The organism is Serratia sp. TSA_198.1, from assembly GCF_052686505.1.
On the sequence record NZ_JBQZFP010000002.1, the window covers coordinates 56,960 to 114,630 of the forward strand.

Here is a 57,671-nt window from a genome sequence, read left to right on the forward strand (position 1 = left end):
GCCGTTCGAAGATTCTGCTGGCGGACTTGTAATCCTCTGCGGGCGTGGCCTACGCCCGTCTTCTTTCAAGCTGTAGCCTTGTTGACTGCAGTTTGAAAGCCTCAGTACCCGTTTCGCTTTTATACCGTTATCTGCAAGCGCTCCGCCAACCCGCTGCGGCGTTGGGTTGGCGTGCGGATCGCCCGCATCAGCACGCTATCGGTGGCATACAGCGAAAGCTGGCTACGTGCGCGGGTGATGGCGGTATACACCAGTTCACGGGTCAATACCGGCAGGAAATGATTGGGCAACACCAGCACCGTATGATCAAACTCCGATCCCTGAGACTTATGCACCGTCATTGCATAGGCGGTTTCATGCGCCGGTAAACGGCTCGGTTGCACCGATTTGATGTTGCCGTCCGGCAGTTGGAAGTGCACGCGCAGCTCGCCGCTCTCATCACGCAAGGCGATACCGATATCGCCGTTAAACAGCCCCAGCGCACTGTCGTTGCGGCCAATCATCACCGGACGACCGGGATACCAACGCCCTAAAGCCCCTGGCGTACGCTGGATCAGCCCGGCCCGTTGCAACCCCGCCTCGATACGCTCGTTCAGCCCGGCGATACCGAATGGCCCTTCGCGCAGCGCGCACAGCACCTGGAAACGACCAAACGCCTCCAACACCTCTCCCGCATCCGCCCTGGCAGCGACCCGCTGCAAATAATCACCATAGCCTGCTACACAGGCGTTCAGCAGGGCCTGATAGTCCTCCGTTTCTGCCAATGGGTAACCCGCAACGTCACTGAAGCTGCCGCTGAGTGCCCAAGCCGCCCGCTTGCCGTCACCGGCATTCACCGCAAAGGCCAATTGGCCAATGCCCGAATCGGCATCAAAACGATAACTTTTGCGCAGCAGGCACAGGCTGTCTCGTACCGCCGCTTCCGCCTGCGCACTTTGCCCCTGCAACAGGCAGCCGGTCAGCCGGGTGAGTTGTTCCGCGCGAGCAGCGCTGTATCCCTGCTCGGCAAAACGGCAGATATCCCCCAGAACAGCACCGGCCTCTACCGACGCCAGTTGATCTCTGTCGCCAAGGAAAATCACCCGCGCCTGGGTGGGCAATGCGGCAATCAAACGCGCCATCATCGGCAGATCGACCATTGAAGCCTCGTCCACCACCAGCACATCCAGATGCAGCGGGTTGCCACGGTGATAACGCATGCGCTGGCTATTGGGCTGAGCGCCCAACAGGCGGTGCAGCGTCGACGCATCGGTGGGGAACAACGCACGTTGCTCCGGGGTTAACGCCAACTGCCTGCCGGCGCTGCCGAGCGATTCGGTCAAACGCGCCGCCGCCTTGCCGGTGGGTGCCGCCAGTTGAATACGCAAACGCCTGCCATCGGCAAGCTGTACCAGCGCAGCCAGCAATTTGGCGACGGTGGTGGTTTTGCCGGTGCCCGGCCCACCTGAAATCACCGCAATACGCCGCGTCGCGGCCACTGCGGCAGCAATTTTCTGCCAGTCCGGCTCATTCGTCGCCTCGCCGAACAGCCGATCGAGGATGGCTCGCAGTTCAGGCTCGTCAACCGCCTGATGGATACTGTCGCTGCTGATAAACTCTGCTACCTCGCCTTCGTTCTGCCACATGCGCTGCAGGTACAAACGCTGCTGTTGCAGCACCATCGGCATGGCGCTGCTGCCGTCACCCACCGCCGCACTGGCCGTCAGGCGCTGCTGCCAACGGGCAAGATCCGGTTGCCCGGCCGCCAGCCACACGGCTTGAGCCAATTCCGGCTGACGCCCCTCAAACAGATTTTCCGGCAGTAACTGCTCCAGCATCAGGCAAACATGGCCGGCGCCTGCTTCCGCACTGAGGCAGGCGGCAGCCAGCAAAATGTCAGGCTCTTCCTCCCCGGCCACTATACGGGCGAACTGCAAGTCCAGCGGGCGCAGCACGCCAAGTGCCTGCGCCTGCTCCAGTAGAGCGATCATGGTTCATCCTCCGCCGTAATGGCTTCGCCGCTGAACAGGCGGTCCATACCTTCCACCAACTGCGGCTCTGGGCGGCAGGCGAAAATGCCGTTGCCCGGGTGCTGTGCGTCTACCCCGCGTAGGAACAAATAAATCACTCCGCCGAAGTCGCGCTGATAGTCATAATCCGGCAACCGATGGCGCAGATAACGATGCAGAGCCAGCGTGTACAGCTGATATTGCAGATCGTAGCGGTGTTCCGCCATCGCCTGCTCCATCGCCGCACGGGTATAAGCGCTGCTGTCCTCTCCCAGCCAGTTGGATTTGTAATCCAGCAGGTAGTATTTTCCCTGCCAGCAAAACACCAGGTCGATAAACCCCTTCAACATTCCCTGCACCTGCTGGAAATTCAGCGTCGGGCAGCGGGCTGAAAGCGGATCGTATTTTTTCACCAGCTTATCCAGCTCGCCCGCCTGCAACAGTTTTTCTATGGGTAAGTAAAACTGCAGCTCGGCCTGTTTATACTGCGGTGCCAGCGCCGACAACGAAACACCGGCATCATTGAGCGGGACATTCAGCAACACCTGCATCCATGCCAGCAGTACCGGTTGCCAGTGCTCGGCAAACCCTTGCTGTTGCAACTGTTCAAACAGCCATTGCTCATCAAGGGGTTGGGTGAAATCCAGCGTTTCAAACAGGCTGTGCAAGAAGGTTCCCGGTGCTGCGCCGCGCGGGAAGGTATGCGGTGTGAGCGCTGGCTCACTGTCCAGCGCCTGTTCGCCTGCGGCGTCGACATCCAGCCGTGGCAGCAGATCCTGCATCAGGCCAGAGCCGTGTTGCTGCAGGCCGGTGTAACTTGTCACCCGCCAGAAATCCTGCACCGGGCGCGTGAAACTTTTTGCCGCCAGCTCGGTTAACGCCGGCGCTTGGGGCAGCCAAGCCTGTTCATCCAGTTGTTCAACCAACGACAGTGCAACTCCCCCTCCAGCCAGTTGCTGCAGACGTTGTTGCAGCCAGGCCGCATCTCCGGCCTGGCCGGCCTGCACCAGGTAACCCAGCGCACTGCGGTGCAAATCGGTATCACCCTGTTTCTTGCGCGTACCCTGGATCAATGGCGCTATGCCGATGCTGCAGTGGTATACCGAACGGGTCAAGGCTACGTACAGCAGGCGCAAATCTTCTGCCAACCGCTCTTCTTCCGCCCATTCGATACTTTCTTCATCGGCGTTAAGGTCAAGCAGGGCCTGGAAACTCTGCCGATCGTGGTACAGCACCTGCTGCTGCTGACGGAAATTGCCGACGAACGGCAACCACACCAGATCGAACTCCAGCCCTTTCGATTTATGGATGGTGATCACCTTTACCAGATGGCGGTCGCTCTCCAGCCGCAGTTGCTGGTTGTCGGATTGGCGATTTGGTTGGGCAATCTGCTGTGCCAGCCAGCGCACCAGCGCATGTTCGCTGTCGAGTTGCGCAGAGGCCTCTTGCAACAACTCCCCCAAGTGCATCACGTCGGTCAACCGACGCTCGCCGCCGGGGCTGGCCAGCAGATTTTCCGCCAGGTGGCGCTCATTCATCACCTCACGCAGCATGGGCAAGACACCACGGCGCAGCCAGAGCGTACGGTATTCATCGAACTCATTGACCAGCCTATCCCAGGCGCGTTCGTTGCGATTCAAGCCGTCCAGCGCCTGCGCATCCAACCCCATCAGCCCGGTCGCCATGGCGCTGCGCAGCGTGCGCTCCTGCTCCGGCGCCAGCACCGCCTGCAACAGCCACAGCAAATCCTTGGCTTCCGGCGTATCAAACACGCTGTCGCGGTTGGACAAATAGACCGACGGGATGGCCAGAGCGCTGAGCGCATCACGCACCAACGCCGCCTCATTGCGGCTGCGCACCAGCACGGTAATATCGGAAGCCTGCACCGCCCGCCGCTTTTCGCCGTCCACCAGCCAGGCCTGCTGACGTTGCCCGGCACTGAGCCAGTCACGGATTTGCGTGGCGCACAGGCGCGCCATCAATTGTTGGTACTCACTAACGCCAACGCCTTCACCCTGCTGCAGCCAAAACTGCATCGCCGGCTGTGGCTGATCATTCAGCTCAAACGCCAACCCGCGATTTTTCTCGGCGGCGGCCACCTCAATAAAGGGAATTTGACCGAACAGGAAGGGTTTTTCTACCTGAGTAAACAGATGGTTAACGCTACCCACCATTGCCGGTGACGAGCGCCAGTTAGTCTCAAGTGTGTAGTGGGCGCTTACCTCGGAACGGGCGCGCATATAGGTAAAGATGTCGGCACCGCGGAAGGCATAAATAGCCTGTTTCGGGTCGCCTATCAGCAACAGGCCGCATTCCGACCGGCCGACGTAGAGCTTTTGGAAGATACGGTATTGCTGCGGATCGGTATCCTGGAACTCATCGATCATCGCCACCGGATAACGCTGGCGAATCGCCTGCGCCAACCGCTCGCCGCCTTCACTTTGCAGCGCACTGTCCAACCGACTTAGCAGATCGTCAAAACCCAGTTCGGCGCGTTGGCGTTTCTCCTGTTGAATGGAGAGACGAATCTCACTCAGCGCCCGCGCCATTATCAAATCGCGCAACGTCAGCGGCTCATCAAACAACTCATCTATTGCCACAAACAAGGCATGCCGGGGCGGATCGCCCTTTTTGGTTTTATCCAGCAGCACTGACTGACGGAATTTTTCCAGCTCTTTCGGCAACTGGTAATCCTGGGTTTCCAGCCCCCCCCATTCACCCACCTTATGCAACCAATTAGGCAGGTGTTTACTGCTGTAGCTGCGCTTATCAACGCCGGACTGGCTGATTAGCGCCTCCAGATCCCCCGCCGCCGCCTGCCACTGTGCTTTGATAGCGTCAATGCGCGCCACGATCTGCTCATGGCGCATCAATACCGTTTCTTCATCTTTCGGTGGCCGACGCAACGTTGGCGCTTCGCCGCTCAGATAGCCGGAAAGATCGGCCAGCAGCGCCTCCGGGCCGCTCCACTCCTGGCTCACCGCCCGGGCGACGCCCAATGGCAACGGATAACAATGGCGACGCCAGAAGTCTGCACAGGCTTGACGCCGTAGCGGCAATTCATCCTGCACCAGCGTTTGCTCAAACAGAATGCCGGACTCGAAGGCGTTGTGAGTCAACATGCGCTGGCAAAAGCCGTGGATGGTGTAGATCGCCGCTTCGTCCATCTGCCGTTCGGCCGCTAACAGTTGCGCGGCGGCATCGGGCAGATCGTCAATCTCCGCCATCAGCGCAGACAACAAGGGATCCTTGCTGAGACCGCGGACGCAAGCAATGCGTAACGCATGGATATTGCTGCGAATACGCCCACGCAGCTCTTCGGTGGCCGCCTCGGTAAAGGTCACCACCAGAATCTCCTCCACCGTCAGCCGCCGGGGAAAGGCCGCCGCCTGGCCCAGGCCAAGCAGCAAGCGCAGATACAGCGCACCTATGGTAAAGGTTTTGCCGGTCCCCGCCGACGCTTCTATCAGCCGTTCGCCAAACAGCGGCAGCGTCAGCGGATCAAGCCTCTGCGGGGCAGCCTCTGTCATGGTGTCGCCACCTTACGCGGCAGGGTTTGCTGCAGGGCAGAGGCGTTTGGATAGGTGACCCAGTCCTGCTGCACGGCATAATCCGCTTTCTCTTGCCCGCTGCCGCTGACCTGCGACAGCACCGCCAGCCCCTGCGGCTGAATGACCGCCTGGTGGAAATAATCCGCCAGTTTGGTCGGCGTCAGTTGCTTAACCTGCTCAATAAGCTTCTCGCGGGTATCGAAGGTAAAATTGCCGCGATCGAAATCATTGGCAAAGCGGCTGGCTTCTTCGCTCAGGGTTTGCGGGCGCTGTTTCAGTTCGTTGATCATCGCCTGCTTGTACTGTTCAAAGTCCGCGTCTTTCATCTCACGCAGGCGCTTTTCAGTTTTCGGGTAGAAATCCTGATAGCGTTGATACAGATATGCCGGCTGCTTGCTGTTGCTTTGCAGCAGGAAACCAATCCCCCACTGGCGGCCCACGGACATTGGGAAAGCAAACACCGCATAACCCAATTGTTCCTGAGTACGCAGTTGGCTGTAGAACCAGGGCTGGATAATCTGCCCCAGCAGCGAGCTGTAAGCCATGCCGGTCACTTCATCATACCCGGTCGGCACATAGACTGCCGCCAGCGCCGAGTCGGTGCTGCTGCCCGCACGCTGCAGGTTAGCCAACTGTTTTTTAGCCACTTCAACGTCTTCGCCGTGCCACCATTCAATGCCGGTGCAGCCCAGGCGGTGTTTCAGCGTTGAGGCCAGGGTATCCACCTGTTGCTTGCTCATATTGCCCACCACCAGCAACTCCGGTGTGGCGTCGGCCAACAGGCTGTCGCGGTATGCCAGAACGTCTTTCAGCGTCAGGGTCTTCAGCACCTCGCGGCGCTCACTGCGCTCGGAGTACGGCACGCGGGAAACCATCTGCACCGGTTGGATCGCCAGCTCGAACGCTTTCCCTTTCTCAGCCGAATCCAGCTGTTCCAGATACCAGGATTTGGCCTGCGCCAGTTGATCTTCCGTCGGCGTGAAGTTGGAATAGCCCTCAATCAGCGAGGTCAGCAACTGCGGCAAACGCTGGGTAAAGCCGTTGGCATTGAACATCAGGCCATTGTTCGGCGAAGTCGAGAAGCTCAGCCCGCCAATCGAGGCCTGATAACTCAGTTGATCCAGCGAAATACCCGCCAGATAGTCGGTCAGCGAAAACAGCACCTGATTGCGCGCAGAATCCATGGTTTTTGCGTTGCGGAACGCCACTGTGACATCGGCTTTCGGCTCGTCGGCGAAGTAACGGCTTGGCATATACAACACCCGCAGACCCGGCTGATCGACCACCATTTCCGGTTTCTTGAACTCGTGAGACGGTTTGTTCAGGGTAAAGTCATCGGGAATATACGGATTCAGCGCAGGCAACGAGAGACTGATCCCCTTGCCCAACTGCTGCCACTGTTCGAAACGCTGCGGCTCGATTTTATCAACCTGATAAGGCGCGTTGACGAAATAGGCCATCTTGTTATGCGGCTCATTCGGGCTGACAAACCAGATGCGCGCATTTTGCGGCGTCATGGCGTCCAGCCGTTCGGCAATCGCCTTGGCGTCATAGCGATCGGCCAGGTAAGGCGCATCCAGCGTGTGTTCTACCGGCACGCGCAGCATGGTGTCCACCAACCATTCTATGTAGTCCATATCGCGGGTGATCGACGGGTAGCGGAAATCCAGGTTGAGAACGTGGGAGATCTCATCGAAATAGCTTTGCTTGATGCCTTCGCTGCGCAGCATTTTCAGGTAGTTAAAGATGGCGGCCACCACCTCATCACGCTTGGCCAGGCCTTTATCGGTCAGGGATACGCTGATTGAGAATACCCCGCCGTTGCGATCCACCATCGGATCGGCCCCGGCGTTGATCGCATCCGCCAGCCCCTGTTTTTGCAGCCAGTCAGACAGGGTATTTTGGCTACGGTTGCCAATCAGGTAGCTAATATAAGTATCGGTCTTACTGCGGAATTCAGCGCTGTTGTTATCAATGCGGAACTCCACTTTCAACTGCTTGCGCGGCTGTGCCGGCACATAGTGGATGATGATGCCCTGCTGTTCAGGGGTGACCGCCGGGACGGTAATTGGCGGCACGCTGGCTTCGCGATTGGGCACTTTGCCGAACGTATTGGCCGCCAGTTCGGCCAGTTCCGGCAATGGCTTGCTGCTGTACAACACGCCCATCATCAGGTTGCCCGAATAATAACGCTGGTAGAATGACGTCAGTTCGTCATGCAGCTTGCTGCCCGGCTTGTCCTTCAGGGTATCGAGGTTACCGCCGGAGAAACGCGCGCTCGGGTGAGCCGGGTTCAGCGTTTCCGCCCCGACCTGCGCCATGCGCATGCCGTCGCGTGAACGCGCCATCGTCAGTTCGGCATTGACCGCATTGCGTTCGCGATCGGCATTGCCGGGATCCAGCAGAGGCTCCGCAATGGCGTCCGCCATGCGGTCTACCGCCGGCGCTAACGCGTCGTTTTCCACTTCCAGATAGAACGCGGTGCGATAAGACGCGGTGCTGGCGTTGTGGCTACCCCCGTGCTTTTTCAGAAACTCCGCCAGGTTTTCCGGCTGCGGATAGCGCTTGGACCCCATCAGCACCATGTGCTCCAGGTAGTGCGCCAGCCCAAGTTGGCTGTTCGGATCCTCCAGCGATCCCACCGGCAGCGCCAGTGCCGCCAATGATTTTGGCGCCTGAGCATCGGATACCAACAAGACGGTCATGCCGTTTGCCAGCTTAATCGCCTGATATTGGCGTGGATCGTGATCGCTTTTGTTGATCTTCTCCGCCAGCGGTTGCCATCCCTGTGCGGCCCAGCTTAACGGTGCCCAACACATGGCCAATAATACTAACCCGGTAATGCGGGCCAACTGTCTGCGCATATCCAAAATGAACCCCTATTCTGACACCGCTACGCCAAATCCCTGACGTTGGCGGTGTGCATCAAAACAACACAACAAAAGGCTATATACCTGTACGTTATGTAAGACCGGAGCTAACCCCGATAGTTGAATATAATCCTGCTTATTTTTACCACCTCAGGGCAATCAGTACCACCGGGGGATTTTACCCGTCGCCTTTCAAGTCGCAACGTTGTTACCTGCACTTATTTACGTGGCCCGTCCATGGGCCATTCCCCTTCGGGGCCGCTGCAAGCAGCGTTCAAATCTGTTCCGGGCAGATTTGTCACTCCAGTGACTTACCGGAATAAGCGCCTGGGGATGAACTAACCGGGCGCCTAGCTGTGCTGTACAGGGATGTACGAATGCCGCGAGCATATGGATGCGGCTTGAGCGGCCAACTCGAAATTTATAGGGTAAATAACTCCAGGTAATGCCAAGGGATCAGCCTAAATTATGCTTCGCCACCGGTAACAGGTAACGTTCTGTTTCGGCCAGAATTTGCTCTAAACAGGCATTGTCCAACTGACGGAATACCCGTTGGACATAGGCGTCTTCGCCTTCTCCAGGAATGCGCTGATCGCCCTGCCAGGTTTGCAATAACTTGGCCCGCGCCTTGATTTGCACCTCTTCATCCCAGTCAATGCTCTGGGTTTCCGGTTGATAGCACTGGCTCAGCCACGCCCAACCGCTTTTATTCAGCAAGAGCAACGGCTGGCATAAACCACGCTGATAACCCGCCACCAGCTCAGCCAACTGCTCGCGGGCATCCTCGGCGGTTAACGCGGCAAAACGCCACGCGGCGCCTTTGCGGCCATAAATACGGCTTTCCCCCGTGCCCCCGGCGCAGCAGTATGCCAGATGTTCCAGCCACAACAGTATGCCATCAACCGCCGACAGGGTGGCCGGCCGCCAGCGCAACAGCCCATCCTCCTGTACCTGATGCAACCAGCCGCTGATATGCACCCCGGCAATGTCGATATCCAGCTCCAGACTGTGCCCTTCGCTGCGTTCGGCGCGCACCTGCTCGGCCAGTTCGCTCATCTCCTCTTGCTGTTTCTGCCAGTAAATCTCGCCGAAGGGCCCAAAAGGCAAGCCGCCGGCGGCACGCGCCCGCTGGAACAAACGGGCGGCATCCTCGCCGTCAATCAAGGTATTCAACAATTGGCTGTTGAGCTGATAGCGGCTGAGATTATCCAGGATGAAAGGCTCTTCGTCCGGCAATTCGGTTTCTTCAAGGATAAAACTGACCCCCAGCCGCAGTTGGAAGAACGCGCGGATTGGATGGCGATAGAACCGCAGCAAATCATCCAGCGAGATCTGGGTCTGCTCATCAGGCAATAGCGGTTGGTTAAACGGCGGATGCGCCGCACCGCGTTTATCAGCTGCGGGCAGCCATTCGGCGGCATAGCTTTGCGCTTCCGTGCCGGGCAAAAAATTCTCGGCGGCGAACGGCATGCGCGCGTGCCAGCTAAGCAAGTGTTTACCGACCTTCAGTGCACTGGCATCGGCGTCCAGCGCCTCATCACCCGGCAGGCAATAACTTTGCTCCAGATACTCCAGCAGTTCGGTTACCAGCACCGAAGGGTAACGCAGGCTGTTATCCTGAATGGAACGACCGATAAAGCTGATATACAGCCGCTGCTGTGCCGACAGAATCGCCTCCAGGAACAGATAGCGATCGTCGTCGCGACGGCTGCGATCGCCACGTTTTACCTGCTGTGCCATCAGATCGAAGCCCAGCGGCGGCAAAGTGCGCGGATAAACCCCGTCGTTCATGCCCAGCAGACAAACCACTTTGAACGGAATGGAACGCATCGGCATCAGCGTGCAGAAGTTGATTTGCCCGGCGAGGAAGCGTTGACTGATACGTTCCTGATCGAGACGCGCAGCCAGTTCGTCACGCAGAATAGTTAATGGCACCTCATCGGGGTAGCGCGCCGCCAGCCCGTGTTCAAACACTTTGCTCCACTGCTGCTCAATCAGCGCCAGTGCCGCCTCGGTTTCGTCGTCCGGCTCAAAGAAGGTATCAAGCAATTGGCGGCAAAGCGGCAGCCACTCCGACAGAGCGCGCGCCTCGGTCAATCGTTGCCGCCAGCGGCTGAGGGAGGCCAACAACTCGGCCAACTGCCCGGCAAGCTCCGCGACCAGGCCGCTAGACTCATCATAAGGCAGCACGCCCTGCCAATCGCCGGCATCGCTGTCCATGGCGTAGCCCAACAGCATTCGGGTAATGCCGAATTGCCAGGTATGCTGGCCGGTGGCCGGCAGATCCAGTTCACGTACGTTGTCGTCATCCAGCCCCCAGCGGATGCCGGACTCCCCAACCCAGTGGCGTAACAGGCGCAGCCCCTCCTCCTGGATAGAGAAACGCGCCGCCAGCGCCGGCACTTCCAGCAGCGCCAACACTTGTTCGGAAGTAAAACGGCTCTGCGGCAAATCCAGCAGCGAGATAAACGCCTGCAACGCCGGGTGCGACTGGCTCGCCTTGCGGTCAGAGATCGCAAACGGCAGATAGCGTTCAGGGGAGGCATTGCCGAACACCGCCTGAATATAAGGCGTGTAGCTGTCGATATCTGCCACCATCACGATGATATCGCGCGGCGTCAGCGCAGGATCTGCCGCCAGCATGGTCAACAGTTGGTCGTGTAAAACCTCCACCTCACGCTGCGGGCTGTGGCAAGCGTGCAGGCTGATAGAGCGATCCTCGGGATCGAGCCGGCGTTTGGTCGCGCTGCTCTCCAGCGTCTCCAGCGTGGTGCCGATGACGGCGCTATTTTTCAACTCCAGCATATCGTGCTGAATGGCGTGCAATAAGTTATCCGCAGGGATATCTACAAACGCAAAAATCTCCTGCGAAGATTCTATCTGCGAGAGTAAAAAGTGGTGGTCACGCCCCAACTTGCCCCATGAAGCCAACAGCGGGTTGGGCAGATCTTGTTCGCCTTCAGCATTAAACAGCGCGGCGGCATTATCGGGATCTCTGAATAAGGCATATTCCGTTTTATCCTGATAATGGCGCCGCTTGCGGCTCTGCAATTTCGCCAGGAATGACTGGCTCTGAATATCCCCCCAATAGTAGCGACACGGATTGGTGAACATCAGGTGAATATCAATATGGCGCCCCAGCGCCTGCAAGGCTTCCAGATACACCGGCGGCAACGCCGAGATACCGCAGATGAACACCCGCGGCGGTAACCCTTCCGGGCAGCGTTCCGCCTTTTCCAGCACGCTGATAAAGCGACGATACAGGTTTGCGCGATGCCATTCCGGTTGCCCCAGCTCATGGGTATATTCGACCAGCCGCGCCCACAGCGGTGCCTGCCATTGCTGGGCCTCCGCCAGCCCATCAATGCTTTCACCCTTTTGCCAGCTTTCCAGCCATTGCGGGCGATACACCAGATATTGGTCAAACAGATCCGCCACCCGGCCGGCAAGCTGATGAATTTTACGCTTGTCGCCGTCGTCGGTGAGGTAATGTTGCAGCGGGGAAAATTCCGGCCGGGTGAGAAGATCCGGCAGGAGCCACATCAGTTTCCAGGTCATGGCGTCTTTACTGAAGGCGCTCTCTTTCGGGATGCCGGGCAAAACCCGGGTGAACATGTCCCAGATGAAGGTTGCAGGCAGTGGAAAGACGATATTGGCGGCGATGCCAAACTGTTCCGCGAGCTGCATCTGTAACCACTGCGCCATACCCGGACTTTGCACCAGCACCACTTCCTGTTGAAAAGGATCGGCCAATGGCTCTCTGGCTATCAACGTGCTGGTCAGCGTTTTCAGCAAATCCAACTGATTGGAATGATAAACCCTAAACATGGGTGCTCCCTTAAAACATAATATCTGCCGGAGTACCGGCGGTGCAGTACCAGCGATTCAATTCAGCCCACTGCCGCTGAGGCGTTTGTATTCTTACCGTCAGCCGTTGGCAAGCGGCTTGCGGAGAGTTCAGCCGCATCTCGCGCTGCCACCCGGGCAGCAAGGGCAACAGTCCTGCATCCGTGCGACCGGTGGCCGCAAAGACTTCCAGTTGTTGGTGCGCCAACGACCATGCTTGCCGATACTGCCACTGGCGCTGAAAAGAGTGCAACAGCACCTGATGATACTGTAACAATCCCAGCAGCGACACCGCGAACAGCAATGCGGCAATCAGCACTTCCGGCAGGCTGAAACCCTGTTGGTGCCATAGCCCTGCTGCGGGAGCCACCCGCACGTTAATCCGCACAGTCCGTTTCCCGTTTTTCGGGGCAAAAATCCAGCCAACCGCCGATTTCCGCCCTTAGCTCAAAGGTACTGCCCGTGCCATCCGGTTTAGTCAATTGATATAATCGCAACGGCTCCCCTTCACTCATCGCCCCGTCCCCCCGCACCAGCACAATCCCCGCCTGGGCAGACAATTTGGCGCAGGCGCGCAGCTCTGCGGTTTGCTGACACCACCAGCCGTTGGCCCCTAACCTGTTGCGAGGCCAGGACTGCGCCACGCCCCAACTGAGCGCCGAAGCAGCCTGGTTGTATGCCTTCAGATAGCGCTGTTGATCGGCGGCCAGCAGCAAAGCGCTATCCAGTTGGCGGTGCTGGGCATTCAACAGCATCAGCCCCATCACCAACAGCAGCATCACTGCCGCCAACGTGCTGCCGCCACGCTGCCCTACTGCACTCATGGTAGCGAGGCCATGTTAATCGCCCAGTGCAGGCTGCGGCGTATAGCGTCATCCGCCTTCGAACGCCCGGCCAGCGACAGCATGATCCATGTTTTGCCACTGCTCCCCGCGACCGATTTGACGCTGAAAGTTTCAATGCGCACTTCGTCGTTATCCAGTAACCGCTCCCAACCCGTGCCGTGGCAGTGGGTTACGCCACGTTGCCCTTCCAGCGCCCCTTGCCGCAGCCGGTAACCAAAATATCCGGCATCTGCGCCAAGCGTCTCCCAGCGGCCGTTACGGGTGATGTCGTAAGCGACGATCACACAACTGCCCGCCGCCTCTCCCGGTGCATGGCCAATCAGTAATGCCCGCCCGCGGCAGTTACCGGCGCAGAAACCGGTGCGACGCAGATCTTTCTCAATGCCGAACGCCAACTGCCGAAGCACCGATTCCAGCCGGTAGTGCCGGCCGACATCGACACTGTGCTGCCGCAACACCGGGTAGGTTTTAGCCGCCGCCAGCATAATCAGGCTGCCGAACGTCAGCGCCAGCATCACCTCCGGCAGCGTGAAACCTCGCTCTAGGGCTGGCATGCCGTAATCCCCCGTATGCTTACGTCCTCGCTGCACAGGCGCAGCCGACCTTTGGCGGACAGCACCAGTCGCAGGCTACCGGCACCGTTATTGAGCACGATATGCCCAGCCTGCGCGTTATTGCGTAACCCATAAAATCCCATCTCCTTTTGAGTATGCTCTGCCAGCCTTACATCCCGGTAATGCGGGCTGAACAGGTCATCGCTATGCCCCTCACACCCCGACACTGGCTGATTGATCCCGATGCACCAGGGATCGCCGGTTTTAAACCACAGCAACGCCGTGCGGTTACGCCAGTTGGCGTCCGCCTGCATCCGGGTGAGAAACGCCAGCAACTGCTGAGCGGTATGTTCCAGCCGCAGGCTCTGCTGATAATGGTGCCAATGGCTGACGCCCCAGCCGGTGAGCATGCCCGCCAGGGTGATCACCACCAGCAGTTCAATCAGCGTCATGCCGCGCTGGTCTTCGGTATTGAAAATCAGGTTGTCGTTCATGGCGGCCAGTGTAATCAAAGGGGCAAAACGGGGAAGCGAGGTTTACTCAGGCTGAAGCGCTCTGCGCAACCTTTCTATGCAACAGGCAACAGGCCAAAATAAAATGCGAAGCAGAGCGCAAACAGGGCCAAGACCGAGGGAGAAAAAAGCAAGGGCGCAACCTGTGCGCCCTTGGGGATAACTTATGCGACCGATGTCAGATGGCAACCGGCGCCTTGATGGCGGGATGCGGATCGTAGCCTTCGATTTCAAAGTCTTCAAAGCGATAATCGAACAGCGAAGCCGGTTTGCGCTTGATCACCAGCTTCGGCAACGCACGCGGTTCGCGGGTTAGCTGCAACCGGGTCTGCTCCATATGATTGCTGTACAAATGGGTGTCACCGCCGGTCCAGACAAAATCACCGACCTCGAGATCGCATTGTTGCGCCATCATATGCACCAACAGCGCATAGCTGGCGATGTTGAACGGCAGGCCAAGGAACACGTCGCAGGAACGCTGATACAGCTGGCAAGAGAGTTTGCCGTCCGCTACGTAGAACTGGAAGAACGCATGGCACGGTGCCAGCGCCATCTGATCCAGCTCACCCACGTTCCAGGCTGAAACTATAATACGGCGTGAATCCGGATCCTGTTTCAGTTGTTTCAGCACATTGCTCAACTGGTCTATCTGACGCCCGTCCGCAGCGCCCCATGCGCGCCACTGCTTGCCGTACACCGGGCCAAGATCGCCATGCTCATCTGCCCACTCGTCCCAAATGCTGACGTTGTTTTCACGCAGATAAGCCACGTTGGTGTCGCCGTTCAGGAACCACAACAACTCATGGATGATGGAACGCAGGTGGCACTTCTTGGTGGTCACCAACGGGAAGCCTTCCTGCAAATTGAAACGCATCTGGTGGCCGAAAATCGACAGCGTGCCAGTGCCGGTACGGTCGGCTTTAGGGGTGCCCTCGGCGAGCACTTTGTTCATCAAATCCAGATACTGTTTCATTTTTTCCTCACGACAGTTGTTGCTGCGGGCGACGACGATACGCCCAAATCATCATAATAATACCGGCCACCACCATCGGGACGGACAGGATCTGCCCCATGCTGACAACGCCGTCGAACAGGCCAAGCTGAGCATCCGGCTGGCGGAAGGCCTCGACGATAATGCGGAATGCGCCGTAGCCAATCAGGAACAGGCCGGATACGGCCCCCATCGGCCGCGGTTTGCGGATAAACAGGTTCAGAATGATAAACAGCACCACGCCTTCCAGCAGCAGTTCATACAGCTGGGACGGGTGCCGCGGCAACACGCCGTACTGGTTCAGCAGCGGCAACAGCTGCGGATCGGCCGCGGCAATGGCGACGTCTTCGCCGCGCGAGCCGGGGAACAGCATTGCCCAAGGCGTATCTGTGGTCACGCGGCCCCACAGCTCGCCATTGATAAAGTTACCCAAACGGCCGGCGCCCAGGCCAAACGGGATCAGCGGAGCAATAAAATCGGAAACCTGGAAGAAGGTGCGCTTGGTACGGCGGGCGAACCAGAACATCACCAGGATCACACCCAGCAGACCGCCGTGGAACGACATACCACCGTCCCAGACTTTAAACAGGTAAAGCGGATTATCCAGGAACAGCGGCAGGTTGTAGAACAGCACATAACCGACGCGGCCACCGACGAACACACCGAGGAAACCGGCATACAGCAGGTTCTCCACTTCATCCTTGGTCCAGCCGCTGCCCGGTTTGTTGGCACGGCGCACCGCCAGCCACATGGCAAAAACAAAGCCAACCAGGTACATCAGGCCATACCAGTGCAAAGAAACCGGGCCGATAGAGAAAATCACCGGATCAAATTTAGGAAACGCCAGATAGCTATTGGTCATCTATCACCACAACATGTCTATTATTCTTCCCCAACCGGGGGCGGCAGGTGCCAAACGCGCTAAAACACTCTTTTTCGTTGCTTTCAACGCAGTCGAGGAGGCGGATAATAGCATAAGCTTAACCGCCTCCGGACTGGCCGACAGGGAAAAGTTCTGTAAAAAAATCAGTCTGCAGCAGCCTTTACTTGCCGCCGCGGATCAATCCGCCCATGCCGCGCCGTTCCATAAACGCCGCGACCTGGTGGCGCACTTCGGTCGTCATCTGGGCGCCCAGTACCCGCTGCGCCAGCACTTCGGCGTCAGACAGCTCAATATGCCGCAGCAGATATTTGATGCGCGCCACACTGCGCCCGTTCATGCTTAAGTTACGATAGCCCATGCCCACCAGCAGCAACGCGCCCATCGGATCCCCGGCCAGTTCACCGCACAGGCTCACCTGCAGCCCGACCGCGTTGGCCTGAACCACGATCAGCTTAAGCACTTGCAGCATTGAAGGATGCAGGCTGTCGTACAGCGCCGCAACGCGGGTATTGTTGCGATCCACCGCCAGCAGGTATTGGGTCAGGTCATTGGTGCCAACCGAAATAAACTCAACCCGTCCGGCCAGATGGGGGATCAGGAAAATCATCGACGGCACTTCCAGCATTACGCCAAGCTTGGGTTTCGGGATTTCATATCCGAGCACCTCTTCCACTTCGCGCCCTGCTCTATCGATCAACCGCCGGGCCTCGTCGATCTCTTCCAGGCTGGTGATCATCGGCAGCAGGATGCCCAGGTTGCCGGTCCCGGCATTGGCACGCAGCATCGCGCGCACCTGAATCAGGAATATTTCCGGCTGATCGAGGGTGATGCGGATACCGCGCCAACCCAGGCAGGGATTTTCCTCGCTGATCGGCATATAAGGCAGCTGCTTATCGGCGCCGATATCCAGCGTCCGCAGCGTGACCGGTTTGTTCGGATAGAGCTGCAACATGCCCTGATACTGCGCGACCTGCTCTTCTTCCGAAGGGAAGCCGCTCTGCAACATAAAAGGGATTTCGGTTCGGTACAAACCGACGCCATCGACTCGCCCGCCCAAGAGCTGCTCGTGTTCCGGGCTGAGGCCGGCGTTCAGCATCACCTGAACCCGCTCACCGCTTTTGAGCTGGGCCGGCTGCTCGACGTCGTCTTCCGCCAGTTTGCTTAACTCAAGTTCTTCGCTGATCAGCCGCTGGTATTCCTGGACCAGCACCGGTTCAGGGTCGACCAGCAGCTCGCCGCGATAACCGTCGACAATCAGCAGCCGCTGGCTGAGCAGCGCAGGCTGGATATCCGCGCCCATCACCGTCGGCACGCCCATCGCCCGCACCAAAATCGCCGCATGGGAGTTGGCGGCGCCGTCGCGTACGACCACGCCGACCAGCCTGTCCTGCGGCATTTCAGCCAACAGGGTGGCAGTCAGTTCGTCCGCCACCAGCACGAAACGCGCCGGCCACTGAGTCGCGCCCTGTGTGGTGTCGTCGAGGTGGAATAGCAGGCGCTGGCCGAGCGCGCGCAAATCGCTGGCGCGCTCGCGCATATAGGTGTCTTGCAGGCTGGCGAACTGGGCGGCAAAGACCTCGATCACCTGTTTAACCGCCCATTCCGCCACGGAACCGGCGTCAATTTCGGCAAACAGCTCGCGCTTGAGGCGGGCGTCGTTCAACAGGTGAGAATACAGATCGAAAATCGCCGCGCTCTCTTTTTGCGAGCTGGCGGCAAAGCGCTTGCTGAAACGGCGGAATTCCGCGCCCGCTTCTTCCAGCGCCTGCGTCAGGCGTTCCCGCTCGCTCACGGTATCGAGCGTCGAGGCCTTGTAAACCTGATCGAGCGACGGCTGGCTGCTGTCCTGCCAACCTTCCGCCACCGCTACGCCGGGGGATGCCGCCAGCGCTCGGATGCGGGTCTGGCGATATTGGCCAAAAATGGCGTTAAGCTGCGATTGCGAGAGGATCCCGGCCATTTGCGTAGCCAGAGTCACCATGAAGGATTCTTCGCTTTCGTCGAACTGGCGCAGCTCACGCTGCTGCACCACCAGCACCCCCAGCAGTTGGCGGCGATGAATAATCGGCACGCCCAGGAAGGATCGGAAACGATCCTCCTTCACCTGAGGTATGTATTTGAAGCTGGGGTGGCTCTGCGCATCCGCCAGGTTTATCGGCTCTGCACGGCGCCCGACCAACCCGACGATGCCTTCATCAAATGCCAGCGCGATAGCGCGCCCGCGCGGTTTTTTCAACCCGCGCGTCGCCATCAGGTAGTAGCAGCGGCGATCGTTGTCTGCCAGATAAATGGAGCAGACTTCCGTATCCATCGCCAGACAGGTTTCATTGACCAAAAGATCCAGCGCATCTGTCAGACTGGCCGCCGCGGCCACCTTCTCAACAATTTCTCGCAAGCGCGTGAGCATAGTCGGCTTAACTTAACCTCTCTTCCGGCGATAGGCGGGGGGCTGCCGCTGTGTTGCCTGCTCCTGCATCGGCATCACGGTGACGGCGAATTCTTTCATCACCCGGCGGTAAACGTCGCGTTTGAACGACACCACCTGGCGTACCGGATACCAAAAACTCACCCAGCGCCAGCCGTCAAACTCCGGCGTGCTGCTGCGTTGCATATTGATATCCGCGTCATTGCACATTAACTGCAACAAAAACCATTTCTGCTTTTGGCCGATACATACCGGCTTTGTGTCCCAACGCACCAAACGTTTTGGCAATTTATAGCGCAACCAGTTGCGGGTTGAGGCCAGGATGCGCACATCCTTTTTGCTCAGCCCCACTTCTTCGAACAGCTCACGGTACATTGCCTGTTCTGCGGTTTCGCCAGGGTTAATCCCACCTTGGGGAAACTGCCAGGAGTGTTGACCGTAACGGCGAGCCCAAAGGACCTGCCCCTGACGATTACAGATTACGATACCAACATTCGGGCGGTAGCCATCATCATCGATCACCGGACTACCTCGATAAGCTTAATTTCGCATAGATGTACTGATTGTTTCACACAAGCTACAGGCGGTAAACCACTGCTTTGCAGCGCCGTAAACCGGATAACATTGGGATAACTCACAGATAATGGCAAAGTTATAAACATGCGAGGCGATTTCACGGCAGTTTTATTCACTTTTTCTGTGGATAGGTGTGTGAAGAACTCAAGGGATAAGCTGGTACAACTCTGACGAGCCTAAAAACACCGTTAAAACCAATTCAATATTATTCCAATAAAAACAACAATATATATTATTATCAACAGGTATAAACAGGGCGGAAATGTGATCTGTGCACGGTTAGGATCTTACCCTGGCGAAAGATCCACCAACGTCGTTTTTATCCACAGATTATCCGTATGAGTTACGCACAAAACGGACAATTTCGCAAAAAAATGCCCGCGTCAAGGCTGTAAATCGAACCAGTGATCGGGAAAAATTTGGGTTATCCCATAAATCTGTGGATAAATAGGTGTAAGATCCTGTTTATTGTCGGTGGCTTCAGGTGCACAAGCGCCGGAGGGAATTTGTTTCCTGCGCGACGGAAGAAAAAAAGTCATGAAAAATCATGCTGCTATTAGTCTATTCCCGTGTCTTTTCCAGCCGATGTTCGCTGTGCACAAATGCAGTACATTTTTCAATCAAATATGACGGGCTTGCATTATGGCGTTTTTATCCCCTCTTCCCCTTCCGCCGGAAAACGAACGGCAGCTGTTTGAACGAGCACAGCAGCTTGCCGGCTTTACCCTGGGTGAACTGGCCGCGCGTGCCCAGTTGCCGATCCCCAAGGATCTGAAACGCGATAAAGGTTGGGTGGGCATGCTGCTGGAGCTGTACCTCGGCGCCATGGCGGGCAGCAAACCGGAGCAGGATTTTCCCGAACTGGGCATTGAGTTGAAAACCATCCCGATTGACGCTGCCGGCAAGCCGCTGGAGACCACCTTCGTCTGTGTAGCACCGCTTACCGGCAACAGCGGCGTTACCTGGGCCAGCAGTCATGTACGCCATAAGCTGGCGCGGGTATTGTGGATACCGGTAGAAGGCGAGCGACAAATCCCGCTGGCGCAGCGGCGCATAGGATCACCGCTACTGTGGAGCCCGAGCGCCGCTGAAGAAGAGATGCTGCGCCGGGATTGGGAGGAACTGATGGACCTGATCGTGCTCGGCCACGTGGAGCGGATCACCGCTCGTCACGGAGAGGTACTGCAACTGCGGCCCAAAGCGGCCAACAGCAAGGCGTTAACCGAGGCCATCGGCGAACAGGGCCAGCCTATCCTCACGCTGCCGCGCGGTTTTTATTTGAAAAAAAGCTTCACCGGCGCGTTATTGGCAAGACATTTCTTAATATGATCCTCTTTGTTTAAGCCATGTTTAGCTAACAGTGTCGCCGTACCAATAAACGCGTATAATTCAGCCTTTGCTTTTTATTAAGGTGTGGCTTGGCAATGTTCGATTGGATTATGGATCCCAATGCCTGGTTAGCGTTAGGTACGCTGACCATTCTTGAGATCATTCTGGGTATTGATAATATTATTTTCCTGTCTCTGGTGGTGGCCAAACTGCCGAAAGCGCAGCAGAACAAGGCTCGCCGTATCGGTCTGGCCGGCGCCATGCTGATGCGTCTGGGGCTGCTGGCTTCCATCGCCTGGGTGATCCGCCTGACCCACCCGCTGTTTACGGTGATGGACCACAGCATCTCGGCGCGCGATCTTATCCTGCTGCTCGGCGGGCTGTTCCTGATCTGGAAAGCCAGCAAAGAGATCCACGAAACTATCGAAGGGTCCGATGAAGAGCACCACACGAAAGTGAACGGCTTCTTCGGCGCCATCGTGCAGATTATGTTACTGGATATCATCTTCAGCCTGGACTCGGTGATTACGGCGGTAGGCCTGTCCGATCACCTGTTTATCATGATGGCGGCGGTGGTGATTGCGGTTGGGGTAATGATGTTTGCCGCCCGACCGATCGGCGAGTTCGTTAACCGCCATCCTTCAGTGAAAATGCTGGCGCTGGCGTTCCTGATTCTGGTGGGCTTCACGCTGATGCTGGAAAGCTTCCAGGTACATATTCCGAAAGGTTACATCTACTTTGCGATGTTCTTCTCGATGTCCGTCGAAGCGCTCAACCTGATGCGCGGCAAGAAAAACCAGGCCCCAGAGTAACCTCTACGGGAGCGTGCGAAAGCCGCTCCCGTTTGCATTTTTATCCTTCCTTCAACTCTTCTGCGTACTTTCTCTTACCAAGATAAGGACTTATCCGAAACACGAGGTATCCAGAGTTTGCTAATCTTGGAAGAAGACTCTTTTCTGCATACATACATAATTGAGGATCGGCAGGATGAAAAAGTGGGTAATGGCAGTTTCTGCGTTGGTGATCGCCGCCGGGCTGACGGGCTGCTCCAGCGATTACGTGATGGCGACCAAAGACGGCAATATGATCCTGACTCAGGGCAAACCCGAGATCGACCAGGATACCGGCCTGATCAGCTATAAAGATGAAAAAGGCAACAACCGCCAAATCAACGGCGATCAGGTTTCGCAGGTCATCGAACGTTAATCCCTCTACTATATCAAGTTACAGTCAGGCGTCTAATAACTGCGTTTAATACCGCTACACCCCAAGCTTGATACGGGTGGGGAGCATGCAGGTTAGCCGACCGTTGAGCGCATGGACGCGCGATACGAGCCTCCATGGATGGATTCACGGTGTGTCGGCGCTCTGCATGCTCCTCACCTGTAGCACGATTAGGCGCAGCTATTTAGATGTAGCTTGAAAGACGACGGGGATATCGCCTCCTCTCCGCGCGATAGCCTCCTCCCTCCGCACTGAATCCACTTCCCCCATCTTCACGGCTTGGTTTATAGTCGAGAAAGGCGATATCACCGTCTCGCAGGTGATGAGACTCCTGTTTCACCGGGCGTAAAGGCCCGTAAGCGCTAACTTGAAAGGAAGGCCGTTAATGCAATACCACCGTATTCCCCACAGTTCTTTAGAAGTGAGCGTGCTGGGACTGGGCACCATGACCTTTGGCGAACAGAACAGTGAAGCCGATGCCCATGCGCAACTCGACTATGCATTAGCCGCTGGCGTCAACCTGATCGATACCGCAGAAATGTATCCGGTACCGCCCCGCCCTGAAACCCAGGGGCTGACCGAACAGTACATTGGCAGTTGGATCAAGGCGCGTGGCAACCGTGAGAAAATAGTGCTGGCCAGCAAAATCGCCGGGCCGGTACGCGGCACCGACAGCAGCATCCGGCCGCAACAGGCGCTGGACCGCAAAAATATCCGCGCCGCGCTGGACGCAAGCCTGAAACGGCTGAACACCGATTATCTCGATCTTTATCAGTTGCACTGGCCGCAGCGCCAAACCAACTACTTCGGCAAACTCAATTATCAATACACCGACGATAAAGCCGCCGTTACCCTGTTGGAAACGCTGGAAGCGCTGACCGAACAGGTTCGCGCCGGTAAAATCCGCTATATCGGGGTATCCAATGAAACGCCGTGGGGCGTAATGCGCTACCTGCAGTTGGCTGAAAAACACGAGCTGCCGCGCATTGTCTCGATTCAAAACCCCTACAGCCTGCTGAACCGCAGCTTTGAGATCGCTCTGGCAGAGATCAGCCAGCACGAGGGCGTTGAACTGCTGGCCTATTCCAGCCTGGCGTTCGGTACCCTGAGCGGCAAGTATCTGAACGGCGCCAAGCCGGCCGGAGCGCGCAATACGCTGTTCACCCGCTTTAACCGCTATTCTGCACCGCAAACGCAACTGGCGATTGCCGAGTATGTCGCGTTAGCCAAAAAGCACGGGCTGGATCCTTCGCAGATGGCACTGGCGTTCGTACGGCAGCAGCCGTTCGTGGCCAGCACCCTGCTGGGTGCCACCACGCTGGAACAGTTGAAAACCAACATCGACAGCTTTGACTTGGTGTTGGATGAAGACGTGTTGCAGGGGTTGGAAGAGATCCATACCCGCTTTACCATTCCCGCGCCATGAATAACTCGGGGCGCAGTTTGTTGCGCCCCGACAGCTGTCCGTTGCGGTTATTTCGCGCCGCGCTGTGAAAACCACAGCGCGGTAATCGCCAGCGCAAACACCGCGCCAAAACCAATCCCCACACCGACCACCGGCACGCTCACTTTCACCGCCAGAGAGTACAGACCCAGCATGAGCAACATGGCGGTATTCTCCCCCAGGTTTTGTACTGCAATCGCATTGCCGGCGCCTACCGAACGTTTTCCTCGTTCCTGCAACAGCGCGTTCAGCGGCACCACAAAGAAGCCCCCCAGCACGCCTATCGTCAGCAGCAGCGCATAAGCATTAAACAGGGTGGTTTGCAGCGCAAAGATTGCCACCGCCACACCAATCAGGATCCCGGCCGGCATACAGCGTTTCACCGTTTCCAGCGTGACAAAGCGCGCAGCCGCCCCGGCACCAATCACAATCCCTACCGCCACCATGGCGTTCAGCAGCGTCGGCGTGGCGTTATCGGCGATGCCAAGCGCCACCGGCACCCACAGCACCAACAGAAAACGCAGCGTCACCCCGGCGCCCCAAAACAGGCTGGTGCCAATCAATGAAAAACGTGTTTGACCGTCGCGCCACAGCACAACACATGCGTTGAAGAAAGCGCGGGTCATCGCGCGCGGCGTCCAGGAAGCCGCCGGGTGCGCCGCCGGCAGGCGTGGAATGTACAGGTTGGCGATCACCGCCGCCGCATACACCAACGCGCAGACCGCCAACGCCGCCACAATGTGCCAGTCGGCCAGCACACCACCGGCAACCGAGCCAATCAGGATCGCGGCAATGGTGGAGGCCTCCATCAGGCCGTTGGCCTTGACCAACTTTTCGCCGTGCGTGATTTCACCCAAAATGCCGTACTTGGCCGGGGAATAAGCGGCGGCTCCCACGCCCACCAAGGTATAACCGAGGAAGGGATTAAGCCCGAAACAGATGACCAGCGCGCCGGCCAGCTTCAGACCATTCGCCACCATCATCACCCGCCCCTTGGCGAAACTGTCGGCGATCTGGCCGACAAAGGGCGCCAAAATGATATAGGTGGCGACAAACGCCATCTGCAAAATCGGTTGGCTCCAGTCGGGGTACAGTTGCTGCTTGATCAGCGCCAGCGTGGCGAACAGCAAAGCATTGTCGCCGAAGGCGGACAAAAACTGCGCGCAAATCACGGCAATCATGCTGCGCGAGAGCAAAGGCGAGTCGGTATTCAACGATGGGTTCATCGGGCATTCTCCGGCTGTTCGGCCATTTTACGCAGGGTTACAAAGTCCGGTTTACCACTGCCGAGTACCGGCAAGGCTTTAAGCGGACGAATATCACGCGGCACCGCCAGTTCGGGGCTCCCCAACTCGCGCGCAGCACGCAGCAAGGCTTCTCGGGTGATGCTTGCGTCTGTGGTAAACAGCACCAGCGCTTCCCCCTTGCTGCTGTCGCTTTTCACCGTGGCGGCATGCTGCCCTTCCGGCGCCACGCGCTGCGCCAGCAACTCCACGCTCTCCAGCGAGACCATTTCGCCGGCCAGCTTGGCAAAGCGCTTTACCCGGCCGCGAATGACGCAATAACCCTGATCGTCCAACGTGACGATATCACCGGTGTCGTACCAACCCGGTTGCAGATTGCCATTTTCATCTTCCGCCGCCGGCGGTTCCAGTTCTCCCGGGCGTTCCACCCGCAGATAACCTTTCATGATATTCGGGCCTTTCAACTGCAGGCGGCCACCGTTATCAATGCCCGGTACCTTCATCAGACGCGCCTCCATCGTCGGCATAATGCGGCCCACGGTGCCGACCTTCGCCGCCAGCGGAACGTTGATCGACACCACCGGCGCACATTCGGTTACGCCATAGCCTTCCAGAATGCGGATGCCGTATTTATCCTGATAAATCTGTTTGGTGCTGTCCGCCAATTTTTCCGCGCCGGCCACCACGTAACGCAAGCGGGCGAAATCATACGGATGGGCGAAGCGCGCGTAGTTATTGAGGAAGGTGGCGGTACCAAACAGCACGGTACAGTTGCGGTCATACACCAGTTCGGGCACCACGCGGTAATGCAGCGGGCTGGGGTAAAGGAAAATGCGGCTACCGGTCATCAGCGGGGTCAGCAGCCCGACCGTCAGGCCGAACGAATGGAACAGCGGCAGCGATGACATAAAACGGTCACGCGGGGTGAAATCGGCGATGGTGCGGATCTGTTCAACGTTGGCCAACAGGCTGGCGTGGGAATGCACCACGCCTTTTGGGTTACCTTCCGACCCCGAGGTAAACAGGATCAACGCGGCATCGTCCGGCTGTTGCGGCAACATGGCGTGCGCCGGCTGGAACAGGTGGCGCAGGATCCACAGCTTGTCTGCCAGGGTCAGGGTATCTTTAAGATCCTCCAGGTACACCCAGTTGGCCTCCGGCACCTGCTCCGGCAAGTGTGTCAGTTTGCCCTTTTCCAGGAACTGGCGCGAAGTGACGATGGTTTTGATGGTCGCGGCAGTCATCGCGCTTTTCAAACCGTTGGAACCGGCGGTGTAGTTGAGCATCGCCGGAATGCGATTACGCACAGAGGCGCCGAAAATCGCCGCCACGGTGATGGTGGCGTTCGGCAACAACATGCCGACATGTTCACCCTCGGCGGTAAAGCGCTGCAGGATACGGCTGACGCCCAACGATTTTTTGATCAGTTGCCGGTAGCTGTCTTCCTTGAAGGAGATGTCTTCGATGCAGGGTTTGTTGCGACCATAGCGGTGCTGAGCCGCCAGCAGGGCGCGGAACAGGGTTTGCGGCTCGCGAGTGTCCATCCGCGCCTTCATCATAATCTGCATCAGCCGGTCACCGGCCAATGCACGACGATCGCGGGCGCGCGGCGCTTCCGGCATCGGCAGAGACGTCGGCGGTAAAATACGGATGCTGATCTGCGGGAACCAGCGGATCTTGAATACGCCGGCCATGCGGCCAAAGGGGCTGAACTCGGCGCCGTCCAGCCGTACCGGTACCAGGGTCGCGCCCGATTTGGCGGCGATAAACGCGGCGCCGTCATAAACCTTCATCAGCGAACCGGTAACGGTGATACGCCCTTCAGGGAACACCACGATCGGCCGGCCCTGTTCGATCATACGCACCAGCTGTTTGATCGCCATCGGTTTGGTCGGGTCGAGATAGACCAGATCGATATAGGGTTTCAACCAACGCATAAACCAGCGATCGCCGATGCTGGCATAAACCGCAAATACCGGTTTAATCGGTAAAAACAGCGCCAGCAATATGCCGTCGAGGAAGGAGATATGATTGGGCGTAATCAATAGCTTAGGCTGTTCGAAGTGCCGGGCGTCGCCCTCAACGCGAATTCGATACAGCAGGCGGAACAGCGTGCGCAGCACGGAAAGGATCATGCCCTTCTCCCTTTAGCCAAAATGAGCGTAAACAGTTGTAGGGAAAAGAATACTATACGGCAGGCAAAAAAAAACCTACGCATCCGCGTAGGTTGGTGCAAGTGAAAATGGCTTCAACATACAGAGCATGCTGATTTCTCACCAATCAATACCTCTGGGATCACCTACTCTAGAGAGATGCCGATCAAGAAACTACCGACGAATCGCAAGAGTTCTGCTCTAAATGCAACCAGCTGTAAATTTCCCGCACTTTATGGAAATAACTCAATGAAACTTAAACAATCCTGGGGTCGGAAGGAGACAAAATCGAATCCTGCGCAGGCGGGCTGGGAGGGCGTCAGGCAAAAAAAAACCTACGCATCTGCGTAGGTTGGTGCAATTAATATGGGTTCAACACACGAGTTGTTGAAACTCACCAATCAATACCTCTGGGACGTTCAATTTACCCCGTTGCGTCGAAAGCCAGCCAGCGGGCAATCGCAACATTAGGGCGCAAAGTGTAACCAGCGGTGTAAACCCATCGCCTTTCAAGCTTCAGCGTTGTCGGCTGCACTCTGTCAGGGGAACGGGCGGATATGCGCGCCCGATTAACGTGGGCGCAGCATGCCGCGCCCCCGAGTCTGGCTGGAGATGCCCCCCCGTCGCCTGGCAGCAATGCGAGCTCCTTAAGAAGGCATCAATGTTTTACCGTACGCTTACCTCAACCAGGCAGCTCATGGCATTCGGCCCCTGCGTCAACGGCGAGGTGCCGATATCCAGCGTTAAAACGTTCGGGTTGCCGGACTGCTCCACCGCCAGGCGCTGTGCGCCAAAGCCCGGGTCGAACCAGGCGCCGGTGGCCATCAGCACCACACCACGGGTGACGCCATCAGTGATGGCTACGCCCGCCAGGCAACTGCCGCGCGCATTGCTGACCTGCACCTCGGCGCCCTCGGCAATACCGCGTATCGCCGCATCCTCCGGGTGCATATGCAACGTCTCTCGGCCCGCCGTTTTATTGCCCTGCGCCAGCGGCGCCGGGTCCATCTGGCTGTGCAGCCGGTCGCCAGGCTGGATGGAAATCAGATGTAGCGGCCACTCTTTGGCCTGCGGTGCGCCCAACCATTCAACCGGCGGCTGCCACTGCGGGTGAGGTGCAAAATCCGCATAACGGTAACCGGCGATTTTCTCGCTGAACAACTCAATTTTGCCGCTTGGGGTTTGCAATGGATTGGCCTGCGGATCGGCACGGAAATCGTCAAAGAAAACAAACTCCTTCGCCGGTGTCGGCAGTTCTACGTAGCCTTTACGCCAGAAATCCGCGAACTCCGGCCATTCGATACCGGTACCCGCCTGCGCCTGCCCGCACTGTTGATAGATAGATTCGATCCAGGCCTGTTCGTCGCGGTTTTCGGTGAATTGTTCACGGTAACCGAGCCGCTCCGCCAGATCGGCGAAAATATCAAAGTCGTTACGTGCCTGATGCTGCGGCGCTATCGCCTGGTGCATCGCCAGCACATAGCGATCGCGCGATGAACCGCCGATATCGTTGCGCTCCAGCGAGGTAGTGATCGGCAACACGATGTCCGCCATCTTCGCCGCCGACGTCCACCAGATATCCTGCACAATCACCGTATCCGGTTTTTGCCACCCTTCCACCAGCCGATTCAGCTGTTGATGGTGATGGAACGGGTTGCCGCCGGCCCAGTGAACGAGATGGATATCAGGGTAGTGCAGCGTTTCCCCTCGGAACGAGTAAGGCTCGCCAGGCTGCAGCAACATGTCGCAGATGCGCGCTACCGGGATCGCCAGCCCGCAAGGATTGGTGCCCACCGGCATCATTGGCCCCGGCGTATCCACCCGCGGGTTGCCGACGCCGTTCATTGAGCCGTGGCCAAACGAGAATCCGCCGCCCGGCAGGCCGACCTGGCCGAGCATCGCCGACAGGGCGATCATCATCCAGTACGGCTGTTCGCCGCGATGGGCGCGCTGAACCGAATAGGAGCAGGTAATAAAGCTGCGTACGCCGATCAATTGCTGCGCCAGCAGGCTGATACGTGCAGCCGGAATACCGGTGATAGCACTGGCCCATTCCGGCGTTTTCGCCACGCCGTCGTCCGTGCCGCGCAGATAATCCGCCAATTGCTCGTAACCCACACAATGGCTATAGAGGAAAGCCTCATCCTGCGCGCCCCGGCGCTGAATTTCATACGCCAGCGCCAGCATCAGCGCCACGTCGGTGTTGGGGCGGATCGGGATCCATTCTGCATTCACAAACGCCGGGCAATCATCACGCATCGGGCTGATGTTGATCACCGGGGTGCCTTTCTGCGCCAGCTTCTGCAGCCAGGGTTTGAGCGTATGCTCCGCTGCGCCGCCAGAGGATATCTGGGCATTTTTCAACGCCAGCCCGCCGAAGGCGACAAACAGCTCGCAGTGTTCGACCACGCTCGGCCAACTGGTCACGCGCCCGGTCAACGGGGTAAAGGTGCCGATAACGTACGGCAGGAAAAATTGCGCCGCGCCCCAGCTGTAATTGCCCAGTTGGTCAACGCCACCGCCGCCGCTGAAATAAAAACGCCGCACCAGCGAGCGCGCATGATGCAGTCGCCCGGCGGATGACCAGCCATAAGAGCCGGTAAACAGGCCTGAAGGGCCGTAGCGATCGCGCACGCGGCGGTTTTCTTCCGCAACCAGGTCAAGCGCAAGATCCCAGTCCACTTCAACAAAATCTTCCCGGCCACGCAGCGTGCGATCGCTGCCCTCGCGCTTCTGCAGCCAGGAACGCCTCACTGCCGGCTTGCGGATACGCTTGTCGGAATAGACCATTGGCGCGATGGAATCGAGCAGCGGGGAAGGATCCTGATCGTCGGCGAAAGGCTCACAGCGGATGAGCCTGCCGTCTTCAACCACGGCGGTATACGCCCCCCAGTGTGCGAGTTGCGGGTAACGTTTAATGGACATGAGGTTCTCGGACAATCAATAGATGCACAAAAGTAACATCAGCCGACGCGCGGTTTCAAAGCACAAATTGCTCTATCACTGTACCTTGCGAGCCTAAGCGCACATTAAATCGCTCATATCTGCAACGGCCGCCACAAGTTGCGATCACCACCGCTTGCAGCCCCGGGCTTTTTCCGCAAAACTGGGGAATGTAAGCGATTACCCAGGATGTATTACAGATATGGCTACGATAAAGGATGTTGCCAGGCTGGCGGGTGTTTCCGTGGCCACGGTGTCTCGCGTGATAAACAATTCCCCGAAAGCCAGCGAAAATTCGCGCACCGCGGTGCTGGCGGCGATGGAACAACTGCAGTACCACCCTAACGCCAACGCCCGCGCGCTGGCGCAGCAATCGACCGAAACGCTTGGGCTTATCGTGTCCGACGTTTCCGATCCCTTCTTTGGTGCCATGGTCAAGGCAGTGGAACAGGTGGCCTACGCCACCCATAACTTCCTGCTGATTGGCAACGGTTACCACGAGGCTGAAAAAGAGCGTCAGGCGATTGAACAGCTGGTACGGCACCGCTGTGCCGCGCTGGTGGTTCACGCCAAAAAACTGACCGATAACGAACTGAGCGGCTGGATGCAGCAGATACCGGGCATGGTGCTGATAAACCGCACGCTGCCGGGCTTTGAGGCACGCTGCGTGGCGCTGGACGACCGTTATGGTGCCTGGCTGGCCACCCGCCATTTGATCCAGCAGGGGCATCAACGCATTGCCATCGTCTGCTCCACCCACCAGATTTCCGACGCAGCGGACCGTTTGCAAGGCTATCTCGATGCATTACAGGAGCATGGCATTGCGGTGGATGAAAAACTGATTGCCTACGGTGAGCCGGACGAAATTGGCGGTGAACAGGCGATGACCGAGTTGCTCGGGCGCGGCAAACACTTCACCGCAGTGACCTGTTATAACGACTCAATGGCCGCCGGTGCGCTCTCGGTGTTGAGCGACAACAGTGTGGACGTACCGGCCCAAATGTCATTGATCGGTTTTGATGACGTGCTGATTTCACGCTACCTGCGGCCACGCCTGACGACCATTCGCTATCCGGTGGTGGCGATGGCGACTCAGGCTGCCGAACTGGCGCTGGCGCTGGCCAACAACCAGCCGCTGCCGGAGATCACCAACATGTTCAGCCCGACGCTGGTACGGCGCCATTCGGTCGCCAGCATCAATAACGTTTACGAGCAGAATTAAACCAGTGCCCGGTGGTACAGCCGCACCGGGCGGTCAGGGTAATCCAGCGCGTCGCCAATATAATGCCAGCCGTGGCATTCGTAATAACCGCTGAAATCGCTGTACAGATAAAGTTCGCTGAAGCCCGCTCGCCGGCTGTAGTCCTGCACGTGTTGTTGCAACCTCAGGCCAAGACCGCTGCCGCGCTGGCTTTCATCCACGTACAGCGCCGCCAGCTAAGGGGTCAGATCCTGGCGGCTGATCAGGTCACAGCGCCACAGACCGACGGTGCCCACCAGCGTCTCCCCCTGCAACGCGATAAAGGTGATCGGCAAATCCGCTCCTCGCAGGCCGCTTTCTACCACACTGGCGAAAAATGCCCGGCTGTTTTCGTTGCCGAACGCCCGCCATTGCCAGTCGACCACCTGTTGCAGGTGCTGCGGATAATCCGTCAGAGGCACAATGTTAACCATATTTCCGCTTCCTCCCGTTGCCCGATCGCAGTCTAGTGCCGTTCCGCCACCGCGTAAACCCGATGGCAAAAAGCCAGGCAGCCAAGCGCTAACCCTATGCTAGACTGAGCGTTATTTGCCGCAGCGGATGTTGAAAAGGGGTTAGCCACTGATGATCACCATGTTGGATGTTTCCCTTCGCGCTGGGGTATCTAAAGCCACGGTTTCACGCGTGCTGAATGGCACCGGCCAGGTGAAAAAAAGCACCCGCGACGCGGTATTCAAGGCGATGGACGAACTGGGTTACCGCCCGAACTTCCTCGCCCAGTCGCTGGCGAACAAAAGCTCCAACAGCATTGGGCTGGTGGTCTCCAACTTCGACGGCCCTTATTTCGGGCGTCTGCTGCGCCAGGCCGCCAAACTTATCGAGGCCAGCGGCAAGCACCTGATAGTCACCGATGGCCACGATACGCCGGAAGATGAACTGCAGGCGGTGCAGTTGTTGGCCGATCGCCGCTGCGACGCGATCATTCTTTATACCCGTTTCATGTCCGAATCGGCGTTAATGGCCTTGCTGGACAGCCTGCCGGTACCGATCATGGTGATCAATCGCGATCTGCCGCAGGCGCGTGCGCGCTGTGTTTTCTTCGAACAGCAGCAGGCCGCCTTCCATGCGGTCGATTATCTGATTCGGCAGGGGCACCGCGAGATTGCCTGCATCACCGGTCCTATCGCCACCCCCACAGCCCAGGCGCGGCTGGCGGGTTATCAACAAGCGCTTGAACATCACAAGATTGCCTTCGACGATGCCCGCGTGGCCTATGGCGACAGCAGCGTGCAAAGCGGTTATCAGGGCAGCCGCAGCCTGCTGGCCGGCGATACCGGCTTCAGTGCCCTATTCGCCTGCAACGACGATATGGCCGTCGGTGCGATGAAAGCGTTGCACGAAGCGGGCAAGCGCCTGCCGCAGGACGTCTCGTTATTCGGCTTTGACGACGAACCCAGCGCCGCCTATTTGCAACCCGCGCTATCCACCGTTTACCTGCCGATAGACGTGATGATCGAAGCGGCTATCAGCCAGGCTTTCCGCCTGATCAATGGCGAAAACCTCTCCCCGCTTTCCCCGTTCACCGGCGAACTTCGGCTGCGCGACTCCGTGGCTCCAGGCCCCTACGCCGGTTGAGATTCTTGGGCGAAAAACGCTGATTGCGCACTGCGCCGCATTTATTTTTCTGCGATTTCCCATCCCCCACCAGTCCGCATATTGTCACTACAATAACCTTTACACTATATAGCATAAAAGCTATATTCGGAGCGTGGTATGTGGCAAGTAGTAACCGTCGAACGATTCGACGATTGGTTTTTATCACTGAACGGCGATGAACAAAAAAGCCTGTTGGCAGGAATATTCAAATTGCAGGAATTCGGCCCGCTGTTGGCTCGTCCGCATGCCGACACTTTGCATTTTTCCGGCTCAATAAAGCATCTTAAAGAGCTGCGCATTCAGCACCGCGGCCGCCCGTTTCGGGTGTTTTTCGCCTTTGATCCGCAACGGCAAGCGGTATTGCTATGCGGTGGTGATAAAACAGGCGATAAACGCTTTTACCAGCGCCTGTTGCCCATCGCCGCCATGGAGTTTTCACATTATCTGGCAACCCAGAGGTAACGCATATGGCCAAGCCTTTATCAAATTTGATCGATAAACTCGATCCCACCGTCGTTGCGGCAGCCCGGCAAAAGGCGGAGAAAGAAATTTTTGAATTGCGGCTGGCGATGCTGCGGGAAGAACTTGCGGTATCTCAGGTAGAACTGGCGAAACGGCTTGGCATCAGCCAGCCGTCGGTCGCTAATCTGGAAAAGCGCGGTAGCGAAATCAAACTCTCTTCACTGAAACGCTACATTGAAGCCATGGGCGGCACGCTTTCGTTAGAGGTTGAGCTGCCCAACGGCCAGCATCGGCGGATGACACTCTAAGGCGGGCGCAGCGCGCTGCGCCCGTCGGTATCAGATGAGTTCCAGCGCAATCAACTCTTCTATGGTTTGCCGGCGGCGGATCAGCCGTGGTTCACCCTTCTCGAACAACACTTCCGGCAGCAGCGGACGGCTGTTGTAGTTTGAAGACATCGAAGCGCCATAGGCACCGGTATCATGGAATACCAGATAATCGCCTACCTGCACCGGCGGCAATTCGCGGGTTTCGATGCCGCCACCGGCCTGTTGGGTGAACACGTCGCCGGATTCGCACAATGGCCCGGCAATCACGGTGTCGCGCAGCGGCTGATGCTCGGTATTGCGGCCATCGGCCGGCAGCAGAGAAATATGGTGATAGCTGCCATACATCGCCGGACGCATTAAATCGTTAAAGCCTGCATCCACCAGCACAAAGTGGCGGCTGCCCATGTCTTTCACCGCACGCACTTCGGCGACCAACACCCCGGCTTCCGCCATCAGGAAGCGACCGGGCTCGATCTCCAGGCTCACCGGGTGGCCCAAATGGGCGGCAATGCGCTCGCGCGCGTTGTTCCACAGGCCAAAATAGTGTTCAGTATCAATCGCCTCTTCGCCGTATTGATAGGGGATCGACAGCCCGCCGCCGGCAGAAATCGCGCTGATATCATGACCCAGATCGATCACCTGCTGCACCATGGCGTCACACACTCGCTCCAGATGCTGGTAATCCACGCCCGAACCGATATGCATATGCACACCGATCAGCTTCAGGCCGTATTGCTGAATTTTTTCCACCGCCTGCGGCAAATCGGCATACCAAATCCCATGCTTGCTGTTCTCGCCGCCGGTATTGGTTTTCTGGCTATGGCCGTGACCAAAACCCGGGTTGATACGCAACCACACCGGGTGGCCAACGGAAACCTGGCCCAGTTGATCCAGCATATCGATCGAGCCGACGTTCACCGGGATTTTCAACTCGCTGACGCGCGCCAACGTCGCGTGGTCCAGCACGTCGGCGGTAAACACGATGTCGCTTGGCTCACCGCCCGGCTGAAAACCGGCCTGCAGCGCACGCTCAATCTCGCCCAGCGAGACAGAGTCCACCTTGACGCCCTGTTCGCGCATCAGGCGCAGAATATGAATATTCGAGCAGGCTTTTTGGGCAAAGCGGATCACGTCAAAATGGCGCAACTGGCTGATGCGCTCACTGATGATAGCTGCGTCATAGGCCCATACCGGGCAGCCAAAACGCTGAGGCAAGGCCAGCAGGTTAGCGGCATTGAGGGCGGTCGTCGTGTCGTGCAAAGCGCGTGGCATAGTGATATTCCCGGATCAAAAATATGGCTGAAGTAATGTCGCCAATAGTGCCGCACTCTTTCTTGTGTGGAAAATATCTATTTAGCCGAAGTCTATTCATTTATGATATGAGCTTGCCCGTTCATGGAGTGTGCCGATGCACGCGATTACCCTGCGCCAGATTGAAATTTTCCATGCGGTGATGACCACCGGCAATCTGACCGAGGCGGCAGCGCTGTTGCAAACCTCACAGCCCACCGTCAGCCGAGAACTTGCCCGCTTCGAGAAGCTGATCCAGCTACAGCTGTTCGATCGGCTGCGCGGACGTTTATACCCGACGGTGCAGGGCCTGCGGCTGTTCGAAGAAGTGCAGCGCTCCTATTACGGCCTGGAGCGCATCGTCAACGCCGCTGCAGGTATCCGCCAGTTCCAGCAGGCACAGCTTTCCATTGCCTGCCTGCCGGTATTCTCGCAGTCGCTGCTGCCGGTGGTGTGCAAACCCTTTATCGATCGCTACCCGGAAGTCAGTTTCAGCGTGATACCGCAGGAGTCACCGTTGTTGGAAGAGTGGCTGTCGGCGCAGCGCCACGATCTGGGTCTGACGGAAAACACCCTGACCCCGGCGGGCACAGAGCGGATGACGTTGATGACGCTGAACGAGGTGTGCGTGCTGCCGGCCGGGCATCCGCTGTTGGCGAAAACGGTGCTGACACCACAAGACTTCGACGGACAAAACTTTATCAGCCTGTCGAGCACCGACAGCTACCGTCAGTTGCTCGACTCGCTGTTTAATGAGGAAGGCGTTAAGCGCCGTCTGGTCATGGAAACCCACAGCGCAGCATCGGTGTGCGCCATGGTGAAAGAAGGCGTAGGGTTGTCGATAGTCAATCCGCTGACGGCGCTCGATTACGCCAACAGCGGCGTACACGTACGGCCGTTCAGCGCTGAAGTGCCTTTTACCGTCAGCCTGATCCGGCCGCTGCACCGCCCTTCCTCGGCGCTGGTCACGGCCTTCATTCAGCATTTGCAGCAGCAGGCAGAGAACCTTCCCGCCCGCCTGGCCGCAGTGATTAAGCGCTAGCCGGCCGTTTGGCCCGGCTGAAAGTCACCAGACACAGCACCAACCCCAGCAGCGCAATCGCCGCGGCAGCCAGCGGCACGCTGGTCAACCCCAGCCCCTGTGCAATCACCACGCCGCCGACCCAGGCACCAATGGCATTGCCCACGTTAAACGCGGCGATGTTCAGCGTGGAAACCAGGTTCGGTGCTTTTTTACCGTAGGTCACGACGTTGATCTGCAGCGCCGGTACCGCGGCAAACGCAGCAGCCGCCCACAGGAACAGGGTCATTTCCGCCGGCACCATGGAATGGCTGGTCCAACTGAACAGCGCGGCAAAGAAGGCAATCACCAGAAACGTGCAGGTCAGCGTAACCGGCAAACGCCAGTCTGCCAAACGGCCGCCGACGATGTTACCCAACGTCAGGCCGACTCCCATCAGCAACAGCGTCCAACTCACGCCGTGCGACGAAATGCCGGTCACCTCAGTCAGTAACGGTGCGATATAGGTAAACAGCGCAAACATCGACGCAGCAAAGGCTACCGTCATCAGCAGCGAAAGCCAGATACCGCCGCCGCGCAGGGCCGCCAGCTCTTTTTTCAGAGCGGTTGGCGCTTCATCCTCCACCGCCGGCAACTTGCTGTACAACGCCAGCAGGGACAGCACGCCGATGACCGCCACCGCCCAGAAGGTGGAACGCCAGCCCAATGCCTGCCCCAGCGCGGTGCCGAGCGGCACCCCCAGCACGTTGGCCAACGTCAGGCCGGTGAACATCAACGCCACCGCAGAAGCCCGGCGATTCGGCGGTACCAGATTGGCGGCCACCACCGCGCCGATGCCGAAGAACGCACCGTGGCACAACGCGGTGACAATGCGCGCCAGCATCAGGAAATCGTAGCTGTAACCCAGCGCGCACATGATATTGCCGAAGATAAAAATCACCATCAGCAACAGCAGCGTATTCTTGCGCGGCAGCTTCGCCGTCAGCAGCGCCATGATCGGCGCACCTATCGCCACGCCGAGGGCATAGCCGCTGATCAGCCAGCCGGCTGAAGGGATTGAGACCTGAAGATCCCCCGCCACCTCAGGCAGCAGCCCCATAATCACGAACTCGGTGGTGCCAATGGCAAATGCACTTAACGCCAGTGCAAGCAGAGAAACAGGCATGTGTAACGCTCCCAGTCGACAAAGCCCCGGCATCAGGCGCACGGGGCCGGTAAAAACTCGCGGAATTGCCGGACAGCCTGACAGACTGCCCGCGAAAAAGGGTCAGAGATGTTGTTCAATCTGTGGGTTATTTTCTTAACCCTATAATTATTAAGCCTTATTCACTCTTTACATGCTACAGAAATAGCACGGCGACCAGCGAAAAAACCAGTGGCAACGCTACCCTTGAGCACAAAAAGCCCCCATCCGCCCGCTAAACGCTTGAATGCGCTGACGATGAAAAATGTGTGAAAATGTTGCAACCATGTTAACGACATCAACGCAGCGTCGCCCGCCAGGCGGGATCATTGGCAAACCACTCCACCAGAAAATCCAGCATGGTTCGCAAGGTGGCCGGCATTTGGCGACGCGAGGTATAAATACCGTAAATCCCCATCGACTGCGGCCGATAATCCGGCATCAGTTCTATCAGTTCACCGCTTGCCAGCAATGGCGCCGCCGAATAATAAGGCTGCATGGAAATGCCGGCGCCCTGCACCGTCCCCGCCATCAGCACCACCGATTCGTTGGCGCTGAGGTTGCCGCTGACCGCCACCGCCGATTTCACGCCCTGAGAATCAAAATGCCACAGGCTTTTACCGAAGTAGGAATAAGTCAGGCAGTTATGCAGCGCCAAGTCCTGCGGATGGCGCGGCGTGCCGTGCGCTGCCAGATAAGCCGGGGAAGCGCACACCACCGAAGCGCAAGAGGAAAGAGGTCGGGCGATCAGATTAGGGTCCAACTCATTGGTGATGCGCAGCGCCAGATCGATGCGCTCCTCCACCAGATTCACCGCCCGATTATTCATTTGCAAATCCACCGCCACCTGCGGATGGCGTTTGAGGTATTGGGCCACCGCACCCACCAGCGCTGTCTGGCCCAGCGACTGTGAACAGGTGATGCGCAGCAGACCGCGCAATTCATCGCTTTGCTCGCCTTCGACCAAATCAATCTCACCCGCCAGCGCCAGCATCTGCCGGCAACGTTCGAGAGTACGCTCTCCGGCGTCAGTCAGACTAAGCTTACGGGTAGTGCGGTGCAGTAAACGCGCGCCGGCCCATTGCTCCATCTGCGCCAGATAGCGCGTCACCATCGCTCGCGACATTTCCAGCGTTTCCGCAGCGGCAATCATACTTCCGCGATCAACGATGGTGATAAAAACCTCTGCTGCGGTAATGCGATCCATGATTCGTCCGATTTACGCAATGAATAATTGCTCATTATCCGGTTTTTCTAACGCTTTATGCAACCTAACATCTGTACAACAACAACTGATACCCAAAAGGACCTCTGCCCATGTTTAAGAAATCATTATTGACCCTGGCTTTCGCCGGCATCGCCACAGTAAGCACCTACGCCACCGCGGCTGACTCCCTGACCATGGAAGTGTACAACCCGGGTGAGAAAAGCGTGTTCCCGGTTTCTTCGGAAATCATCAGCGGTAAACATGAAGTGGCGCTGATCGACGCCCAGTTCCAACGCAACGATGCCGAAGAACTGGTGAAAAAGATCAAAGCGACCGGCAAGAAGCTGACCACCGTCTACATCAGCCATTCCGATCCGGATTTCTACTTTGGTTTGGACGTGATCAAAGCTGCGTTCCCGCAGGCAAAAATCATCGCGTCACCGGGTACGATCAAAGAAATCAATGCCACCAAAGACGGCAAAATGGCTTACTGGGGCCCGATCCTGAAAGACAACGCACCTAAAGCGGTAGTGGTTCCGCAGGCATTGCAGGGTGACAGCTTCACTATCGACGGCCAGAAAGTGGAAGTGAAAGGCCTGACCGGCCCAACGCCGGAACGCACCTACGTGTGGATCCCTGAACTGAAAGCGGTAGTGGGCGGCGTACCGGTAGCCGGTGACAATATCCACCCGTGGATCGCCGATAACCAGACCGTGGAATCCCGCGCTCACTGGCAGCAAACGCTGGAAGGCATCAAGGCGCTGAAACCGAAAGTCGTCGTCCCTGGCCACTTCCTGCCGGGAGCACCGCAGACTCTGGAATCCGTGACCTTCACCCAGAATTACCTGACCACGCTGGAAGCTGAGCTGCCGAAGGCCAAAGATTCTGCGGCGCTGATTGCGGCAATGAAAAAGCATTACCCGAACCTGAAAGATGAATCTAGCCTGGAACTGAGCGCCAAGGTGCTGAAAGGCGAGATGAAGTGGCCGCAATAAGCGCGTCGCCAATCAAACGACATTGCCTTTGACAGGCTCAATGTTCTGCGGCGCGAAGCCGCAGAACATCACGAGGAATAAAGATGACCGGTACAACTCTGCATTACGTTTTCGATCCGCTTTGCGGCTGGTGCTATGGCGCAGCGCCACTGGTGAAGGCGGCCAAGAGCATTCCAGGGCTGACTGTCGCCCTGCACGCCGGTGGCATGATGACCGGCAATAATCGCCGCCAGATCACGGACGAATGGCGTAACTATGTGATTCCGCATGACAAGCGCATTGCGGAGCTGACCGGCCAGACCTTCGGTGAAGCCTATTTCAATGGATTGCTGCGTGATACCACGGCAGTGATGGACTCCGAGCCGCCGATTACTGCGATTCTGGCGGCGGAAGCGCTGGGGGGACACGGGGTGGATATGTTGCACCGCATTCAGATAGCGCATTATCAGGAAGGCCGACGCATCGCCGATACCCCGGTGCTGGAAGCCCTGGCGAAAGAGCTGGGCCTGCCCTCGGCTCCGTTCATTGCCGAGATGCGCTTTAACGCCGGCGCGCCGACCGCACAACACATTGCGGAAAGCCGCGCGTTTCTTGCCAAAGTCCAGGGCCAGGGATTCCCGACCTTTGCGCTGCAAGACAGCGAAGGCCAGCTACGCCAGATCCCGGCAGGCAACTATTTGGGCAACGTTGATGCCTGGAAAGCGTTGTTGAACAGCGCGGTGAACTGGGCTTAATACCGGCTTCGGCTGCGAGCTCCGCAGCCGATTATTCGACCCGGACGAAAGTCCCCTGCGCCTGCACGTTAAAACCAAATCCGCAGTCGCCCCTGGTACTCATATCCACCGCATCCGCCGTAAATTGCATCACCACATCACAGGCCATCCCGTCCTGCGGCTCCCGCTGACGGTACACCGCCTTGCCCCGTTCAATCGGCAATACCTTGGCGAACTCGCCCATATTCGGTCCGTAATACAACCCCATTTGCGGCATATAATAGCCGGAATAATTAATCAGCCAGCGTTCGCCCTGCGGCTTGACCTCTACTTCGCTCCATACGCCGCGCCCGGCGTACTGCCAATAGACGCCACCCGGCCCGCTCGTCGGCGGCTGCTTTGCCAGACGTTGCTGCAGCAGTTTCAGGTTATGCTGAGATTTTGCATCCTTCGGCGCCAACTCCAGATAAGCGCGCGCCTTGAGCAATTCACCGGCGTGCATCAGCGCCAGCGCCACATTGTTATAGGCGGTGGCAATTGCCTGATCGTTCAGGCCGCAAAACTCGCTCCAGGCGGCCTGATCACGGAAAACATCGGCCGCCCGGCCATAATCGCCCCGCTGATAAGCGCTTTTCCCCAGTACGGCGTAGCCCGCCACTTTCTGGCAATCGGCATCAATATCCGGCTCATCAATATGTGCCATCACCTGGCCGCTGGCGAGCGCACCATAGGTCAACAGCAGGGGAACCAACGCCTTCATGCCTTATCCTTTCCAGAGTGAGTAACCGGTAATTCGGCGCCAGTATAACCCTCATGCCCCCCGGCTTCACCTCTAAGGATTCACCCGCAATATTTCAAACGGTTAGCCGCGTTAAAACTGCTTACATGTCACGGTTTGTTTGTTACCAGGCGGCGGCTCATGCTGATCGGAACGTAAAAAAGCCGAGAACCCTATGAACAGCCCTCCCACGCAAAAACATGCCGTCTGGCAGTTGATTAAACCTTTTTGGGTTTCGGAAGAGAAATGGCGAGCCTGGTCGATGCTGATCGCCATCGTCGCCCTGTCGCTCGGGCTGGTGTATATCAGCGTGCAGATCAACCAGTGGAACCAGGTGTTCTACGACGCGCTGCAAAACAAAAACTACCCGGTGTTCAAGACGCAGCTGTGGCGTTTCACCTATCTGGCGCTGATCTTCATCGTGCTGGCGGTGTATAAAATCTACCTGACGCAGGGCCTGCAAATGCGCTGGCGGCGCTGGATGACGGAAAAATTCATGGGTAAATGGCTGGCGCATCAGGCCTATTATCATACCGAGCAACAGCAACTCGTCGATAACCCGGACCAGCGTATCGCAGAGGATCTCAACATCCTGACCCAGTACACGCTATCGCTTTCGCTTGGGCTGCTCTCCAGCCTGGTGACGCTATTTTCCTTTGTCGCCATTCTGTGGCACGTCAGCGGGCCAATGACCTTTATGATTAGCCAACACACCTTCACCGTTCCCGGTTATATGGTGTGGTTCGCTCTGTTGTACGCCGGGCTGGGTTCCCTGCTGGTCTGGTGGGTCGGCAAGCCGCTGGTCCAGCTAGGTTTTAACCAGGAGCGCTATGAGGCGAACTTCCGTTTCGGCCTGATCCGCATCCGCGAAAACAACGATGCCATCGCGCTGTATCACGGCGAACCCCGCGAGGCGCAACAGTTGGGCGACCGCTTTGAGACTATTCGCACCAACTGGTGGTCGATCATGCGCATCACCCGGCGGCTCAACATTGCCTCCAACTTTTACAGCCAGTTCGCCATTGTTTTCCCTCTGCTGGTGGCGGCGCCACGCTATTTTTCCGGCGCCATCCAGATGGGCGGCATGATGCAGATCGCCTCCGCTTTTGGCGAGGTGCAGGGGGCGCTGTCGTGGTTTATCGACGCCTTCAGCGATCTGGCTACCTGGAAAGCCTGCGTGAACCGTCTGGCCGGCTTTAATGCCGCAGTGGATCAGGTTCACCATCAGCAACGCGGCATTCAGCTGCGGCCGGAGAGTGCCCAGCCGTTGGTGCTTGATAGTCTCAGCCTGCAACTGCCGGACGGCCAGAATTTGCTGGATACAAGCTCCATGACGCTGAAGCGCGGCGAACGCGTGCTGATCGTCGGCCCGTCGGGCTGCGGCAAGTCAACGCTATTGCGCGCCATCGCCGGTATCTGGCCGTACGGCTCCGGCACCATTGGGCTCGATGCCGCCAGCCGCGCATTATTCCTGCCGCAACGCAGCTACATTCCGATAGGCACATTGCGAGAAGCCCTCAGTTACCCCCACCTCGCCGCCGAATACAGCGATGAGCAACTGCTGAAAGTACTGGAAAATTGCCGTCTGAAACATTTGCAGCGCTGGCTGGACACCAGTGCCAACTGGAGCCAACGTCTGTCGCCGGGTGAGCAGCAGCGGTTGGCCTTTGCCCGGGCCATTTTGACCCGTCCGGATATTCTGTTCCTCGACGAGGCCACCAGCGCGCTGGACGACGAAACCGAGCAACTGATGTATTGCCTGCTGGTCGATGAGCTGCCGCAGGTGACGCTGGTGAGCGTGGCGCACCGCAACAGCGTGGCAAAATACCACCAGAGTTGCTGGCGCTTTAGCCGCCCCGAACAAAACGAACCGGCGCGCATGGCGCTTGGCCCGCTGCCCGTCGCCGGCTAACGGAGCGACAGTGGCCCAATGAACCATCTTATCGTTCATCGGGCCACCGAATCGCGCTTAAGTACACCCACTCCTCCCGCAATAGACGCCAGATCCCATCGGCGTCGGTTAGATGCCCCCTTGTCAGTCCCCGAGTTCTTCCCTAAACTTGCGCACAGATATCGGCCCCCTGTCGGTACGTAAGCGTTAACGTCAATCAACGCATCATGTCTTGCAGCATTGATTGGCTGCATGCTGGTGCGAGGAATTCATGTCATACCCTGCTTTATCCCCAAAATCTGCCGCCATAAAACGCAGCCGTTTACGCCATCCGTTATTGCTGGTGGCCGGTATCATGTTGATCGCCGCCAATCTGCGCGCCGCGCTGACCAGCGTTGGCCCGTTACTGGAACAGATCCAACGACAGCTAATGTTGTCCGCCACTTCCGCCGGCTTGCTTAACTCACTGCCGTTGATACTGTTTGCCGTGCTCTCGCCGGTGACGCCGGGCTTGGCCAAACGCATGGGCATCGAACGCACGCTGGGCATGGCGCTGCTGCTGCTTACGACAGGCATCGTTCTGCGCTCTCTGCCGCAAGCGGGCATGCTGTGGATAGGCAGCATAGTGATCGGCGCCGCCATCGCGTTTGCCAACGTGGTGTTGCCAACGCTGGTCAAACGCGACTTCCCCAGCCGAGCCGCCGCCATGATTGCCGGCTATGCGGCGGTAATGTCGCTGGCCGCCGCTACCGCCTCCGGCCTGGCAGTGCCGCTGGCGGAACTGAAGAACCTCGGCTGGCGTTTCTCCCTGCTTTGCTGGAGCCTGCCGGCCCTGTTGGCGTTGCTTGTCTGGTTGCCGCAGTTGCGCCGCCCACCGACCGTAACGGCCGGTGACGCGCGACAGGCCCCATTGACGCCGTCCCGCTCGCCATGGGGCAGCGCGCTCGGGTGGCAGGTAGCGCTGTTTATGGGCTTACAGTCCATCACCTTCTATACCATTATCGGTTGGTTCAGCGCCTTTGCCGCCAGCCACGGCACCTCGCCGCAACAGGCCGGTTTCGAACTGTTTATCTACCAGGTGGTGGCGATCGCCGCTAACTTTGCCATGGTATTTATTCTGCCGCGCGCGCGCGATCAGCGTGCTATCGCGTTGTGTGCTTCATCGCTGATTTTTATTGGCGTCACCGGCCTGATGTTGCTGCCAGAACACTCGCTGATATGGCTGATTTTTGCCGGATTGGGGGCGGGAAGTTCTTTGGTGCTGGCGCTGTCATTCTTTGGCTTGCGCAGCGGGCATCAGCACCAGGCCACGCAGTTGTCGGGCATGGCGCAATCGGTAGGCTATTTACTGGCGGCGCTGGGCCCAACGTTGTTCGGCCTGTTGCACGACCTGACCCAGGGTTGGCAATTGCCGCTGAGTATCCTGCTGGGCCTGACCCTGCTGCAAATGCTGTTTGGCGTTCTCGCCGGGCGTAATCGCATCATCCGCTAACGTCGTGACGGGTGGGTAGCGCCGGTGCAGGATCCGGGGCGTCCGCCTGCCAGAGATCGTCAATAAAATCGCGCTGTGCAGCGTTCAACTGCCAGCGAGGCGGTATCCTGGCAAGACTGCGCTCTTTGGCGCTCTTGCCGTTTTTAACGCGTTTTTTGTCCATCGACATGTTTCCTAAATCATCAGCAACCCATAAATCGCGGCGGCAACACCCAACCAAAATACCCCACAGCCGATAAACACGCACAGCCAAGCCTTACGTTTGATGTCTACTCCATCCTTGCTTATCACTCTGCGCCTCACCAATAGATTAAATTGATTGACACTGCATTATTGATACGTTTAAACAATCAATAAAGTAGCCTTGCACTATGGACATTTAAATAAAACATGCTGGCAACCTACTCTGAACGACGAGCACGACGGGAAAACAGTTCCACGCTTCGCACAGACTAATAACAACCCAATAATCAGTATTCAGGCAGTGTGCCACGATACAAACGATCAAAATCAAACCATTGGTAAATGAATTATTATTAAAACTAATGATTGGATTTAACCGAAATTGGCGGGAGGTTTGAGGGCAAAGACAAATAAAGAAGAGAGCTTCCGCTGCGGGTTGAAGGACTAGCCCCATCGTTCAGGCCGCGTAAACGGCCTGAACAGGGTGAGATAAATCAGCTAATCTGCGTAACAGAGTCCTTGCTGGCGCGCTCACGTTCGCTGCCGGACAATTCAATGAGACGCCCGTCACGCATTTGCAGCAGCCGATCGGCATGTTCGAAATAGTGGTCGTCATGGCTGATGGCAAATACCGTTTTACCCAACTCGCGCAGCTGCGGTAACAACTCGCGATAAAAAATGCGCCTAAATTGCGGGTCCTGATCCGCCGCCCATTCGTCCAGCAGCAGGATATCTCGCTGTTCCGCCACCGCCAGCAGCAGTGCCAGACGTTTGCGCTGCCCTTGCGACAGTTGAGGATTGGTCACTCGCAGGCCATTAAACTCCAGTTTGCCTTTCATATTCAACCGGTTAAGCCAACGTTCCACCAGTTCGGCGTCAGGCTGTTGACCATCGGGCCCCTGCAAATGGTGGAATGGGTGAAAATCGGTAAAGATAGCGGAAAACAAACGGCGATAGCCGGGCATGCTCGCCAGGTTCTGCTCGACGCCATCCAACAGGATCTGTCCACTGACCGGTTGATATAACCCGGTCAACAGCATCGCCAGCGTGGATTTTCCGCTGCCGTTGCCGCCAATCAGAAACACCAACTCACCGCGGCGCAATGTCACAGAGACCGGCCCGACGGCAAACCCGGCTTTCTGCTCCGTAGCGCCGTAATGAAATACGATGTCACGCAGTTCCAGCGTTTCCCAGGTTTTGGCTTCAACCGCAGGAAACGCAGGCTGATAATCGGCAAGCCGCAAAGCTTTGATCTTATTGAAGGCCACTTCGGCACCGATCAGCGTCGGGAAAGCCCCCACAGCCTGCAGCAATGGCGTGCGCAGAAACAGCAGTGTCAGTGAATAGGTAGCCGCAACGGCGGTATTTGCCCAGCCCAGACTGTTGGCCATATAGAACACGAGGCCAATAGCCCCCAGCATCATGATATTCGACCAGTTCACAGCGCTGAGATGGAAGGTATCGGCACGGATAATATGGTAGCGGTAGTCTTCGGCATCCGGTTGATAGGCCTGTTGGTAGAGCGCTTTCGCGCGGTCGCGGTTCAGCGCCAACTCTTTACGCCCGTCAATGGCTGACTGGTAGTGTTGGTAAAGAAGCTCTTCCGCCTCACGCACGCTGCTCAGGTGACGATACACCCGCGATACCAGATATCCGCTGCCAATCACCGTCACCGCCACCCAGACTGCGGTCACCGCCAGCATCCGCGGTGAAAGCCAACCCAGATAGGCCGCAGACCCCAGCGTCAGTATCACCCCCTGCACCAATTCTGGCAGGCGGACAAAGGCAAGGGTGATGGTGCGGATGTCGCTGGCCAGGCTCGCCAGTAGAGAGGCGCTGCCCAATTGTTCAATCCGTTCGATATCGGTATCCAGGATCCGCTTCACAAGTTGGCCACGCAGCCGGAACACGAAATGATGACCGAGCGTGGTCAGCGCCAACTGAGATCCTAACGTCACCGCCATCAACAGCGCCAGAATCCCGAGGAATTCCGGCAGCACGGTCAGTGGGTTGCCGGTCACCGTCATCAACCGCAAATTTATAAAGGCAATGATACCAATGCCCAGCGCCGCGCTGGCCATGGTCAACGCCATTACCGCCAGAAACGGCCAACGATACTGGTGGTAAACCACCCGAAGCAACTCCATGAGAAACCCTTACCCTGCCATCTTGAGATGGCAAGCATTGTAAGCGGCGAGAGAATGATATCAATAATAATTCTCATCCATGGCCCTTCATCTGCAGAAATGTAATCCGCACAGGTAACGATAAACGGAGGGGAGAGCCTGGCCTATCTGAGAAGAAAGCTTTATCGGCAGCATTAAATTATTTTCAAATAAAAAGAGACTGCAAATTAACAAAAAGAAACAAACAGCAGCATTGTTAAGGATGTAAACAAAAATATAAAAGCAAAGCATTCACCGTGAACATAAAATAATAGAAAACATATAAATAACCTCTCCATGCAAAAGTGCAGTCACTTTATTTTCTTTGCCGTTACTTATCATTCAATGCTTTAATAAAAAATCACAGGTAAAAATCAGCCAACATTCAACATCCAGGTAATTAAGATGAAGAAAAGGAAATTTCTCAGCCAGGTTGAAATTGAGCAGCTTATCTCAGCCGTTCATGAAGGTAAAAACAGTATTCGGGACCGCTGCTTGTTATTGATGTGTTTTATTCATGGTTTACGGGTCAGTGAACTGCGTTCATTACGCTTACAAGATATTGATATGACCACCAATCGGGTACATATATTCCGATTGAAAAATGGCTTTTCAGTCCAACACCCCATACAACCCAGGGAACGTGATGCCCTGTTGAAGTGGCTTGGCCAACGTTCCGGTTACCTTGAAGCGGACAGCCAGTGGCTGTTTTTATCGCGCCACGGCGGGCAAATTTCACGGCAACAGCTGTATCGATTGATGAGGATGTACGGCGAGATGGCCGGCATCAGCGTTCAGGTTCATCCTCACATGTTGCGCCACTCCTGCGGTTATGCCCTGGCCGACAGAGGTGTCGATACCCGGTTGATTCAGGATTACCTGGGGCATAAAAACATCCAGAATACGGTCATTTATACCGCTACCAACGTGGAGCGCTTCCGCATCATCAATATATAACGCCAGTATAGTCGTCCAGGGGCTCACTATTTCTGAAGACGCATTAAGCGTCTTCAGGCGTACCCTGTTTCATGGGTTATTCCCGACACCGAGAGTGCTTTAGCTACTCCCCGGAAAATTTCCGGGTAATCCTGGTGTGCAGAGAAAACAATTCGCTATCGTTTGTCACTTGAAGTTTACGCATCGCACTGCATTTATGCGCACTGATCGTTTTGATGCTGCGACACTGCAGATCGGCTATTTGCCGCAGGCTCATACCGTTAAACAAAGAAGCCATAACATCACTTTCGCAACGAGTCAGCTCGTGCATGACAGAAGTCTCACGGCAGGCAGAACGAGCCAAACAGGTACCAATCTGCGGACTCAGTACCCGCTCACCGTTCAGAACCCGGTTGAAGAATTCAGCCACCAGTGGCAATGCGTCATCTCGAGCGACGATGCTGATATTAGGCTGACTCAATAACGGGCCCAACTCTTCGGCACTTTGGCTACGGGTGTAAACCACCACTCTGAGTGCCGGCAATTGCATGCACAGATTAAGCAGAATCTCCCGCCCCTGTACGGTAGTCTCATCCACACCGGCTAACTCCGCAATCAGGACGTTAGCCTGCTGATAGACCACACTATCTGCGGCGTCCCTCATACTGGTTTCCTGCACCACAATCTTTCCCGATCTCGAGAGAGAACCAATAAAACTGGCCAGCCCATCAAGCATTAAGGGACAACGATCCATTAATGCGATGTGTAGAGGTTGATGACGCGAAGAATACATATTCTGCTCCTGTCTTATCTCTCCTGCCGCGTTAATGCGCTATCAGGCGCCGTTAACGGACAAAGGACGGGCCATTCATGGCCATCCATTTTCCCTGAAGATATAACTCACCATCATTGTGAAAACCCAGCTTCAGCATGGCATTGCGTTTATGTGTACTGACGGTGCGGATATCCCGACGCATCGTCAAGGCCACGCTGGACACGCTCTTACCGGAGAACAACTCTGCCAAGACATCCAGTTCACGGATGGTCAGAGGGCGCCCTGGAGTGGCTTCATGCAACTGACGCTGGCGGATCCGGTGGCTAAAGCTGCATTTTCCTGCCAATACCTGCTGTACACAGTGCGTCAGGGCGATAGCGGGCTCTTGTTTTAGCATCAATCCGTGAATACCGGAGGCAATTAACTGCCTCAATATTCTGGACTCATCCAACGCCGTGCAAACCAGCAATGCGGTTTGGGGAGAGCCCGCTTGTACCTCAGCAATCAGGCGTAAGCCATCCAGCACCGACTCTGACTTGCCACACAGCTCCATAATTAATAAGCGGGGCCTGTGTTTGAGCAATACGGACGGCAGATCGGCAAGACACCTGACGTGCAGGATCTTGTCCTGGCGATAACCACATGATTCAATTAATTTATTACGTATTCCAAGCGCGGTGACCGGGCAAGGTTCCATAATGACTGCATTACCATTCTTTTTATCGTATGCATCATTTGAAGCTAGCGAAATACTGGGTTGATAATAGTTATTCATATCACCGCCTCCGATTTGTTATTACGGTTACTTGTCCGGTCAGTGTCACCAAGTTTAGCGTTTTGGATCGCGATAAAACTTCAGCGTAAATGGCCGTTTGCTCAGAAATCCGATGCCGTAAGTTCGCCGGATAAATATCTATTCATAAATAAAAGAAATTTGCAGTACACCGTCTATGCTGCCGGGCGTTGCACCACCATAAGTGCTGTATGCTCGAGCACGGAGATCAAATTTGGCCTCATGCGTGAATTGATTGACCAATTGAACCATGCTCTTATTATTGCCCAGATTTACACCTCTCTGATTTTGCAACTCAATCTGCACTCGGCTCGAGGTCCCGTTGTTCTTATATAAAGTACCGCTCTCCTCTGCCGCCGAGCCGGTAAAGGTCGCAGTCGCCGAAGTTGTGGTGGCCGGACAATTTTTCAGCGTTATGGGAAACTCTATCCATTCGCTGGCAGAGCCGGAGCCAGCCAAAGTGGCGGCGGAAATAGTGTCGCCGAGGTTAACCTGGATATTACTGTTTGCCCCATCTACAACGCAGGGAGCCGCCTTAATATTGCCGGTTATTTGGAGTTTCGCCGCCACCGCTACCGCCGGAATTCCCCCCTGGAAAATACCGACAAGAATCATTATCCGGCTTATTCCGCTAAAGCCATTAAACATAGCAATTTCCTTTTCTTTAAGAATCAAATGACCCGCTACCCATAAAGTTCCAGTTATTCCATTTCTGCCTGGATGGTCGCAGTGGCGGTGAATACACCAGCCGCAGGCACCTGCCCGGTGGTGTTTATCGGATACACGCTGAATCTGGTGCTACCACTCTGGCTGGGATAGAGAAAATCAACCGGCAAACGACCGCTTTGTGGCGAAATGGGGGCGCCAAATCGGTCCTCGATCATCACCCCAATGCTACTGTTGCTGGTTCTCAGCGCTGCGGGCATATTGCTATCAACCTCTCCTCTGAATGACAGGCTGACTTTGACTCCAGAGGAAATATTGCGGCAGGCCAGGGTCAACTCTTTCTGGTGCGGGGTAAAACCCGGCGGCATCATCCCTTTAGTCCGCAAACTGGTAGACAGGATATCGCCAAAATCCACCACTACCGTCTGTGGGCTAATCTCGCAATTTTGCGGTACCGTCACCACCCCGCTCATCGATACGGTAGATACCGGAACCACGCTGCTCACCCCGTTGGATACCGCAACATAGGTTTCAACCAGTTGGGTACTGGGAATGATGGTCTGACCGACAAACGGGCGCCGAAAGTACAAATGAATTCGCCCTCTGGCACCGCTGGAATAGTGCGCACTGGCGCAACTCTCATCCTGACCCATTTCGTTTTTTAAATTCGATACATTACTGAAGGGGGTAGGGATGTACTCATTCCTATAACCGGCTACATAGACTTCGCTGGCAACAGCCAGATACTCGTTCAACGCGTAATAAGATAAACGTCCGTCGCTATGAGTCTGCGTTGGCAGGCTGGACTTGGCGGTGATATAGGAAGCAGTACGGCTTTTACATTCGCACTGCACATCATAAGTACCGCTCAGGTTCCAGTTATTGCCCGCAGCGTTTTCAATCACCAGGCCGGCGACGTTCTGCGCCGGATTAGTAAGCGTAGGTGTAAAAGTAAACGAAAAAGGATGGGGCCCCCCCGACGGTTTACATTGCCCCAAAGCGGCTAGAGCCGGCTGAGCGCCGAGCAGAGAGGCAAATAGAACACTATATACAAGCGTTATTCGTTGAGTTGATTTTACTGTTGTCATCACACGCACCTTATAAACACAGACCCTTGACCAAGCGAATCCCACCGCTTTCAGGCTGGTTAGCCAATTGATAGCTGACCTGACACTGTTGCGCAGCGCCATTTCCCCACTTGACCTGCAGCCGACCGCTGTCAGCCAACCCAGCCAGGTAAACTTGTCCGCCGTCACCGACAATACTGGCATTGCCCTTCGGATCATTAAGAGCGCTGACGGTCGCGCCGAACGGGACCGGGCTTCCGGCCCTGGTTAACAACGTCATCAGTACGCGCAAACCGACATTGGGACTAAAACTGGCGCGCACTACGGCACCGCGAGTCGGGATCACCGTTTGACTGCTGAGGGTCATATCCACATCGTCGGCAAAAGAATCACCGTCCAATCCAACGATATTGCGGCGGTACGGTGTCAGATAGGGCACTACCGCATAACCGCGCCAATCGGTATTCACACCTGTCTGATTCAGCACATTGACACCCGCGGCACCGGGCGCCTGTACCAGCGCTACCGTGTCGCCCAATGGCTGCGACAGCGTGATGCCGTTTTGATGCACCAAAACACCGCCCTGGATCCCGTAGTTCACCTGCTGACGATGGCGATCGTAGCCATAGCCCAGGTTCAGCTCAGCCAAGGAGCCTTTATAGTCGGCTTGAATGCTGCCATTGGCGCCTCCCCCTTTTCCGGTATATCCCTGGCTGAGGCTGTAGTTCAGGTTATTGCCTTCCAGTGCGCTGCCACTCAACCCAAGGTTATGGCTGGTGGGGCCATTGCGGCTGCTGTTCATGTTGTAGGTGGCGTAACTGCCCGGCAGCCATTTATTCAACGGGACGCTGACGTTAAAGGCCAGGATGTGATCGCGCACGTTGTTACGCTGGCCGTTACTGTCAAAACCGTTCTGGCTGAAGGTGTAATTGAAACCGTAGCTAACGCTTTGCCAGTTGTTGTTGTAGCCAACGCTGGCCGATTGCGAACGGCGGCTATCATTCCAGTAATCCTCGTTGAACAGGCTGAGTGACAGCGTTCCGCCCCCTTCCCACAGGTTCTGGCTCAATATCAATTCGGCGCGGCTTTTCTTGTGGTCGTTATATTTGGCATTGTTACCGCCATAACTTTCCAACGCCTCTTGCAGGGTGTAGAAGCCGCGAGTGGAATAGCGATAACTGGCCAGGCTGAAGTTGGTGCCGGTTTCGATAACGTTTTTACCGTAGCGTAAACGCCATGATTGCCCCTGGTCCTTGGGCTGGGTTTCCTGTTTGGTCCAGGCTTGGGTAACGTCGGCGGACAAGGCCCCGACAGTTCCCAGGTTTTGCCCCCAACCCAAAGCCAAGGCTTGATACTTGCTCGCGGCCTGTATGCCGCCGTATAAAGTCGCCCCCCAAGGCAGCCCATAAATGCCGGTAGCCTGACTGAAAGGCCGTTCATCGACCTCACTGCCGTAAGAACGATATGTCCCACTGGTGAGGCTGTATTTGAACCGCCCCTCGCGCTGCAGAACCGGCACTACGGCATAAGGCACCACAAAGTTTTGCTCCTGGCCATTGGCTTCCCGCACGCTCACATTCAGATCGCCACTACCGCCGGTGGGGTAAAGATCGGTAATCTCGAACGCACCGGGCGCCACATAGCTTTGGTAGATCACATAACCATTCTGTCGAATCACAATCTGGGCATTGCTGCGCGCAATCCCACGTACTATCGGTGAATAACCTTTCATGCTATCCGGCAGAATTTCATCTTCCGAGGCCAACTGACCGCCACGAAACTGCACGCTGTCGAAAACATCACTAGAAGTGCTGCTATCACCTAAGGTCAAACGGCTCTGCAAGGCAATGATATCGCGCTGCAAATAGGTATTGATCGAACGCCATGAAGAGGCGCCACCGTTATGCTGGTTCCACACCGAATAGTTGCGCAGCCGCCAGGCACCCCAGTTAATTCCTGAGCGCAGGTTGAGATAATAGTTGTCATTGCCCTGCCCTTTGCTTTCACTCACCTGGCTGTTGGCACCCGAGAAGCTATAGTTGACCAACAGAGCCGGTACACCGGCATCCCACTTGTCAGGGGATACGTAATCTCGCGCGTTCAAATTCAAAGCAGCCTGGGGAATGCTCAAATTCAGCCGCAACTGGTTGAACAAAAAAGTGGCCTTTGCCTGTGGAATGGCCTGCTCCAGGTTGATGCAATCATCCGAGCCGGCGATCGCCGGAAGTGAATTCAACCTGACACCTAACTCGGTCAGTTTTTCAGCGCTAAGGCAGGGCTGCAGCGTTTTTTTCCCTGCCGCATCCTGTTGGAGCCTGAACTCGACATCCAGGGAATCCACCTGCTGGCCATTAAGATAAAGATCGACCCGGTAACTTCCCGGTGCCTGGGTGCTATTTTCCTCGAAAACTGAAAGATCCGCTCCGCGCAGCGCCGGGTTATCTATTTCCAGCAACGCAGGGTTAAAGTAATCACGCGCTTGCGCCACGCTCGGTGAATTCAGCAGTATCGCCTGGCAGGAAAACAGACATGCCAAGATCGATTTGGATCTTCGCAAACCAATACAATTCGGGTTATTCATCGTTTTAACTCCCTGTCCCGATCCTTCCGGCCGCCGCTAAAATCAGGCAAGCCGTATCCTTCCCCCATTTTCTGTCTGGGGATAAAATCTTTGTAAAATAATCCGTTATAACGTACTGGCGAACGTCTTTCCGGTACCTCCGTAGTCATTGATTATTTGCCAACTGAGGTTTCCACCTGCACTCCCCCCCGCTGACAGCGGGAAACTGGCGGTGGTCTGCGGCGCAACCATAGTGCTGCCGGCAACAGCGCTGCCGTTGAGCTTTAAATTGAAAAAGGTGAGGTAATAAGGAGACGGGTTGGTCACCCGTAAAGCGTTGCCGCTGCGCTGCCACGTCAGCTTGCCGACCGCCTCTTCCAGATTGCCGGACAGGCCTTGCGGGCGATAAATCAGCTTGATGCGAGTCTTGATCGCAATTTGCAACGTGTTGTCTTTCTTCTCTACCGACGGAATGGCTTTTACGTTCAGCCAATACAGCGACTCTCTGTCTGACGGCAGATTGCCGCCCGCGCGCACTACCCGCAAAAGGTTATTTTGCCCGCCATCCAGCCGGAAAAGTGGTGGCGTAATGATAAAAGGCGCTTTGGCACTGTCGCCCTCTTGCGCGTCAACCCACGATTGGATCAGGTAAGGCTCGGCGTCCGGATTGCTGATATTCAATGCAGACTCTTTTTTGGCGCCGTCATAAATCAGACGGGTCCCGCCCACTACCACCCCAGCCTGGGCCGGTACCCAAAACATCATCAGCAACGCTGCAACCAACGTGAAATATCCTGCTTTCATTCTCTTTCCGTCCTGGTCATCCATGATTAAAGAGCCAGGGGGAGTTTTCCCTGGCCCATTTAACTCACTGCCGAAAGTCAGCTAAGCCCTTATTGGTAGACGACGGTAAAGTTTGCCGTCGCGTTGGCGCTACCAGTACCAACAGCTGCATAGGCGTAATAACGGGCCATAAAGTCCAGCGTGTTATCCCCAGTGGAAACCAGAGTGTAAATGCGTGAATCTACGCCCAGATTAATCACGTTGTTCTGATCATCCAGCAGTTGTACCCCCACACCGGTCGCTGCATCAGTAGCCGCCGTCAGCTCCAGTAAACCGGCCTGGCCCACGACTTTGGTACCGTCAAAACGCACCGTGGCGCCAGAAACTGTTTTCGGGCAATCTTTCAGTACCAGGCTGAACTGTTTGGCCCCTGCGGTCTTGCCCAAGGTGAATGCGTCTTTGGAAACCTTACCCAAGACAACTTCCTTGTTTTTAGATGTGGTATCTACGGTACAGGACTGATCGGTAATCGAGCCCTTGAAGTTGACTACGCCATCGGCAGCGAATGCCGAAGTGGCAAATACGGACGCGCTAACAACGGCTAAAGCCAGCAGATTCTTTTTCATCCTAATTTCCTTTTAATAATGCAAAAAATGCATTGGTTTATTTCCGACATAACCTTATGTCACTCCTTTTATTTAGTTCACAAACCGAGATGTATTCACTGACGGGGGTGATTCATTGCCGCGAGCCTATTCATCCAAACGGTTCATTTTGAACTAAAGTGACTCCTTTGGTTTTTTATGCTGATTATTTAATTTATTTTAGTTTTTTATTAAGCAATTAGAGGGTCATGCAAGGATAAATGGTTGAAAAAATCAGAACCTTGAATGGATTACTTAGTGAGGTTGAATATTAAGCAGGATTATACTTAGATCATGGCTGGCGATAATTTAAATGAATACCGTTCATCCTTTTGTTTTTAAATAAAAAAATCTAATATTTAGGAAAGTGCTGATGCGAGTATTGACATTGGTTTTACACGTCCTTACAGTATGTTTCACTTTAGTTCAAAGTGACTCCTTAAATATATTAACTTAAATCCTGCTTACCAAATTTCCTTGAATCTTTGCGCGTTGCTGGCGGTATAAATGACTGTATTCTGGATATTCTTATGCCCCAGGTAGTCCTGAATTAACCGGGTATCGATCCCACGATCGGCCAACGCAAATCCACAGCCGTGACGCAGCATATGAGGGTGAGCGTTTACTTCCAATTTAGCCGCTCTGCTGTAATGCCGAATCAGAGAATAAATTCGTTGACGTGACAGGCGTCCTCCCCGGTTGGAAAGGAATAACCATTCTCCATCGGCCCCACGGTGCTCTTTGCGTTTTTCCAGCCAGCGCCGCAGGCATTGCCTTTCACGCAGGTATAATGGGTGCACGGTGGAAAAACCATTCTTCAACCGATGGACATAGATATTACCGCCCTCAAGATCGATATCCGAGAGTCGCCAGCCGCCAATTTCACTGGCGCGACAACCATGTATAAAACACATATATATCAGGCAGTAATCACGTTCTGGATTCTTCCCCTGCAGCGTAACCTCAAGCAACCTTTCAACTTCGGAAGGCATTAGATGTTTACGATTGGACATGGTACCTCTATTACTTTGATCAGAAAAATGTGGCTGTCATTTTCCTTTTACATCACCACAATGGATACGCGGAGCGTACTCCGGTTTACGGATAGGTTCCTGCATCCTGCGCGGAGTATAGCGGATTTGATCTGACTGAACAGCTCTGGTTGAAGTTGAAAAGTGCCGACATGATTTATGCTAAAAATGAACCGCATGCTGAGCATGCAATCCTGAGTAAGGTTAATGATTTCAACATGTACAACCTCTATTTCATTAAAAAAAACCTACTTAGAACGCCAAGAAAAGAGATTGTCATCACAAGAACCGGCCAGTCGTCGCTATAAATAAAGAATATTCCTAACAATGTTTCACGGCTGTTCCAAGCCCTGTTTTATATGTAACAAAAGGAACTAAGAATACTCACACAGTGCATATTGATAATTTCATCGTCTTATTTATCGATATCGAGGAATGATAATCGGGGGCGGAGGAGAGTGGCCCATGGACGGGCCACGTCAATGCGTGCAGGCAACAACGCTGTGCTTGAAAGACGACGGATAGACAGTTATTGCGCGGACATATAATGACAGAGCTCTGATAATGTCAGATCCGGCTGGTCAATAAACATTTCCGCACTGAGTGATATCCCGAACTCTCGCTTGGCCAGCAGCATCAACTCCACATAATCCAGGCTATCCAAGCCTAACTGCCGCAAAGGTATATCTGCCGACAGGGATGCCCGATCCAACTCCCTGGCCTCGTATAGCAGGGTGCAAATAGCTTCATACAAGATTGGGTACTTTTCCATCATCATTCCTGCTGGTTATTAATATCGGCCTTGCCAAACACCAATGCCGCATTAGCGCCCCCAAAACCAAAGCTGAGGTTCATGACGTGCCTCAAATCCCCGCAGCGATGCCCTTCGCTAACATAGTCAAGATCGCAGGCCGGATCGGCCTCGTTCAAATGGCAAGTGCCCGGGATGACCTGTTGCTGAAGAGCCTGCAAACAGAGGATGGATTCATAGCTGCCGGAGGCGGCGATCAGATGACCGGTATAAGATTTGGTGCTGGAAAGTGGAGTTCGGTATGCATCCGCTCCCAGCGCCAGTTTGATGGCTTCGGTTTCATTGAGATCGTTGAGCGGCGTTGAAGTGCCATGCGCGTTGATATAGTCGATTTCGTGGCTGCCAAGACCCGCCTGCGCAAGCGCCCGTTGCATGGTTTTCACTCTGGCCTGCTTGTCATCCGCTGGAGCAGTAAGATCGAAGGCGTCCGAATAATTGCCGTATCCTTTGATTTCTCCCAATATCGTTGCGCCACGCGCCAGAGCGGCATCGCGTTCTTCCAGGCACAGCACCGCCGCCCCTTCAGCCAACACAAAGCCGTTGCGCGCCCGGCTAAATGGGCAACTGGCTTTGGTGATATCCTGCTGCTCATTGCTCAACACACGCAGTACATCCATATTCCATATAGCGCCATTGTTCCTCAGCGACTCGGCAGCGCCGGCCAACATCATGGTTGCGCGGCCACTGCGGATAATCTCAAACGCCTCGCCAATAGCTATGCTCCCCGTTGCGCAGGCAGCGGCAGGTGAACTCTGATATCCCCTGAGCAACCAACGCTGGCTGCAGATCGCCGTCGCGATATTGGGCATCGCATGAAAACCGCCGAACAATCGGCCCAGGCCTGAATACTGATAATCCACGTTATTCACCAGGATCTCATCCTGCCCGCCCCACCCACTGCCGATAATGGCACCGCAATCCAGCGAAGGATAAAAATGTGCCGGCCCAGTCGAGGCTGAAGAGAATGCCATGTCTATCGCTTCCGTCGCCGCCGCCAAGGCCAGCCGAGCAAAACGCGGTAATCGACGCAGGGTCGCCCGCGATATGCCTTCAAGCGGCGGCTCTTCATCCATCAACGCAAAAAAACGTGAGCGGATCCCCGCAGCCGATTTGTCGTGATACCGATAGGCTAATCGGCACGCCATAATAGCCTGCCAATTTTGTTGCGCATTGGTGCCTAATGCCGTTACAGCACCGTAGCCGGTTACCACAACCCGCCTCTGCAATCTTCCCTTATCCATGTTTAATTCCTTTCCCTTGATTCCGAGATGCTGCGCCCCCCAGCGCCAACCACAGTTGCATGGTGGCATTCAGATAACGGTACTGCTGCTCCGACAGCGCATTCTCACTGGACAACAGCGCATCCTGAGCATCCAGCAACGTCTGCAATGACACCGCACCGGCCTGATATTGGTTCTGCGCCAAAATAACGCCTTGCCGACTCATCGTCAGATGCTGCCGTTGGTTATCGATTTGCCGTTGCGCTTCCAAACGCTGCTCCATAGCATTATCCACGTCCGCCAAGGCGCGATAGACGGCATCACGAAACTGGATTTCCGCCCGCTGCGCCTGCAACAGCGCTTTCTCGCTGGATAATTGCATCTTGCGCCATTCAATAAACGGCAGCGTCAACGATATCCCCAGCGCGCGCGTCGGATCGC

The 57,671-nt window shown here is 56.3% G+C and carries 48 protein-coding genes and 1 pseudogene (2 of these 49 running past the window's edge); 15 read left to right on the forward strand and 34 right to left on the reverse strand.

Going from position 1 to position 57,671, the window contains the following annotated elements:
* Nucleotides 1-32, forward strand: partial view of an amino-acid N-acetyltransferase gene (argA, locus tag ACUTSW_RS11685; RefSeq protein ID WP_006327565.1) — the 3' portion only. Its footprint begins 1,294 nt before the window's first position; only the last 32 of its 1,326 coding nucleotides appear in the window; the start codon falls outside the window, past its left edge; it ends in the stop codon at nt 30-32.
* A gap of 87 nt (nt 33-119) precedes the next feature.
* On the opposite strand, the gene recD is transcribed toward argA, so the two are convergent.
* The 12 genes from recD to rppH all read right to left on the reverse strand — a co-directional run bounded on the left by recD (nt 120) and on the right by rppH (nt 18,987).
* A complete protein-coding gene (gene recD / locus ACUTSW_RS11690; protein WP_004952266.1) occupies nt 120-1,970 on the reverse strand; it encodes an exodeoxyribonuclease V subunit alpha in 1,851 nt (616 codons plus the stop codon).
* Complete coding sequence (gene recB, locus ACUTSW_RS11695; protein ID WP_445584482.1) at nt 1,967-5,518, reverse strand: exodeoxyribonuclease V subunit beta; 3,552 nt, start codon at nt 5,516-5,518, stop codon at nt 1,967-1,969. Before recB ends, recD begins: the two co-directional genes overlap by 4 nt.
* Complete coding sequence (ptrA, locus tag ACUTSW_RS11700; protein ID WP_063200275.1) at nt 5,515-8,403, reverse strand: pitrilysin; 2,889 nt, start codon at nt 8,401-8,403, stop codon at nt 5,515-5,517. The genes recB and ptrA overlap by 4 nt, the downstream gene beginning before the upstream one ends.
* Before the next feature lie 462 nt (nt 8,404-8,865).
* Nucleotides 8,866-12,237 carry an exodeoxyribonuclease V subunit gamma gene (gene recC / locus ACUTSW_RS11705; protein WP_445584483.1) on the reverse strand — a complete coding sequence of 1,124 codons (3,372 nt, stop codon included), beginning with the start codon at nt 12,235-12,237 and terminating at the stop codon, nt 8,866-8,868.
* 10 nt (nt 12,238-12,247) lie between these two features.
* On the reverse strand, nt 12,248-12,643 hold the full coding sequence (locus ACUTSW_RS11710; RefSeq protein ID WP_445584484.1) for a prepilin-type N-terminal cleavage/methylation domain-containing protein: 396 nt from the start codon (nt 12,641-12,643) through the stop codon (nt 12,248-12,250).
* Entirely contained in the window at nt 12,633-13,079 is a 447-nt protein-coding gene (locus ACUTSW_RS11715) for a YgdB family protein (protein WP_004952275.1), read from the reverse strand. Before ACUTSW_RS11715 ends, ACUTSW_RS11710 begins: the two co-directional genes overlap by 11 nt.
* A complete protein-coding gene (locus tag ACUTSW_RS11720; protein ID WP_445584485.1) occupies nt 13,076-13,654 on the reverse strand; it encodes a prepilin peptidase-dependent protein in 579 nt (192 codons plus the stop codon). The genes ACUTSW_RS11715 and ACUTSW_RS11720 overlap by 4 nt, the downstream gene beginning before the upstream one ends.
* Nucleotides 13,642-14,148 carry a prepilin peptidase-dependent protein gene (locus ACUTSW_RS11725; protein WP_062868383.1) on the reverse strand — a complete coding sequence of 169 codons (507 nt, stop codon included), beginning with the start codon at nt 14,146-14,148 and terminating at the stop codon, nt 13,642-13,644. Before ACUTSW_RS11725 ends, ACUTSW_RS11720 begins: the two co-directional genes overlap by 13 nt.
* Before the next feature lie 196 nt (nt 14,149-14,344).
* Nucleotides 14,345-15,139: a thymidylate synthase gene (thyA, locus tag ACUTSW_RS11730; protein WP_004952281.1), complete on the reverse strand. Its 795-nt coding sequence runs from the start codon at nt 15,137-15,139 to the stop codon at nt 14,345-14,347.
* Nucleotides 15,140-15,146: 7 nt separating this feature from the next.
* Nucleotides 15,147-16,019, reverse strand: a complete 873-nt coding sequence (lgt, locus tag ACUTSW_RS11735; protein ID WP_004952282.1) for a prolipoprotein diacylglyceryl transferase — start codon at nt 16,017-16,019, stop codon at nt 15,147-15,149.
* A 181-nt stretch (nt 16,020-16,200) separates the two neighbouring features.
* On the reverse strand, nt 16,201-18,447 hold the full coding sequence (gene ptsP, locus ACUTSW_RS11740) for a phosphoenolpyruvate--protein phosphotransferase (protein WP_013814294.1): 2,247 nt from the start codon (nt 18,445-18,447) through the stop codon (nt 16,201-16,203).
* Nucleotides 18,448-18,459: 12 nt separating this feature from the next.
* Entirely contained in the window at nt 18,460-18,987 is a 528-nt protein-coding gene (gene rppH, locus ACUTSW_RS11745; RefSeq protein WP_004952284.1) for an RNA pyrophosphohydrolase, read from the reverse strand.
* A gap of 696 nt (nt 18,988-19,683) precedes the next feature.
* Here rppH and mutH point away from each other — a divergent pair.
* The 4 genes from mutH (at nt 19,684) to ACUTSW_RS11765 (ending at nt 23,020) form a co-directional block, all read left to right on the forward strand.
* The gene (mutH, locus tag ACUTSW_RS11750; protein WP_020439683.1) at nt 19,684-20,370 is read left to right on the forward strand and encodes a DNA mismatch repair endonuclease MutH; all 687 of its coding nucleotides are present in this window, start codon (nt 19,684-19,686) and stop codon (nt 20,368-20,370) included.
* Between the two features lie 95 nt (nt 20,371-20,465).
* Nucleotides 20,466-21,182, forward strand: coding sequence for a TerC family protein (locus ACUTSW_RS11755; protein WP_013814296.1), 717 nt, complete (start codon nt 20,466-20,468; stop codon nt 21,180-21,182).
* A 175-nt stretch (nt 21,183-21,357) separates the two neighbouring features.
* The gene (locus ACUTSW_RS11760) at nt 21,358-21,576 is read left to right on the forward strand and encodes a YgdI/YgdR family lipoprotein (RefSeq protein ID WP_004952287.1); all 219 of its coding nucleotides are present in this window, start codon (nt 21,358-21,360) and stop codon (nt 21,574-21,576) included.
* 403 nt (nt 21,577-21,979) lie between these two features.
* A complete protein-coding gene (locus tag ACUTSW_RS11765) occupies nt 21,980-23,020 on the forward strand; it encodes an NADP(H)-dependent aldo-keto reductase (RefSeq protein ID WP_445584486.1) in 1,041 nt (346 codons plus the stop codon).
* Nucleotides 23,021-23,067: 47 nt separating this feature from the next.
* Here ACUTSW_RS11765 and lplT read toward each other — a convergent pair whose 3' ends face one another.
* From lplT to ACUTSW_RS11780, 3 genes are all read right to left on the reverse strand, one after another.
* Complete coding sequence (gene lplT, locus ACUTSW_RS11770; protein WP_004952291.1) at nt 23,068-24,264, reverse strand: lysophospholipid transporter LplT; 1,197 nt, start codon at nt 24,262-24,264, stop codon at nt 23,068-23,070.
* Nucleotides 24,261-26,417, reverse strand: coding sequence for a bifunctional acyl-ACP--phospholipid O-acyltransferase/long-chain-fatty-acid--ACP ligase (aas, locus tag ACUTSW_RS11775; protein ID WP_445584487.1), 2,157 nt, complete (start codon nt 26,415-26,417; stop codon nt 24,261-24,263). Before aas ends, lplT begins: the two co-directional genes overlap by 4 nt.
* A gap of 684 nt (nt 26,418-27,101) precedes the next feature.
* Nucleotides 27,102-29,360, reverse strand: a complete 2,259-nt coding sequence (locus ACUTSW_RS11780; protein ID WP_445584488.1) for a molybdopterin guanine dinucleotide-containing S/N-oxide reductase — start codon at nt 29,358-29,360, stop codon at nt 27,102-27,104.
* A gap of 220 nt (nt 29,361-29,580) precedes the next feature.
* Between ACUTSW_RS11780 and galR the strand changes: the two genes are divergently transcribed.
* Entirely contained in the window at nt 29,581-30,600 is a 1,020-nt protein-coding gene (galR, locus tag ACUTSW_RS11785) for an HTH-type transcriptional regulator GalR (RefSeq protein WP_062868388.1), read from the forward strand.
* Here galR and ACUTSW_RS11790 read toward each other — a convergent pair.
* Nucleotides 30,597-31,052 (reverse strand): annotated as a pseudogene (locus ACUTSW_RS11790) (GNAT family N-acetyltransferase). The gene galR and the pseudogene ACUTSW_RS11790 overlap by 4 nt on opposite strands.
* A 151-nt stretch (nt 31,053-31,203) precedes the next feature.
* Between ACUTSW_RS11790 and ACUTSW_RS11795 the strand changes: the two are divergent.
* The 3 genes from ACUTSW_RS11795 to ACUTSW_RS11805 all read left to right on the forward strand — a co-directional run bounded on the left by ACUTSW_RS11795 (nt 31,204) and on the right by ACUTSW_RS11805 (nt 33,005).
* Nucleotides 31,204-32,214 (forward strand): LacI family DNA-binding transcriptional regulator, encoded by a 1,011-nt coding sequence (locus tag ACUTSW_RS11795; protein WP_197912367.1) that lies wholly within the window; start codon nt 31,204-31,206, stop codon nt 32,212-32,214.
* 138 nt (nt 32,215-32,352) lie between these two features.
* On the forward strand, nt 32,353-32,697 hold the full coding sequence (locus tag ACUTSW_RS11800; RefSeq protein ID WP_062868391.1) for a type II toxin-antitoxin system RelE/ParE family toxin: 345 nt from the start codon (nt 32,353-32,355) through the stop codon (nt 32,695-32,697).
* 5 nt (nt 32,698-32,702) lie between these two features.
* The gene (locus tag ACUTSW_RS11805; RefSeq protein ID WP_063200237.1) at nt 32,703-33,005 is read left to right on the forward strand and encodes a helix-turn-helix domain-containing protein; all 303 of its coding nucleotides are present in this window, start codon (nt 32,703-32,705) and stop codon (nt 33,003-33,005) included.
* Nucleotides 33,006-33,035: 30 nt separating this feature from the next.
* Here ACUTSW_RS11805 and lysA read toward each other — a convergent pair whose 3' ends face one another.
* Nucleotides 33,036-34,298: a diaminopimelate decarboxylase gene (gene lysA, locus ACUTSW_RS11810; protein WP_445584489.1), complete on the reverse strand. Its 1,263-nt coding sequence runs from the start codon at nt 34,296-34,298 to the stop codon at nt 33,036-33,038.
* A 136-nt stretch (nt 34,299-34,434) separates the two neighbouring features.
* Here lysA and ACUTSW_RS11815 point away from each other — a divergent pair, with 136 nt between their 5' ends.
* Nucleotides 34,435-35,358 (forward strand): LysR family transcriptional regulator, encoded by a 924-nt coding sequence (locus ACUTSW_RS11815; RefSeq protein ID WP_445584490.1) that lies wholly within the window; start codon nt 34,435-34,437, stop codon nt 35,356-35,358.
* On the opposite strand, the gene ACUTSW_RS11820 is transcribed toward ACUTSW_RS11815, so the two are convergent.
* Nucleotides 35,348-36,502: an MFS transporter gene (locus ACUTSW_RS11820; protein ID WP_445584491.1), complete on the reverse strand. Its 1,155-nt coding sequence runs from the start codon at nt 36,500-36,502 to the stop codon at nt 35,348-35,350. The two genes, ACUTSW_RS11815 and ACUTSW_RS11820, sit on opposite strands and share 11 nt — an antisense overlap.
* Before the next feature lie 316 nt (nt 36,503-36,818).
* Nucleotides 36,819-37,727: a LysR family transcriptional regulator gene (locus tag ACUTSW_RS11825; protein ID WP_004952315.1), complete on the reverse strand. Its 909-nt coding sequence runs from the start codon at nt 37,725-37,727 to the stop codon at nt 36,819-36,821.
* A gap of 110 nt (nt 37,728-37,837) precedes the next feature.
* Between ACUTSW_RS11825 and ACUTSW_RS11830 the strand changes: the two genes are divergently transcribed.
* Nucleotides 37,838-38,722: an MBL fold metallo-hydrolase gene (locus tag ACUTSW_RS11830; RefSeq protein ID WP_445584492.1), complete on the forward strand. Its 885-nt coding sequence runs from the start codon at nt 37,838-37,840 to the stop codon at nt 38,720-38,722.
* An 83-nt stretch (nt 38,723-38,805) separates the two neighbouring features.
* Nucleotides 38,806-39,456 carry a DsbA family protein gene (locus ACUTSW_RS11835; RefSeq protein ID WP_062868394.1) on the forward strand — a complete coding sequence of 217 codons (651 nt, stop codon included), beginning with the start codon at nt 38,806-38,808 and terminating at the stop codon, nt 39,454-39,456.
* 31 nt (nt 39,457-39,487) lie between these two features.
* Here the strand turns inward: ACUTSW_RS11835 and ACUTSW_RS11840 are convergent, their stop codons facing one another.
* The gene (locus ACUTSW_RS11840) at nt 39,488-40,195 is read right to left on the reverse strand and encodes a tetratricopeptide repeat protein (RefSeq protein WP_445584493.1); all 708 of its coding nucleotides are present in this window, start codon (nt 40,193-40,195) and stop codon (nt 39,488-39,490) included.
* A 193-nt stretch (nt 40,196-40,388) separates the two neighbouring features.
* Here ACUTSW_RS11840 and ACUTSW_RS11845 point away from each other — a divergent pair, with 193 nt between their 5' ends.
* Nucleotides 40,389-42,125 carry an ABC transporter ATP-binding protein/permease gene (locus ACUTSW_RS11845; protein WP_445584494.1) on the forward strand — a complete coding sequence of 579 codons (1,737 nt, stop codon included), beginning with the start codon at nt 40,389-40,391 and terminating at the stop codon, nt 42,123-42,125.
* A gap of 250 nt (nt 42,126-42,375) precedes the next feature.
* Entirely contained in the window at nt 42,376-43,596 is a 1,221-nt protein-coding gene (locus tag ACUTSW_RS11850) for a CynX/NimT family MFS transporter (RefSeq protein WP_445584495.1), read from the forward strand.
* Here the strand turns inward: ACUTSW_RS11850 and ACUTSW_RS11855 are convergent.
* From ACUTSW_RS11855 to ACUTSW_RS11865, 3 genes are all read right to left on the reverse strand, one after another.
* Complete coding sequence (locus ACUTSW_RS11855; protein WP_169800858.1) at nt 43,586-43,759, reverse strand: hypothetical protein; 174 nt, start codon at nt 43,757-43,759, stop codon at nt 43,586-43,588. The two genes, ACUTSW_RS11850 and ACUTSW_RS11855, sit on opposite strands and share 11 nt — an antisense overlap.
* 11 nt (nt 43,760-43,770) lie before the next feature.
* Nucleotides 43,771-43,887, reverse strand: coding sequence for a YmiA family putative membrane protein (locus tag ACUTSW_RS11860; protein WP_006327629.1), 117 nt, complete (start codon nt 43,885-43,887; stop codon nt 43,771-43,773).
* Between the two features lie 386 nt (nt 43,888-44,273).
* Nucleotides 44,274-45,926 (reverse strand): multidrug ABC transporter permease/ATP-binding protein, encoded by a 1,653-nt coding sequence (locus ACUTSW_RS11865; RefSeq protein WP_445584496.1) that lies wholly within the window; start codon nt 45,924-45,926, stop codon nt 44,274-44,276.
* A gap of 423 nt (nt 45,927-46,349) precedes the next feature.
* Here ACUTSW_RS11865 and ACUTSW_RS11870 point away from each other — a divergent pair, with 423 nt between their 5' ends.
* A complete protein-coding gene (locus ACUTSW_RS11870) occupies nt 46,350-46,901 on the forward strand; it encodes a tyrosine-type DNA invertase (RefSeq protein ID WP_006327634.1) in 552 nt (183 codons plus the stop codon).
* A gap of 103 nt (nt 46,902-47,004) precedes the next feature.
* Here the strand turns inward: ACUTSW_RS11870 and ACUTSW_RS11875 are convergent, their stop codons facing one another.
* From ACUTSW_RS11875 to ACUTSW_RS11925, 11 genes are all read right to left on the reverse strand, one after another.
* A complete protein-coding gene (locus ACUTSW_RS11875) occupies nt 47,005-47,673 on the reverse strand; it encodes a helix-turn-helix transcriptional regulator (RefSeq protein WP_197929787.1) in 669 nt (222 codons plus the stop codon).
* 52 nt (nt 47,674-47,725) lie between these two features.
* A complete protein-coding gene (locus ACUTSW_RS11880; protein ID WP_445584497.1) occupies nt 47,726-48,430 on the reverse strand; it encodes a LuxR C-terminal-related transcriptional regulator in 705 nt (234 codons plus the stop codon).
* A 138-nt stretch (nt 48,431-48,568) separates the two neighbouring features.
* Entirely contained in the window at nt 48,569-49,096 is a 528-nt protein-coding gene (locus tag ACUTSW_RS11885; RefSeq protein WP_445584498.1) for a fimbrial protein, read from the reverse strand.
* A 53-nt stretch (nt 49,097-49,149) separates the two neighbouring features.
* Nucleotides 49,150-50,202 (reverse strand): fimbrial protein, encoded by a 1,053-nt coding sequence (locus tag ACUTSW_RS11890; protein WP_445584499.1) that lies wholly within the window; start codon nt 50,200-50,202, stop codon nt 49,150-49,152.
* A 10-nt stretch (nt 50,203-50,212) separates the two neighbouring features.
* Nucleotides 50,213-52,762, reverse strand: a complete 2,550-nt coding sequence (locus tag ACUTSW_RS11895) for a fimbria/pilus outer membrane usher protein (RefSeq protein ID WP_445584500.1) — start codon at nt 52,760-52,762, stop codon at nt 50,213-50,215.
* 105 nt (nt 52,763-52,867) lie between these two features.
* Nucleotides 52,868-53,545, reverse strand: coding sequence for a fimbrial biogenesis chaperone (locus ACUTSW_RS11900; protein WP_013814322.1), 678 nt, complete (start codon nt 53,543-53,545; stop codon nt 52,868-52,870).
* An 89-nt stretch (nt 53,546-53,634) separates the two neighbouring features.
* The gene (locus tag ACUTSW_RS11905) at nt 53,635-54,150 is read right to left on the reverse strand and encodes a fimbrial protein (protein WP_006327647.1); all 516 of its coding nucleotides are present in this window, start codon (nt 54,148-54,150) and stop codon (nt 53,635-53,637) included.
* A 482-nt stretch (nt 54,151-54,632) separates the two neighbouring features.
* Entirely contained in the window at nt 54,633-55,181 is a 549-nt protein-coding gene (locus tag ACUTSW_RS11910) for a tyrosine-type DNA invertase (protein WP_013814324.1), read from the reverse strand.
* 547 nt (nt 55,182-55,728) lie between these two features.
* Nucleotides 55,729-55,971 carry an acyl carrier protein gene (locus ACUTSW_RS11915; protein WP_062868403.1) on the reverse strand — a complete coding sequence of 81 codons (243 nt, stop codon included), beginning with the start codon at nt 55,969-55,971 and terminating at the stop codon, nt 55,729-55,731.
* A gap of 2 nt (nt 55,972-55,973) precedes the next feature.
* Entirely contained in the window at nt 55,974-57,251 is a 1,278-nt protein-coding gene (locus tag ACUTSW_RS11920) for a beta-ketoacyl-[acyl-carrier-protein] synthase family protein (protein WP_063200202.1), read from the reverse strand.
* Nucleotides 57,244-57,671 carry the final stretch of a TolC family protein gene (locus tag ACUTSW_RS11925; protein WP_445584501.1) on the reverse strand. Its footprint extends 964 nt past the window's final position, so the window shows 428 of its 1,392 coding nt (coding positions 965-1,392); its start codon lies off the right edge, out of view — the gene reads right to left on this strand; its stop codon occupies nt 57,244-57,246. The genes ACUTSW_RS11920 and ACUTSW_RS11925 overlap by 8 nt, the downstream gene beginning before the upstream one ends.

Excerpts from the sequence above, each read along its gene's own strand:
- aas (WP_445584487.1), bottom strand. The coding sequence starts at position 26,417 with ATGATCCTTTCCGTGCTGCGCACGCTGTTCCGCCTGCTGTATCGAATT.
- ACUTSW_RS11870 (WP_006327634.1), top strand. The coding sequence starts at position 46,350 with ATGAAGAAAAGGAAATTTCTCAGCCAGGTTGAAATTGAGCAGCTTATC.
- ACUTSW_RS11840 (WP_445584493.1), bottom strand. The coding sequence starts at position 40,195 with ATGAAGGCGTTGGTTCCCCTGCTGTTGACCTATGGTGCGCTCGCCAGC.
- ACUTSW_RS11850 (WP_445584495.1), top strand. The coding sequence starts at position 42,376 with ATGTCATACCCTGCTTTATCCCCAAAATCTGCCGCCATAAAACGCAGC.
- recC (WP_445584483.1), bottom strand. The coding sequence starts at position 12,237 with ATGTTTAGGGTTTATCATTCCAATCAGTTGGATTTGCTGAAAACGCTG.
- ptrA (WP_063200275.1), bottom strand. The coding sequence starts at position 8,403 with ATGCGCAGACAGTTGGCCCGCATTACCGGGTTAGTATTATTGGCCATG.
- ACUTSW_RS11890 (WP_445584499.1), bottom strand. The coding sequence starts at position 50,202 with ATGACAACAGTAAAATCAACTCAACGAATAACGCTTGTATATAGTGTT.
- ACUTSW_RS11795 (WP_197912367.1), top strand. The coding sequence starts at position 31,204 with ATGATCACCATGTTGGATGTTTCCCTTCGCGCTGGGGTATCTAAAGCC.
- ACUTSW_RS11875 (WP_197929787.1), bottom strand. The coding sequence starts at position 47,673 with ATGTATTCTTCGCGTCATCAACCTCTACACATCGCATTAATGGATCGT.
- ACUTSW_RS11755 (WP_013814296.1), top strand. The coding sequence starts at position 20,466 with ATGTTCGATTGGATTATGGATCCCAATGCCTGGTTAGCGTTAGGTACG.
- ACUTSW_RS11715 (WP_004952275.1), bottom strand. The coding sequence starts at position 13,079 with ATGAGTGCAGTAGGGCAGCGTGGCGGCAGCACGTTGGCGGCAGTGATG.
- ACUTSW_RS11865 (WP_445584496.1), bottom strand. The coding sequence starts at position 45,926 with ATGGAGTTGCTTCGGGTGGTTTACCACCAGTATCGTTGGCCGTTTCTG.
- thyA (WP_004952281.1), bottom strand. The coding sequence starts at position 15,139 with ATGAAACAGTATCTGGATTTGATGAACAAAGTGCTCGCCGAGGGCACC.
- lysA (WP_445584489.1), bottom strand. The coding sequence starts at position 34,298 with ATGCCACGCGCTTTGCACGACACGACGACCGCCCTCAATGCCGCTAAC.
- mutH (WP_020439683.1), top strand. The coding sequence starts at position 19,684 with ATGGCGTTTTTATCCCCTCTTCCCCTTCCGCCGGAAAACGAACGGCAG.
- ACUTSW_RS11835 (WP_062868394.1), top strand. The coding sequence starts at position 38,806 with ATGACCGGTACAACTCTGCATTACGTTTTCGATCCGCTTTGCGGCTGG.
- ACUTSW_RS11895 (WP_445584500.1), bottom strand. The coding sequence starts at position 52,762 with ATGAATAACCCGAATTGTATTGGTTTGCGAAGATCCAAATCGATCTTG.
- galR (WP_062868388.1), top strand. The coding sequence starts at position 29,581 with ATGGCTACGATAAAGGATGTTGCCAGGCTGGCGGGTGTTTCCGTGGCC.
- ACUTSW_RS11855 (WP_169800858.1), bottom strand. The coding sequence starts at position 43,759 with ATGGACAAAAAACGCGTTAAAAACGGCAAGAGCGCCAAAGAGCGCAGT.
- ACUTSW_RS11900 (WP_013814322.1), bottom strand. The coding sequence starts at position 53,545 with ATGAAAGCAGGATATTTCACGTTGGTTGCAGCGTTGCTGATGATGTTT.
- ACUTSW_RS11800 (WP_062868391.1), top strand. The coding sequence starts at position 32,353 with ATGTGGCAAGTAGTAACCGTCGAACGATTCGACGATTGGTTTTTATCA.
- ACUTSW_RS11910 (WP_013814324.1), bottom strand. The coding sequence starts at position 55,181 with ATGTCCAATCGTAAACATCTAATGCCTTCCGAAGTTGAAAGGTTGCTT.
- ACUTSW_RS11885 (WP_445584498.1), bottom strand. The coding sequence starts at position 49,096 with ATGTTTAATGGCTTTAGCGGAATAAGCCGGATAATGATTCTTGTCGGT.
- recD (WP_004952266.1), bottom strand. The coding sequence starts at position 1,970 with ATGATCGCTCTACTGGAGCAGGCGCAGGCACTTGGCGTGCTGCGCCCG.
- ACUTSW_RS11780 (WP_445584488.1), bottom strand. The coding sequence starts at position 29,360 with ATGTCCATTAAACGTTACCCGCAACTCGCACACTGGGGGGCGTATACC.
- ACUTSW_RS11820 (WP_445584491.1), bottom strand. The coding sequence starts at position 36,502 with ATGCCTGTTTCTCTGCTTGCACTGGCGTTAAGTGCATTTGCCATTGGC.
- ACUTSW_RS11815 (WP_445584490.1), top strand. The coding sequence starts at position 34,435 with ATGCACGCGATTACCCTGCGCCAGATTGAAATTTTCCATGCGGTGATG.
- ACUTSW_RS11845 (WP_445584494.1), top strand. The coding sequence starts at position 40,389 with ATGAACAGCCCTCCCACGCAAAAACATGCCGTCTGGCAGTTGATTAAA.
- ACUTSW_RS11765 (WP_445584486.1), top strand. The coding sequence starts at position 21,980 with ATGCAATACCACCGTATTCCCCACAGTTCTTTAGAAGTGAGCGTGCTG.
- ptsP (WP_013814294.1), bottom strand. The coding sequence starts at position 18,447 with ATGCTCACGCGCTTGCGAGAAATTGTTGAGAAGGTGGCCGCGGCGGCC.
- ACUTSW_RS11830 (WP_445584492.1), top strand. The coding sequence starts at position 37,838 with ATGTTTAAGAAATCATTATTGACCCTGGCTTTCGCCGGCATCGCCACA.
- ACUTSW_RS11880 (WP_445584497.1), bottom strand. The coding sequence starts at position 48,430 with ATGAATAACTATTATCAACCCAGTATTTCGCTAGCTTCAAATGATGCA.
- lplT (WP_004952291.1), bottom strand. The coding sequence starts at position 24,264 with ATGAACCCATCGTTGAATACCGACTCGCCTTTGCTCTCGCGCAGCATG.
- ACUTSW_RS11905 (WP_006327647.1), bottom strand. The coding sequence starts at position 54,150 with ATGAAAAAGAATCTGCTGGCTTTAGCCGTTGTTAGCGCGTCCGTATTT.
- ACUTSW_RS11725 (WP_062868383.1), bottom strand. The coding sequence starts at position 14,148 with ATGAACGACAACCTGATTTTCAATACCGAAGACCAGCGCGGCATGACG.
- ACUTSW_RS11720 (WP_445584485.1), bottom strand. The coding sequence starts at position 13,654 with ATGCCAGCCCTAGAGCGAGGTTTCACGCTGCCGGAGGTGATGCTGGCG.
- recB (WP_445584482.1), bottom strand. The coding sequence starts at position 5,518 with ATGACAGAGGCTGCCCCGCAGAGGCTTGATCCGCTGACGCTGCCGCTG.
- ACUTSW_RS11760 (WP_004952287.1), top strand. The coding sequence starts at position 21,358 with ATGAAAAAGTGGGTAATGGCAGTTTCTGCGTTGGTGATCGCCGCCGGG.
- ACUTSW_RS11805 (WP_063200237.1), top strand. The coding sequence starts at position 32,703 with ATGGCCAAGCCTTTATCAAATTTGATCGATAAACTCGATCCCACCGTC.
- ACUTSW_RS11915 (WP_062868403.1), bottom strand. The coding sequence starts at position 55,971 with ATGGAAAAGTACCCAATCTTGTATGAAGCTATTTGCACCCTGCTATAC.
- lgt (WP_004952282.1), bottom strand. The coding sequence starts at position 16,019 with ATGACCAATAGCTATCTGGCGTTTCCTAAATTTGATCCGGTGATTTTC.
- ACUTSW_RS11920 (WP_063200202.1), bottom strand. The coding sequence starts at position 57,251 with ATGGATAAGGGAAGATTGCAGAGGCGGGTTGTGGTAACCGGCTACGGT.
- ACUTSW_RS11825 (WP_004952315.1), bottom strand. The coding sequence starts at position 37,727 with ATGGATCGCATTACCGCAGCAGAGGTTTTTATCACCATCGTTGATCGC.